At 63.9% G+C, this 56,147-nt stretch carries 52 protein-coding genes, 1 tRNA gene and 1 pseudogene (1 of these 54 running past the window's edge); 19 read left to right on the plus strand and 35 right to left on the minus strand.

Going from position 1 to position 56,147, the window contains the following annotated elements:
• Window positions 1-392: 392 nt before the first annotated feature.
• The 4 genes from CEY11_RS23675 to CEY11_RS23690 form a co-directional block, all read right to left on the minus strand.
• A complete protein-coding gene (locus tag CEY11_RS23675; RefSeq protein WP_143323040.1) occupies window positions 393-974 on the minus strand; it encodes a hypothetical protein in 582 nt (193 codons plus the stop codon).
• A 103-nt stretch (window positions 975-1,077) separates the two neighbouring features.
• Window positions 1,078-1,971, minus strand: coding sequence for an isocitrate lyase/PEP mutase family protein (locus CEY11_RS23680; RefSeq protein WP_088605905.1), 894 nt, complete (start codon window positions 1,969-1,971; stop codon window positions 1,078-1,080).
• 118 nt (window positions 1,972-2,089) lie between these two features.
• Complete coding sequence (locus tag CEY11_RS23685; protein WP_088605906.1) at window positions 2,090-3,052, minus strand: LysR family transcriptional regulator; 963 nt, start codon at window positions 3,050-3,052, stop codon at window positions 2,090-2,092.
• Window positions 3,053-3,365: 313 nt separating this feature from the next.
• Window positions 3,366-4,340, minus strand: a complete 975-nt coding sequence (locus tag CEY11_RS23690) for a Bug family tripartite tricarboxylate transporter substrate binding protein (protein WP_088605907.1) — start codon at window positions 4,338-4,340, stop codon at window positions 3,366-3,368.
• A gap of 1,038 nt (window positions 4,341-5,378) precedes the next feature.
• Between CEY11_RS23690 and CEY11_RS23695 the strand changes: the two genes are divergently transcribed.
• A tRNA-Thr gene (locus tag CEY11_RS23695) sits at window positions 5,379-5,454 on the plus strand.
• A gap of 176 nt (window positions 5,455-5,630) precedes the next feature.
• Here CEY11_RS23695 and CEY11_RS23700 read toward each other — a convergent pair.
• On the minus strand, window positions 5,631-7,676 hold the full coding sequence (locus tag CEY11_RS23700; protein WP_088605908.1) for a glycoside hydrolase family protein: 2,046 nt from the start codon (window positions 7,674-7,676) through the stop codon (window positions 5,631-5,633).
• Window positions 7,677-8,163: 487 nt separating this feature from the next.
• Here CEY11_RS23700 and CEY11_RS23705 point away from each other — a divergent pair, with 487 nt between their 5' ends.
• Window positions 8,164-8,910, plus strand: coding sequence for a carbonic anhydrase (locus CEY11_RS23705; protein WP_088605909.1), 747 nt, complete (start codon window positions 8,164-8,166; stop codon window positions 8,908-8,910).
• Between the two features lie 104 nt (window positions 8,911-9,014).
• Here the strand turns inward: CEY11_RS23705 and CEY11_RS23710 are convergent, their stop codons facing one another.
• The 4 genes from CEY11_RS23710 to CEY11_RS23725 are packed head-to-tail and all read right to left on the minus strand — an operon-like array spanning window position 9,015 to window position 11,871.
• Complete coding sequence (locus tag CEY11_RS23710) at window positions 9,015-9,764, minus strand: carboxymuconolactone decarboxylase family protein (protein WP_088605910.1); 750 nt, start codon at window positions 9,762-9,764, stop codon at window positions 9,015-9,017.
• 3 nt (window positions 9,765-9,767) lie between these two features.
• Window positions 9,768-10,505, minus strand: coding sequence for an N-acyl homoserine lactonase family protein (locus CEY11_RS23715; protein WP_088605911.1), 738 nt, complete (start codon window positions 10,503-10,505; stop codon window positions 9,768-9,770).
• Window positions 10,505-10,867: a 5-carboxymethyl-2-hydroxymuconate Delta-isomerase gene (locus CEY11_RS23720; RefSeq protein ID WP_088605912.1), complete on the minus strand. Its 363-nt coding sequence runs from the start codon at window positions 10,865-10,867 to the stop codon at window positions 10,505-10,507. The genes CEY11_RS23715 and CEY11_RS23720 overlap by 1 nt, the downstream gene beginning before the upstream one ends.
• Window positions 10,868-10,869: 2 nt before the next feature.
• Window positions 10,870-11,871: a Bug family tripartite tricarboxylate transporter substrate binding protein gene (locus tag CEY11_RS23725; protein WP_088605913.1), complete on the minus strand. Its 1,002-nt coding sequence runs from the start codon at window positions 11,869-11,871 to the stop codon at window positions 10,870-10,872.
• A 104-nt stretch (window positions 11,872-11,975) separates the two neighbouring features.
• On the opposite strand from CEY11_RS23725, the gene CEY11_RS23730 reads away from it, so the two are divergent.
• Complete coding sequence (locus tag CEY11_RS23730; protein WP_088605914.1) at window positions 11,976-12,863, plus strand: LysR family transcriptional regulator; 888 nt, start codon at window positions 11,976-11,978, stop codon at window positions 12,861-12,863.
• A 94-nt stretch (window positions 12,864-12,957) separates the two neighbouring features.
• Window positions 12,958-13,143, plus strand: a pseudogene (locus CEY11_RS25875) (tripartite tricarboxylate transporter substrate-binding protein); the annotation flags it as partial.
• 4 nt (window positions 13,144-13,147) lie between these two features.
• On the opposite strand, the gene CEY11_RS25880 reads toward CEY11_RS25875, so the two are convergent.
• From CEY11_RS25880 to CEY11_RS23765, 6 genes are all read right to left on the minus strand, one after another.
• Window positions 13,148-13,807 (minus strand): FadR/GntR family transcriptional regulator, encoded by a 660-nt coding sequence (locus tag CEY11_RS25880; protein WP_158215427.1) that lies wholly within the window; start codon window positions 13,805-13,807, stop codon window positions 13,148-13,150.
• An 81-nt stretch (window positions 13,808-13,888) separates the two neighbouring features.
• Window positions 13,889-14,758, minus strand: a complete 870-nt coding sequence (locus CEY11_RS23745; RefSeq protein WP_088605917.1) for a fumarylacetoacetate hydrolase family protein — start codon at window positions 14,756-14,758, stop codon at window positions 13,889-13,891.
• A gap of 86 nt (window positions 14,759-14,844) precedes the next feature.
• Window positions 14,845-15,549 (minus strand): molybdate ABC transporter substrate-binding protein, encoded by a 705-nt coding sequence (locus CEY11_RS23750; RefSeq protein WP_088605918.1) that lies wholly within the window; start codon window positions 15,547-15,549, stop codon window positions 14,845-14,847.
• Between the two features lie 79 nt (window positions 15,550-15,628).
• Complete coding sequence (locus tag CEY11_RS23755; protein ID WP_158215428.1) at window positions 15,629-17,869, minus strand: xanthine dehydrogenase family protein molybdopterin-binding subunit; 2,241 nt, start codon at window positions 17,867-17,869, stop codon at window positions 15,629-15,631.
• Window positions 17,862-18,365, minus strand: a complete 504-nt coding sequence (locus CEY11_RS23760; RefSeq protein ID WP_088605970.1) for a (2Fe-2S)-binding protein — start codon at window positions 18,363-18,365, stop codon at window positions 17,862-17,864. The genes CEY11_RS23755 and CEY11_RS23760 overlap by 8 nt, the downstream gene beginning before the upstream one ends.
• Window positions 18,366-18,445: 80 nt before the next feature.
• A complete protein-coding gene (locus CEY11_RS23765) occupies window positions 18,446-19,435 on the minus strand; it encodes a tripartite tricarboxylate transporter substrate binding protein (RefSeq protein WP_088605920.1) in 990 nt (329 codons plus the stop codon).
• A 304-nt stretch (window positions 19,436-19,739) separates the two neighbouring features.
• Between CEY11_RS23765 and CEY11_RS23770 the strand changes: the two genes are divergently transcribed.
• Entirely contained in the window at window positions 19,740-20,456 is a 717-nt protein-coding gene (locus CEY11_RS23770; protein ID WP_088605921.1) for an IclR family transcriptional regulator, read from the plus strand.
• A 27-nt stretch (window positions 20,457-20,483) separates the two neighbouring features.
• Here the strand turns inward: CEY11_RS23770 and CEY11_RS23775 are convergent, their stop codons facing one another.
• The 3 genes from CEY11_RS23775 to CEY11_RS23785 are packed head-to-tail and all read right to left on the minus strand — an operon-like array spanning window position 20,484 to window position 23,780.
• Window positions 20,484-21,335 (minus strand): N-acyl homoserine lactonase family protein, encoded by an 852-nt coding sequence (locus CEY11_RS23775; protein ID WP_088605922.1) that lies wholly within the window; start codon window positions 21,333-21,335, stop codon window positions 20,484-20,486.
• A gap of 36 nt (window positions 21,336-21,371) precedes the next feature.
• Complete coding sequence (locus CEY11_RS23780) at window positions 21,372-22,370, minus strand: Bug family tripartite tricarboxylate transporter substrate binding protein (RefSeq protein WP_088605923.1); 999 nt, start codon at window positions 22,368-22,370, stop codon at window positions 21,372-21,374.
• Window positions 22,371-22,412: 42 nt separating this feature from the next.
• Entirely contained in the window at window positions 22,413-23,780 is a 1,368-nt protein-coding gene (locus tag CEY11_RS23785; protein WP_088605924.1) for an MmgE/PrpD family protein, read from the minus strand.
• 505 nt (window positions 23,781-24,285) lie between these two features.
• Between CEY11_RS23785 and CEY11_RS23790 the strand changes: the two genes are divergently transcribed.
• The 3 genes from CEY11_RS23790 to CEY11_RS23800 all read left to right on the plus strand — a co-directional run bounded on the left by CEY11_RS23790 (window position 24,286) and on the right by CEY11_RS23800 (window position 27,899).
• Complete coding sequence (locus CEY11_RS23790; protein WP_088605925.1) at window positions 24,286-25,746, plus strand: aldehyde dehydrogenase; 1,461 nt, start codon at window positions 24,286-24,288, stop codon at window positions 25,744-25,746.
• A 101-nt stretch (window positions 25,747-25,847) separates the two neighbouring features.
• On the plus strand, window positions 25,848-26,756 hold the full coding sequence (locus tag CEY11_RS23795) for an NAD(P)-dependent oxidoreductase (protein WP_198958979.1): 909 nt from the start codon (window positions 25,848-25,850) through the stop codon (window positions 26,754-26,756).
• 273 nt (window positions 26,757-27,029) lie between these two features.
• Window positions 27,030-27,899: an isocitrate lyase/PEP mutase family protein gene (locus tag CEY11_RS23800; RefSeq protein ID WP_088605926.1), complete on the plus strand. Its 870-nt coding sequence runs from the start codon at window positions 27,030-27,032 to the stop codon at window positions 27,897-27,899.
• Window positions 27,900-28,007: 108 nt separating this feature from the next.
• Here the strand turns inward: CEY11_RS23800 and CEY11_RS23805 are convergent, their stop codons facing one another.
• Window positions 28,008-28,817 (minus strand): AraC family transcriptional regulator, encoded by an 810-nt coding sequence (locus CEY11_RS23805; protein WP_088605927.1) that lies wholly within the window; start codon window positions 28,815-28,817, stop codon window positions 28,008-28,010.
• 82 nt (window positions 28,818-28,899) lie between these two features.
• On the opposite strand from CEY11_RS23805, the gene CEY11_RS23810 reads away from it, so the two are divergent.
• Window positions 28,900-29,889, plus strand: coding sequence for a bile acid:sodium symporter family protein (locus tag CEY11_RS23810; protein ID WP_088605928.1), 990 nt, complete (start codon window positions 28,900-28,902; stop codon window positions 29,887-29,889).
• 155 nt (window positions 29,890-30,044) lie between these two features.
• On the opposite strand, the gene CEY11_RS23815 is transcribed toward CEY11_RS23810, so the two are convergent.
• Window positions 30,045-30,794, minus strand: a complete 750-nt coding sequence (locus CEY11_RS23815) for a sulfite exporter TauE/SafE family protein (protein ID WP_088605929.1) — start codon at window positions 30,792-30,794, stop codon at window positions 30,045-30,047.
• An 85-nt stretch (window positions 30,795-30,879) separates the two neighbouring features.
• Here CEY11_RS23815 and CEY11_RS23820 point away from each other — a divergent pair, with 85 nt between their 5' ends.
• Window positions 30,880-31,794, plus strand: a complete 915-nt coding sequence (locus CEY11_RS23820) for a LysR substrate-binding domain-containing protein (RefSeq protein WP_088605972.1) — start codon at window positions 30,880-30,882, stop codon at window positions 31,792-31,794.
• Window positions 31,795-31,828: 34 nt separating this feature from the next.
• Here CEY11_RS23820 and CEY11_RS23825 read toward each other — a convergent pair whose 3' ends face one another.
• From CEY11_RS23825 to CEY11_RS23835, 3 genes are all read right to left on the minus strand, one after another.
• The gene (locus tag CEY11_RS23825; RefSeq protein ID WP_088605930.1) at window positions 31,829-32,590 is read right to left on the minus strand and encodes a GntR family transcriptional regulator; all 762 of its coding nucleotides are present in this window, start codon (window positions 32,588-32,590) and stop codon (window positions 31,829-31,831) included.
• Between the two features lie 102 nt (window positions 32,591-32,692).
• Window positions 32,693-33,457, minus strand: coding sequence for an enoyl-CoA hydratase-related protein (locus tag CEY11_RS23830; RefSeq protein ID WP_088605931.1), 765 nt, complete (start codon window positions 33,455-33,457; stop codon window positions 32,693-32,695).
• A 17-nt stretch (window positions 33,458-33,474) separates the two neighbouring features.
• Entirely contained in the window at window positions 33,475-34,704 is a 1,230-nt protein-coding gene (locus CEY11_RS23835) for a CaiB/BaiF CoA transferase family protein (RefSeq protein ID WP_088605932.1), read from the minus strand.
• A gap of 244 nt (window positions 34,705-34,948) precedes the next feature.
• Here CEY11_RS23835 and CEY11_RS23840 point away from each other — a divergent pair, with 244 nt between their 5' ends.
• Entirely contained in the window at window positions 34,949-35,977 is a 1,029-nt protein-coding gene (locus CEY11_RS23840; protein WP_088605933.1) for a Bug family tripartite tricarboxylate transporter substrate binding protein, read from the plus strand.
• A gap of 14 nt (window positions 35,978-35,991) precedes the next feature.
• Window positions 35,992-36,447, plus strand: a complete 456-nt coding sequence (locus CEY11_RS23845; protein ID WP_088605934.1) for a MaoC family dehydratase — start codon at window positions 35,992-35,994, stop codon at window positions 36,445-36,447.
• A 121-nt stretch (window positions 36,448-36,568) separates the two neighbouring features.
• Here CEY11_RS23845 and CEY11_RS23850 read toward each other — a convergent pair whose 3' ends face one another.
• The 8 genes from CEY11_RS23850 to CEY11_RS23885 all read right to left on the minus strand — a co-directional run bounded on the left by CEY11_RS23850 (window position 36,569) and on the right by CEY11_RS23885 (window position 45,195).
• The gene (locus tag CEY11_RS23850) at window positions 36,569-37,594 is read right to left on the minus strand and encodes a Bug family tripartite tricarboxylate transporter substrate binding protein (protein WP_233155053.1); all 1,026 of its coding nucleotides are present in this window, start codon (window positions 37,592-37,594) and stop codon (window positions 36,569-36,571) included.
• A gap of 183 nt (window positions 37,595-37,777) precedes the next feature.
• Window positions 37,778-38,998 carry a CaiB/BaiF CoA transferase family protein gene (locus tag CEY11_RS23855; RefSeq protein ID WP_088605935.1) on the minus strand — a complete coding sequence of 407 codons (1,221 nt, stop codon included), beginning with the start codon at window positions 38,996-38,998 and terminating at the stop codon, window positions 37,778-37,780.
• A gap of 22 nt (window positions 38,999-39,020) precedes the next feature.
• A complete protein-coding gene (locus CEY11_RS23860) occupies window positions 39,021-41,363 on the minus strand; it encodes an acyl-CoA dehydrogenase (RefSeq protein WP_088605974.1) in 2,343 nt (780 codons plus the stop codon).
• 12 nt (window positions 41,364-41,375) lie between these two features.
• Window positions 41,376-42,275, minus strand: a complete 900-nt coding sequence (locus tag CEY11_RS23865; RefSeq protein WP_088605936.1) for an amidohydrolase family protein — start codon at window positions 42,273-42,275, stop codon at window positions 41,376-41,378.
• Window positions 42,272-42,889 (minus strand): carboxymuconolactone decarboxylase family protein, encoded by a 618-nt coding sequence (locus tag CEY11_RS23870; protein ID WP_088605937.1) that lies wholly within the window; start codon window positions 42,887-42,889, stop codon window positions 42,272-42,274. The genes CEY11_RS23865 and CEY11_RS23870 overlap by 4 nt, the downstream gene beginning before the upstream one ends.
• Before the next feature lie 18 nt (window positions 42,890-42,907).
• On the minus strand, window positions 42,908-43,525 hold the full coding sequence (locus tag CEY11_RS23875) for a glutathione S-transferase family protein (RefSeq protein ID WP_088605938.1): 618 nt from the start codon (window positions 43,523-43,525) through the stop codon (window positions 42,908-42,910).
• Window positions 43,526-43,604: 79 nt separating this feature from the next.
• On the minus strand, window positions 43,605-44,312 hold the full coding sequence (locus tag CEY11_RS23880; RefSeq protein ID WP_088605939.1) for a fumarate hydratase C-terminal domain-containing protein: 708 nt from the start codon (window positions 44,310-44,312) through the stop codon (window positions 43,605-43,607).
• 7 nt (window positions 44,313-44,319) lie between these two features.
• A complete protein-coding gene (locus CEY11_RS23885; RefSeq protein ID WP_408608161.1) occupies window positions 44,320-45,195 on the minus strand; it encodes a fumarate hydratase in 876 nt (291 codons plus the stop codon).
• A gap of 194 nt (window positions 45,196-45,389) precedes the next feature.
• On the opposite strand from CEY11_RS23885, the gene CEY11_RS23890 reads away from it, so the two are divergent.
• Window positions 45,390-46,373 (plus strand): Bug family tripartite tricarboxylate transporter substrate binding protein, encoded by a 984-nt coding sequence (locus CEY11_RS23890; protein WP_088605940.1) that lies wholly within the window; start codon window positions 45,390-45,392, stop codon window positions 46,371-46,373.
• A 56-nt stretch (window positions 46,374-46,429) separates the two neighbouring features.
• Window positions 46,430-47,086: a flavin reductase family protein gene (locus CEY11_RS23895; protein WP_088605941.1), complete on the plus strand. Its 657-nt coding sequence runs from the start codon at window positions 46,430-46,432 to the stop codon at window positions 47,084-47,086.
• Here the strand turns inward: CEY11_RS23895 and CEY11_RS23900 are convergent.
• A complete protein-coding gene (locus tag CEY11_RS23900) occupies window positions 47,077-48,003 on the minus strand; it encodes a LysR family transcriptional regulator (RefSeq protein WP_088605942.1) in 927 nt (308 codons plus the stop codon). The genes CEY11_RS23895 and CEY11_RS23900 overlap by 10 nt on opposite strands.
• Before the next feature lie 239 nt (window positions 48,004-48,242).
• Here CEY11_RS23900 and CEY11_RS23905 point away from each other — a divergent pair, with 239 nt between their 5' ends.
• The 5 genes from CEY11_RS23905 (at window position 48,243) to CEY11_RS23925 (ending at window position 53,634) form a co-directional block, all read left to right on the plus strand.
• Complete coding sequence (locus CEY11_RS23905) at window positions 48,243-49,097, plus strand: HpcH/HpaI aldolase/citrate lyase family protein (protein ID WP_088605943.1); 855 nt, start codon at window positions 48,243-48,245, stop codon at window positions 49,095-49,097.
• 57 nt (window positions 49,098-49,154) lie between these two features.
• A complete protein-coding gene (locus tag CEY11_RS23910) occupies window positions 49,155-50,339 on the plus strand; it encodes a CaiB/BaiF CoA transferase family protein (protein ID WP_088605944.1) in 1,185 nt (394 codons plus the stop codon).
• Between the two features lie 133 nt (window positions 50,340-50,472).
• Entirely contained in the window at window positions 50,473-51,459 is a 987-nt protein-coding gene (locus CEY11_RS23915) for a tripartite tricarboxylate transporter substrate binding protein (RefSeq protein ID WP_088605945.1), read from the plus strand.
• Window positions 51,460-51,557: 98 nt separating this feature from the next.
• Window positions 51,558-52,475: a LysR family transcriptional regulator gene (locus CEY11_RS23920; protein WP_088605946.1), complete on the plus strand. Its 918-nt coding sequence runs from the start codon at window positions 51,558-51,560 to the stop codon at window positions 52,473-52,475.
• A gap of 223 nt (window positions 52,476-52,698) precedes the next feature.
• Entirely contained in the window at window positions 52,699-53,634 is a 936-nt protein-coding gene (locus CEY11_RS23925) for a dihydrodipicolinate synthase family protein (RefSeq protein WP_088605947.1), read from the plus strand.
• Window positions 53,635-53,731: 97 nt separating this feature from the next.
• Here the strand turns inward: CEY11_RS23925 and CEY11_RS23930 are convergent, their stop codons facing one another.
• The 3 genes from CEY11_RS23930 to CEY11_RS23940 form a co-directional block, all read right to left on the minus strand.
• Window positions 53,732-54,973: a CaiB/BaiF CoA transferase family protein gene (locus tag CEY11_RS23930; protein ID WP_088605948.1), complete on the minus strand. Its 1,242-nt coding sequence runs from the start codon at window positions 54,971-54,973 to the stop codon at window positions 53,732-53,734.
• 111 nt (window positions 54,974-55,084) lie between these two features.
• Window positions 55,085-55,960, minus strand: coding sequence for an FAS1-like dehydratase domain-containing protein (locus CEY11_RS23935; RefSeq protein ID WP_088605949.1), 876 nt, complete (start codon window positions 55,958-55,960; stop codon window positions 55,085-55,087).
• A 17-nt stretch (window positions 55,961-55,977) separates the two neighbouring features.
• Window positions 55,978-56,147, minus strand: the 3' portion of a protein-coding gene (locus CEY11_RS23940) for a Bug family tripartite tricarboxylate transporter substrate binding protein (RefSeq protein ID WP_088605950.1). 817 nt of this gene lie beyond the right edge of the window; the window shows 170 of its 987 coding nt (coding positions 818-987); its start codon lies beyond the right edge, outside the window; it ends in the stop codon at window positions 55,978-55,980.

The raw sequence follows: 56,147 nt of genomic DNA on the forward strand, positions 1-56,147 counted from the left end.
AGGACAAGCGCAAGGCGGGGAATATCAAGATCAGAAACTAAGTTTTGGGACGCCGGGGTGGGTCAGTTTTACTCCGACGATTCCGACGAAAGTGGGTCAGTTTTCAACCGACGTTGACATCAATCAAACCTGGCAAGCGCGTCAGCCGAGCTACAGGCGGTTATACAACCACCGTCAGCATCCCTGTCAAGTAGACAGAGGCCGGTCGAGATTCGCAGCAAGGGCCAGCCGAAGCACAGGCAGCACCGGCAACACACCGGATATGCTTTACCTCATGTCAAGAGAGACGAAAGACCGGCAAGCTCGAAACAGCTCGATCAAACCGATCCCGAACACCAATTCAATTGAAACAAGCATTCTTTGGCCTCGTCCCTCCTTAAAGCGCATGGCGTTTACTTGCCGACTAAAATATGCTTTTTCCACCGATCCTTATAGATTCCTATTACATCGATCTGATCCACATAATAAAGAATTTTCCCCTCTAAGCTGTCCGGAAACTTCGTGGCCATGGGCGAATGAGTCAGAATGATGTGCGTTATTTCCTCTGGCAAGCCTTTAATCACTCCAAGGTGAGCACACCAAAAACCATGCCCATAATTTTTCCCAATCGCAGTTCGACGCACCTTGCCGTCCGGGCCAGGTGGAGCATACTCGACAATCTTACTGGCGTCCTGTAATACCGCCGCAGCAATAAGATAATCTCGATTAACATGGACGCCATGGAATTTTTCGAATGCATCGGCCACTGCGATAGCCATAGCGACAACGCTCTGAGAGTGCGGCAAATTCGGGTACGGGATTTCCGCGGACACGGGCGGGTCACCAATATCATTCCATTCAGACTGATCCCAAAGTTGTTGCCAGATATCAAGTACCATCTGACGCAATTTCACGTCCTGGATATCCAACACCTGAGGAAACATACGAGCAACATCCAACGAGGGTCTTTTAGATTTAATCACCGACTGCGCCATTTTTGATGCCCCAAAAATATTTAAGAGTAGCCTAACTGAATCCTGAAATTCGGTATCTCACCGCTTCGCGCTGCAGGCTCCTGCCGCCAATTCTGTTTTTTCACTACGCATTAAATTTCCTCTCCAACCCGTCCAGGAGCCCCAGCCCCATAAGCTCGTTAAGCTCCTCGAAAGACACCAGAAGATCGGGGCGATCTACTACAGTGTTCTTGCCAACCACCTCATCCATAAATACTTTCATGGCATTTTGCATACCCTTGAGAGCAGCGGTGGTCAACATGCGCGGATAAGAGACCTGGGCGACTCCCATTTCCTCAAGTTGTTTGGGCGTAAGCAGTGGAGTCGTTTTACGAGAACGAATACCCAGGCCCATATTTACCGACAGCGTATAAGCTGGCACATGCTTAGCGACATGCTCAATATCTTTGGCTGACAACAGAGCATCGGCAAATAGGCAATCGGCACCAGCTTCGGCGTACATGTTTAATCGGCGAATGGCTTCCTCGATACCCAACGGCCCTGCGGCGTCGGTGCGAGCTTTGATGACAAAATCAGGGTCTCGCTTGGCCGACACGGCTGCCTTTATCTTACGCACCATGTCGTCCGCGCCAATCACGCTTTTACCGGCCATATGGCCGCAGCGTTTGGGCCAGACCTGATCCTCGATCATTACCGCGGCAAGGCCCGCGTCTTCGAAGCCGCGCACGGTGAAGTAGACATTCAGTTCGTTACCATACCCAGTGTCGGCATCCGCCTGCAGAAGCAAGCTACTATAGGAGGCCATTTGGCGTGACGCATCTACGTTTTCGGCATAGCCTATGATTCCCCGATCAGGCCATCCCATCTTTGCTTCTGACACTCCCGAGCCGGTAATAGCGCCAGCCACAAAACCCAGCTGCTCGACTAATCGAGCGCTAAAACCATCGAACACCCCCGGTGCGATCAAAATCTTGGGTGCATGCAATAAATCTTTAAGGCGCTTACCTTTACTTTCCATGCCAGTTCTCCGAATAGGCCCAGTTGTATTGGGCCTGGGTATTCTGGCAAAGGTAATTCTCCAAGTCTAATCGCTTTTATGGCGATCCGATTCGTCTTTGGATTTAGCGTAAGCCCGCTCACGGTTGGCCATGATCGTCTTGAAAATCGCTCAAACTCAGAAGGTGATCGACAAATCGAGCGAGCGTCTCGTTGTGCAAATGATCACTTCGCCTTAGCAAGGCGCCAAGCGGCGGAGACGCACTTTCCCACGGGCCGGGAATGGCGACCAACAAGCCCGCTTCAATCCATTGCCTGACAATGTTATAAGACGTAAACCTAAGCAACGGCCGATCTTCCAACATCGCCCACATGATGAGCGGCGATCGACTAGACACTCGGCATAGTTGTATATTGTCGCCTATCCGCTCCCATAATGCCTGAAAGGCAACGCGTGTTATGCCCGTACTAGGCGTCATAAGCCATGTATGACGCGCTAGATCATCGATAGTCACGTCGGGGACGTTAGCGAGCGGGTGCGTAATGCTACAAACCACAACATACCGATCCGAAGCGAGTGGAATAAATTCACAACCCTGGGGGATTTGCTGTGGCGCATGGCAAATTACTATATCTAGAAGGCCTCTTGCAAAACTATCCACCACACTGCTAGATACCTGATGTTCAATATCGATAACCACGCCTGGGTTTTGGGAACTAAACGATGGCACAGCCCGATACAGCAACCCCGAGAGCGCCGCCCCAACAGCGCCCACTCGTAAAATTGCATTCACTCCTGCGGAGATTCCACTCGCGATTTCTGCAACTTCGTGCAAAGCTTCCAACGCATTTCGCACCATCGGCAATAATGCCGAGCCCAGGGGCGTCAGGCGCATACCTTTAGCGTGACGCTCAAAGATTTGCCCCCCTATGACCGACTCAAGCTCGGCCAATGCTTTGGTAGCTGCGGACTGGCTCATGTTGGCAGCCAATGCAGCCTTGTGGAGATGGCCTAATTCAGCAACCAGGCAGATGAGTTGCAGGTGGCGCATACGCGCCTTCCCCGTTAAGCGCGAAAACAGCAATGTTGCGGACACGGTCATAACAGAGGCATTTTCTTGGCTTATAAAGCACCGATTCTACCGTACAAGAACAAGAGCATGCCGAAATGATGATTATCGCAACAGCCCTTGGCTCATACGCAAGCGCCTAAAACGTCTCATGTCAAAGCAAAGCCGGACTTGGAGCAGCGAAACAGTCGCTGCGGCCAAATGCGCCTGTTGTCATATCGGAAAACTTAGGCCAATATTTTCTTCAACACCCCATTCCTAAAATCCGTATTGAACGCAACAAAAAAAGGAAGCAAGCGAGATGGAATAATGCAACAGATAAAATCAACCCGAACCCATATTTCCATCATTTATTGACAATGCCTGTCTTATCAAAAAATTCTTTCCATCTCATTAATTCAGACTGAATATATTTATCAAACTGGTGGTTAGCTAGATATTTAGGCTCGACTCCGAGGTTACGCAAGCGTTTTACAACAGCAGCGTCGTCCAAGCTAGCTTTCACTGCATGAGACAGCTTGGCCACCACGTCATCACTGGTATCGACCGGGGCGAGAAGGCCATACCACGCAGTGCTCTCTACACCAGTTACCCCTTGCTCTTGCAGGGTTGGAACGTCAGGCAGCAGAGAACTGCGCTTACTATCGACTATCGCCAATGCGCGCAATTTTCCCGATCGGATGAATGGCACCGATACTCCCACGGTGTTGATCATCGCACTTACTTGTCCGCTGATAACGTCAATAAGAGCCGGCCCATTCCCCTTATAAGGCACGAACAATACCTTTAGCTTCTGATTGTGCACCAATGCTTGTGCAGCCACATACTGATCCGTTCCAAACATTGATGCCATCGAATAATGGCCAGGCTCTTTTGCGATAAGAGAAATGAAATCCGGCAAATTTTTGGCAGGAACTTTTGGATTCGCAACCAGCACCGATTGCGGGCTGCCGATTCTTGCAATTCCTCTGAAATATTTGGCAGTGTCAAAAGACGGGTCTTTAAACAAGCTTGGATTGATCACGTGCCCCGTATACGCAAACAGAAGCGTGTATCCATCAGGTGCCGCGTGGGCCACCGCTAATTCACCTATGTTACCCGAAGCGCCTGGCCGATTTTCTACAATGATCGGAGTATCCAACTTCTTGGAAAGCGATTCTGCCATGACTCGTGCTACCGCATCGCCACCGCCTCCTGGGGCTGATCCCACGATCAATCGAATCGGCCGTTCAGGATATTTGGCATGAGCCGCCACGAAATACGAAGAGCACAGCATGACACAGGACGCCAGCATATATTTAGTCAAATTCTCGATCTTCATCAATTTTCCAATTTATCAATGCCATGCACCGACCAGTGCCAATAAGTTCAGCCGTTCGCCGTACAATTCGAAGGCCGATGCCTTACAGATAAGAAATGTTCGATCAAATTCTTTATTCTTTTTTATGCCAAAGCTTACAATCCCTTCTATATCACAGCTTCGAAAGCGCAATAACATCTCAATGAAGCCATCAAAACCCTTAGGCAAGAAATGCTGCAGCTATATGCTTTCGCTTTCAGCCCACGACTCGTTTCTTTCAGCAGGCCCATCGACCAATGCTCAACAAAATGTTTCCGAAAACATTTAAACAAAGGCAGCACATGAAGTCTAATCGCTTTTACGGCGACCCGATTCGGTTTTGGAATTAGCTCATTGCGTGCCTATCGGATCCATTTTAATAATCACATTGATCGTGATACTCCTGGCGAATCCGGCGATGTCTTTATCGCGCATGCGGCAATCCTTTCCAGGAGCTCGCCTGCTCTTGCTATTTTTGAAAAGCCTTAAGCCAGCTCGACAAGCCCCAATTGCACAATTCGAATACTCGGCTATTTAATTCCCGAACACCTTACTGTGCCTTAAATTTAACTAGGCCCATGAAATAAAAATTTATACGAGCAGTCGAAATTTTTATCAAACCGTTTGAAGCCGCATGTTTACTTTATAAAAAGTGCTGCTAAACACGGAGCCTTGCGGCACTGAAGTGCGGCGCTTACGTGACAACTCGCCCTTTATCATGGTCGGGCATCTAAACCAACCGTCGACACTTACTTAATTGGAGCTGGCCCAGAAGAGACGCTGTTCAGCTTGTATTGACCTTCCTGCCAATACAAGCACAGATAAGGAACGAACACAATCTTGCGCCGCGGGGTACCGCCCTTGCATCGCCAAACCCGCATGCAGTCCCTGCAGGCCATGCCGATAATTTTTCCCGCCGTCAATTCCACGCACCACCGATCAGCCGGTGTTCGCGCCCTCTACCATGCGCGGCCGGCAGCTTCCGCTATCACCCCAAAAACCCTGTAGAATTAGGCCTTCGCCGGTTTAGCTCAGTTGGTAGAGCAGCGCACTTGTAATGCGAAGGTCAAGGGTTCGACTCCTTTAATCGGCACCAATCGAATCAAGCACTTACGCCAGCCTTGCGGGGCTGGCGTTTTTGTTTTGGGATCGGTGTAACCCTATATGTACCTCGGGAGATCCCATTTCGATGTTGGAGCGTCGAGTGGGTGCCCCCTCGGCCAGGCTTGGGCCTGACAGAGGAAGGATTTGCCGACGGCCTGGCGGCCGGCTTTACTTGTATGCCTCGACCACGGGGTCGTAGGTGCTGGTTTTCTCCAGTTTGTCGATGGTCAGCACACCCCAGTTTTCCGGCGGCTGGACTTCATGCACGTAGAAGTTGTAGTCGCTCTTCACGGTCTGGATCTGCCGGACAATGGCGCCATGGCTGAACATACCGAATGCGCCTTCCGAATCGGCGGGGTTGTCCTGCTTCCAGACCTTGTTGTCGAACTGGAAGTGAGCCGCTCCGAGTACCTGATCGGGGTGGGCTTTTTGATAGTCCAGCACGCTTTGCAATTGCTCCTGGATGTACTGAGGCGTGTAGTAGCTCTCTACGCGGCTCAGGCCGATTTCAGTGAACAAGATGGGCGTGTGGAATTTTTCGTAGGTAAGTTGAATCCAGCCCTGGCCCGTGCCTTCGGCGTTGACGGTCAGATAGTCTTTGCCGTTGTACGTATTGGGACACAGCATCAGCCTGTCCTTGTACGGCGCGGTGCGCGGATCGGTCAACAAGCGGTTGAACTGGTTCCAGCCCGGCAGGTTCGTACCGTTCGGCCCGAAAGGCGCGCCTCGGGGAACGAAAGTTACCGGTATGCCGACGGGGACGGTTTTGCTGAACCCCCGCTTGTCGGCTTCCTGGATGAAACGCGCCACGAGCCCGATGGTATTGTCGTAGTAAACACCGCCGTCGTCTTTATCCAGTTCGTTGGAGATAATCACGCCCGCGATGGCTGGGTGCCAGTCGGTTCCGGTGCTATTGCCATAGTTGCCATATTTGAAATAAGCGGGCAGCTCATTGTTCCAGGTATTCATATCCTGCTTGGGCAGCCAGTTGCTGATGGGCACCACCACCTTGATACCCAGGCTGTTGGCGTAGTTCAGGAACTGGCTGTGATCGTTCCGCGGATCCCAGTCATATAGCCGGATCAGGTTGATGCCCAGGTTCTTGAGCGTCTGAAGATCGTTGCGGCAGTCGGGCGCGCAGCTTTGCGCGAGGTAAGACTGCGTTCCCCAGAGCGACCCCGCCTGCTTGCGAGCGATGTCGCTGCCGAAATAGATATAGGTGTCGTTTGCGGTGGATGGGTCGTAGCCCCTGCCGAAAGCCTGGTAGGCGGTTCCTTTGCCGGGAATGGGAAAACGGCTGAAGGTGCCGGAGTCTATGCTCAGAACCGCCTGGTTCACGGCTTCCAGAGCCCCCGAAGTTTGCCCCAGGAGCGTGGCGGTATAGCTGACTTGCTTGGACGATTCATCGTAGACCGGGTCGTTCAGGGTCAGGAAATACAATTTCAACTTGCCGGAAGCCGTGGTTCCGTACAGGGCTGCGTTGGGAGCATGCTCCTTGAACACATAAGACCAGTTTGGAAAAAAAGAGGACATCGGCCTGCTGTCGGAGTACCGCCCCGGCGCATTGTCCACCCAGATCATGTCGGGGCCGGCGTCGCTCATGACAACCTTGTATTGACCGGACGTGGCGGTAGGCTGCAAGGCGACCTGGCTGGCGTATTGGACGTAGGAGGAGACTTCCTGGTCGTCCACGGCGTTATTGAGCACATTGATCGTGACGCGGGTGAAATTCAGGGTGGCGGCATTCAACTGCCCCACTGTGTCGTTCAGGATTTCCGCATTGAACGTCAGCGCGCCGGCCTCCTCGTCATAGACGGGCTCGGACAGCGCCACATATACCCCCTCCAGCTCGCTGCCGCTCGACGCCTGGAAGGTAACCGTGGCGTTGGGATTGACGTCGCCATAGGCGCCACGCCAGGCCGAGGCGTTTACGTAGTCTCGAAGCGGCGTGGATCCGACTTCCCGGCTGGGCCTGTCGGTGTACCACAGCGCGACGGATTCAGGATTCTTGAGGGTCAGCTTCCAGAACGGGCTGTCCGCGTTCCCCGGCTCGGTCGGCGCCAAGGTTCCGCTTTCCGAAGCGATCACATGTATTTGCGATGAATATTGGCTGCCGCTGCCGCTACTACTGTCGCCATCGTCACCCTCGCAGGCGGCCAATAGCGAGCACGAAGCCAGCACAACCAGCCAGATGAAAAAACGTGTGAATCTCACGATCGCGCTCCGGTTTTGTTTTGGATGATTCTTGAAAAACCGTCAAGCGCCGCCTGATGTGCGGAACGGTCGTTCAGGCATGCGTTATTCGGCATGCCTGGCGCATTGGCACACCGCGCCCCCCTGGGTTTTCTTGTGTCATATTGTAATAAATTCCGATAAACACCGACAGCTAGGGTTTTCAGCAGAGCTTAAGAAATACCGTGTCGTTATCGCCGAGGTTCGCGCATGGGTCACGAATTTTCGCCGAGGCTCAACAACCACACGACAGATATGGCTAAAGCGCCGTTTCGGCTTTATGATTCCGCCATTCGACTTTCGTGCGATACGGGCGAGCCAAGAAGCCCGGCCGCGGCGGGGCCGCATGCCTCATACGCACGCGGCGTGTCGTGCCGATCGCACCCCGGTCATCTACAGGCATTTTTGTCCCACGGCGTCGGTGCATGTTTGAAATGGGCGCCGTGCCTTTTCCGTTCAGGAGCGTTGCATGTGCGATTCCAAAGCCTGTATGACCGGAGCAGCAGCGCCTGCCCGGCGATTATTCCTGCGCGCGGCCGGCGCTTCGGCAGTCGCCGTCGGCGCGGGCTTGCTGTCCGCAAGCGTCGCGGACGCGGCGCAGGCCGCGGCGCCCCCCAAGCCGCAAAACGCGATCTCGCCCGACGCGGCGCTCAAACGCCTGAGAGCAGGCAATGCCCGCTATGTGTCGGGCGCAACCAAGCTCCACGATTTCGCGCATGAACGGGAAGCGCTCAGCGGCGGGCAGAATCCTTACGCCGCGATTTTGGGCTGCGCCGATTCGCGCATCGCTCCCGAATATGCTTTCGACAGCGCTCGCGGCGATCTCTTCGTGACCCGCGTGGCGGGCAATTTCGTCAATGACGACGTGCTGGGCAGCCTCGAGTACGCGGTCGCAGTGCTGAAAACGCCCGCGATCCTGGTTCTGGGGCACGAAAAATGCGGGGCGGTGGACGCGGCCGTCAAGGCCGCAACGGCGGGCGCGACCTACCCCGGCATGATCCAGTCGCTCGTGACGTCCCTGCTGCCATCGGTCGAAAAAGCCAAGGCCGCGAAGGGCAAGCTGGTGGAAGCCGCAACCGTACAGAATGTGCTCGACAGCATGGCCAATCTGCGCTCGCGCTCGGCCATCATTGAAGAAGCCGTAAAGGCCGGCAAGCTGAAAATCGCCGGAGGCGTTTACCGCTTGTCTACCGGCAAGGTCGATTTTCTGGGCTGACGGCCCCGCCGGCGGCGCGGTCTGCGGGTTGTGGTCTTCGTCGGGCCCGGGCCGCGCCACCGCCAGGCCGCCCGACCCGCAGCGCGCCCGCCCCAAGCCCAAAGCTACGCCGCGACCGCCATCGCCTTGCTTCCCGCGACAAACGCCTTGCTGCCCTCGATCCAGCCAGGCACGCCGCCCGACAGGATCGCTGTCGTCATGGCGTCGACAACCTCTTCCGCCGACGCGCCGTTCTCCATGGCGTTGACCACGTGTATGCGCGCGCCTTCCGTATAGCGCTCCGAGGTATTGAGAGCGACCAGCAGCAGCTCCTTGTGCTTATGCAACAAGACGCCCGCACGCAAGTTCTCGCTGCGCAGTATGTAATAACCCTGCAGCAGCTCCGGCTTGTGTTCTGCAAGCAGGCTTACAAAGGGAGGCAGCCCGTGCAACACGCTTTCAAAGTAAGCCAGCATGTCCTCGACCTCGACGGGCTCGTGTGCCGCATCGGCGTCATCCGGCCTGGGCAGTGCCTGGGCATTGACGCCAGTCAGGCGCAGGCCCTCGCTGAACATGTGCACGCCGCGCGAAGGCAGGAAAACCTCCAGCGTTTCGATCAACTCGGCATCGCTGGCGCCCGCACTTCTTGCTAGCTGCGCGTGCAGCTTGACCAAGTCCGACCTGCCTTGCGAAAGATAGATCACGAGCAATATGAAGTGCTTGACCTTCTCTGGCAAGACAGAGCGGTTGAAAATTCCCTCTGCCACACAAGCCAGTCCCACAGCTTTCTTGGGACTGTAGCGGCATAGCACGTCGACCCACTCGACATCCCCGTAGACACTGCTCAACAGCGCTTTAGCCTTCTTGATATCCATTTCTTAACCTATCTCGCTTTCAGTAATGTATTTGGCGTCGTGATTGGCAACGATGAAGTCGGCTGCGTTCCACACCTTGACCATACTGTTGTAGGCATCCATGGAATTCTGATGAATGCCTGGAATGGTCAGATCGTGCGTCGGCGAGCCGCAGGGGCAAGACCCGAAGTTTTCCTGGATGCAGCAAAAGCCGGTAATGATTCCCACGCCCCGGGAGGTACGCACCCAGACAGACTGCCCACCCGGCGTATGCCCGGGCGTGAAAAGCACGCCTACGTTCTCGGTGATCTGCTGATCGCCCTCGATCTGCTCGAAGTTCAGTCCATCGATGAAGGCATGGTCGTAATATCGATCTATGGGCTGCGGCCTCGAGCCGAATTCCCACTCCACCCGCTGAACAATCTTTCTCGACATCGCCAGGTCGTGTATGTATGCGATGTGATCCATATGAAGATGGGTCAGGATCACAATGCCGATGTCCGCCACGGTCAAGCCGTGCGCAGCCAGCCCCTCATCCAGAGTCTGCACGTGCTGAACCGTCTCGGGCGGGCGGCCCCATGACTCCACGGCCTGCGCGGCGGTAGCCCCGGCATCCACCAGGATGTTGTTGCCGCCATCTTGCACCAGCCAAGCGTAGTATCCGAACTCCACATTCTGGCCAAAGCCTTTGAGGTACGTAAATTTGGTTTTCTCGGCCCGGCCCAGAATCTTGGCCAGCGGTATTGCATGTATGGTTGCCATCAGCCCTCCCCCGCATAAATCAACGCGCGGCTCCGCACATCTATTTCCTGAATCTCACACGTAATGCAGGTGGGCGTCGCCACGCCATGGTCGAGCATCACGCGGTGCACGGCATGCGCCAAGCGCTGCGCCACCTGCGCCCGGGCTTCATCGTTTCGTCCGGGCCGTATGCGCAAGCAAAGATTGGCGAAAGCGGACATGCCTTGCTGTCGAACACAATATCTGTCCTGGATCACAGCCCGGCTCATGATCACGGCTTGGTCGAAGTGCCCGCTCTGCTGGCACGCATCCGTGACAGCTGCCAGCATCGGATCAACGACATGGGCAAGATTCCCGGACACCTCCAAAGTCAGATGAGGCATGATCAGTCCACATGCACGCCGGAAGCTTTGACGACCCTGGCCCACTTCGCCACTTCGCTTTCATAGAATTTCTGGGCTTCTTGCGAAGTCGCCGCGACGACTTCGGCCCCCATGTCGGCAAACCGCTGCTTGAGCGCGGGAGTCGAAAGCGACTTGTTGATCGCCCGCTCCAGCTTGAGGACGACATCGTCGGGTGTGCCGGAGGGCGCAAAAATAATGAACCAGCTGGTCGAGTCCATGCCCTTGACGCCCTGCTCGTCCAGCGATGGGATCTCGGGCGCGATCACGGATTTCTTGATGGAACTCAGACCTAGGGCCTTTAGTCTCCCTGCTTTGATATATGGCAAGGTCGTCATGATGCTGTCGAAGACCACCGGTACTTGGTTGCCAAGCACGTCGTTCATGGCCGGCGTGGCGCCGCGGTATGGTATATGCGTCATGCTGATGCCGGCCAAGTCGCAAAACTGCTGCATGAAGAGATGCGATCCCGATCCATTGCCCGCACTTGCGTAATCGATGTGCTTGCCCGCCTTCACTTGCGAGATCAACTCCTGCACACTGCTGATACCCGATTGCGCGTTGGCTAACAACACATAGGGCGACGTCGAAACCATCGACACGGCCCGCAATTGCTTGACCGGATCAAACGTCAGCGATTTGTAAAGAGAAGGGTTGATAGACAGGGCGATGCTGCCAAACAGCAAGGTATAGCCGTTAGCGGCCGACTTGACGACACGATCCGTAGCAATGTTGCCGCCGGCACCGGGAATGTTCTCGACGACAATAGGCTCTCCGAGCTCTTTGCCCAGCACATTTCCCAAGGCACGCGCCGCAACGTCCACACCGCCTCCCGGCGGGAAGCCGACGACCAGCCTGATCGGCTTATCCGGAAAGCCGGCCGAGGCACTCGCAGAGACCGGCATAGCGGATAATGCCGCCGTACCAATGGCGAGAGCGAGTTTGGCCAATGGAACGGCCGACCGGAAAAGCGCCTTATGCAGCATGTTGACCTCCTTAACAGTTCTTATGAAAGAATTGTAGAAGTCGCCCCGCTCGGGCCGCTTTTAGTTTGTTTATAACGACATTAGATTTTTAAAAGAGACAAGCCATGAGACTTCCCGCGATATCGACCAGGGAACTCCGCAACTTCGTGTGGCTGGCCAGCAGCAAATCGCTGAAAGAAGCGGCCGAAAAGTGCTCGCTGTCCCAACCCGCACTGAGCATTCAGCTGAAACAGCTCGAGTCCAAGATCGGAGCGCTGCTGGTGATGCGCTCGAACGCTCAAAAACATATCGAACTGACCGCGGCCGGTGCCGAATTCCTGGTGGCCGCACGCCATGCCGTCCAGATCTTGCAAGACGTCGTCGATCGAATCAATCCTAACGCGCGGCACGACAAGCCCCAGCTACGCGTCGCCAGCTTGCCGTCGCTGCTGCAGGACGTCATATCACCCGTCCTGGCCGACGTGTCCAAGACGCACCCGTACGCACAATTCTCGGTGCTCGACGGCGATTCCTCGGCATGCTCCACCCTGCTCAGCAGCCAGAAATGCGACGTCGCCCTTTGCTCCCGCCCCGTCAATGGCCCGGACATCAAGTCTCAGTGCCTGTTCTCGGAGCGATTCTGGGCGATTGTGCGCAAAGACGATAAGCGCGTCGACAGGGACTACCTGACGCTGGATGATTTCGCCGGGACAACCATCGTCAACCTGACCGACAACCATATGGTCAATGCAAGCTTGATGATGCGTTCGCTGCCGTGTATCCAGGTGAACACCATCACCGCTCTCGAAAGCATGCTGGCGCAAGGCGTGGGCGCCGCCATCGTGGCGCATTCGACGGCGCTGACCATACAGCACCCGACGCTGGCGAAGATACCGCTGGCCGACCGCGAAGTGTCCCGGCAGATTTTCCTGTCGTGGAGGGAATCGTCCGCCGATGCCTTGATCCAGGCCTTCGTCGAACGCTTGCGCAGGCAAACTGCGCGCAACATCTGACGCCCTGCATCGGAAATTCGCAGCAATGAGAGGGCCGCACAGGCCCGCTGGTTCCTGGCAGCAACAGGCTATGCTTATGGTTCCGTGCAACAAGCCGCACGTTATCAATTCGGTCACGGCGGCGCTGACCCACATCAAGGCCGGGCGCGCGATCGCGCTGGCAGTCACGACCAGCAAGCGCATCGATCAGCTGCCCGAGGCGCCGACGGTGGCCGAGTCGGGCTACCCCGGCTTCGAGGCCATCGGCTGGGCCGCCCTGTTTGCGCCGCGGAACACGCCGCCGCTCAGCCGTCGAACAAATTGCTTTGTATCTGCTCCAGGTGGCGCAGCATCTGCGCGCGGGCCTCGTTCAGGTCGCGGTTCAGCAGGGCCTCGTAGATGGCGCGATGCTGGTCTTTGTACTGGCGCATCCGTTCGGGCGTGAGCGACTGGCGCTTGAGGCGCCCCCACTCGGCTTCTTCGCGCACGCGGTTGGTCAGTTCCAGTATGTGCAGGAACAGGGAATTGTGCGTGGCCTGGGCGAAGGATCTGTGCAGCTCGCCGTCCCAGCGCTCGAATTCCTGCACCGACTCGGCCTGCTCGGAACGCAGCAGGCATTCTTCCATGCCGCGGAAATCATGCGCATTGGCGTTCTTGACGATCAGGGCCGGCATCAAGGGCTCGATCAGCAATCGGGCCTCCATGAGTTCGGCCGGGCTGGTGTAGAGCTTGCCGTCGTCGGCGTGATCCTGCACCGTGCCCGTGACGAAGGTGCCGCTGCCCTTGATCTGGGTGATCAGCCCGCGCTCGCGCAGGCGCCCCAGCACCCGGCGCACCGTGCCCCGCGAAATGCCGAATTGCTCGCACCACGAGCGTTCCGGGGGCAGCCGATCGCCGGGCGCCAGGCGGCCGCTGCCCAGCGCATCGGATAAATATTGTTCGAAGGCTTTGACCCCTGAAGACATAAACACTCTCTGGCTGGAATTGTTCCGGGGCTCGGCGCCGCGCATGCGCGGCGGCCGCTCCCGGCCGTATTCAGGCCAATTCTAGACAAATTTGTTTTCTATGGCACCGATGCCCTGTATTTCCACCCGCACGCGGTCGCCGCTCTTGAGATAAGTGGGCGGCGTCATGCCCATGCCGACACCGGCCGGCGTGCCCGTGGCGATGATGTCGCCGGGGTAGAGCGTAATGCCGCGCGAGCAGGTCTCGATCAGGGAGGGGATGTCGAAGATGAAGTCGCGCGTGCTGGCATTCTGGCGCATCTGGCCATTGACGGTGCACGATACCTGCACGGCGGCGGAGTCGATCTCGTCGGCGGTCACCAGCCACGGCCCCATCGGGCAGAAGCCGTCGAAGGACTTGCCCAGATCCCATTGCTGGTGGCGCATCTGCACGTCGCGCGCCGTGACGTCGTTGACGATGGTATAGCCGAATATCTGCTGCAGGGCCTGGTCGCGGCCGACGTTCTTGCACTGCGTGCCGATGACTACGGCCAGCTCGGCCTCGTAGTCGATCTGCTCGGAAATGCCCACCGGCAGCGACACGTCGTCGTAAGGGCCGGTGACGCACTCGGGCACCTTCGAGAACACGATGGGCCAGGACGCCACGTTCTTGTCGTTTTCCTTGAACACCGAGGCGGACAGTTCCTTGGCATGCGCATGATAGTTGCGGCCCACGCAGAATATATTGCGCCGCGGCCGCGGAATGGGAGCCTCGAGCCTGACGTCGGCAAGGCGCAGGGTTTCACCCAGGCGTTCCTGCACATAGCCCGCAAGGCCTGCGCGGCCTATCAGCGCGGCCGCGCCCTGTTGTGCCTGGCCTTCGTCCAGGCGCAAGGCACGCAGGCTTTGCAGATCATCCGAGACCAGGCCCACGCCGCGCTGTCCCTGATAGGTATATGTTGCGAATTTCATTGTGTGCTTCCTTTTGCTTTGCAGTTTCTGCTTGTTGGAATTTCGGGATTTCGGGCCGCCAAGCGCCCGGCCGCCAGAACCACGCCTCAAGAGGCCAGGCCGTTGCGGCGCTTGAATTCATCGAGCCCGGGCTCGCACAGGGCCTCGGCCAGGGCCTTGGCCAGCTCGGGCTGCCGGCGCCCCATCGGGATGCCGTAGGTATATACGGTGTCCAGCGCGCAGGCCTGCGGCAGCGGCGCAACCAGCGACACGCCCTGTGTGTACAGGATCTCGGTGACCTGCGTGCAGCCCACCGAGCCGCTCAACCCCTGCGTGGCCATGGTTTTCATGGCGGTGGCGCCATTGGGGAATTCATGGATCTTGGCGCCTATGGCGTCCAGTATGCCCAGTTGCTGGAATACCCGCTTCATGTGCGCGCCGGCAGTGGACTGCGTCATGTCGGGCACATATATGCCGCTGGCCTGCTCAAGCGTGGCGGCCAACCCCTCGGCCTGCGCAATATCGGGCGCCTGCGCGCCATCGAGCACGGCCAGGCCGGTACTGACCACGCCCACGTCGCGCAGGCTGCCCTCGACCAGGCTGCCCTCGCTGTCCAGGCCGTCCATCAATTTACGCGACAGAATCAGCGCATCGCACGGCTCGCCGGCCAGCATGCGCTGCTTCATCATGCCCACGGCGCCGAACTCGCCGCGCAGGCGGCAATCGTATCGCCGCTCAAAGCGCGCCTGTATGTGGTCGACCAGGCCGCGGGCGGCACCGCCGCTGAACAATCGAATATCCATGTCCGTCATTGCATCACCTCTTCATCTCTCGGTTTTCCTGTTGCCTTGAATATTGTCTCGGAATTTGCACGGCCGCCGGGCTTCATCACTACAAACCAGGCTCGTCCTGGATCGCCCGTGCGATTGCATCGGGAGTCAGGGGCAGGCTGCGCACCCGCACGCCCAGCGCCGCCCGCAGCGCATTGCCGATGGCCGCGGCGGCCGGGCCCAGCGACGGCTCGCCCGCGCCCACGGGCGGATGGCCATTGCCCGGCAGGATTTCCACGCTGACCTCGGGCACTTGCGAGAAGCGCAGGATCGGGTAGCTTTCCCAATCGCCGTCGACCAGCCCGTAGGCATCGAAATGCGCTTCTTCGTACAGGGCCCAGGATGTGGCCTGTATGGCGCCGCCTTCGATCTGCTGCACCACGCCCTCGGGGTTGATGACTTCTCCGACATCGACGGCGATGTACAAGTGCCGCACGCGCAATTCGTGCGTGACTTCGACCCGCGCCACCACGGCGCAGTAGGCGCCCTGTGTCTTGTAGCGCGCGAAGCCCAGGCCCAGCCCGGTATCGGGCGCGGCCTGCCCGCGCTCATGCCAGCGCGCCATCTCGCAGGCCTTGCGCAGCACTGCCGCCGCACGCGGGTCGCTGAGATTGTCGAGCCGGAACTGCAAGGGATCGAGTCCATGGGCCAGCGCGATGTCATCGACCATGGCCTCGATCGCATAGACATTGCCGAAGGCGCCCAGGGCGCGCTGCGCCGAGGCGCGCAAGGGCAGGCCGTCGACGCGGTGGCACACCAGTGCGCTGCAGGGGAAATCGTACAGCGGCACGATATTGCGGTCGGCCCCGCCGCCCGCGGCGGCCGGCGCATTGACCGCCGGCCGTGCCGGGGACGGCCGTGCCGTATACCAGCTGCCCAGCAGCGTCGGCGTATCGGCCCGGCCCGGCCGCAGGCTGTGCCCCGGCCCCCATACGGTGTGGCGCCAGTCCAGCACCCTGGCGTTCTCGTCGACCTCGGCCTCGATGCGCATGGCCATGGCGGGCCCCATCGGCGACCAATTCAGCTCGTCGGCCCGCGACCACTGCAGCTTCAGCGGGCGGCCCGGCACGTGGCGCGACAGCCAGGCCGCATCGTATGCGGCATCGTCGGCGCCATTGTGCCCGTAGCAGCCGGAACCCGGCACATGCGTCACTTCGAGCCGCCCCGTATCGACACCCAGCGCCAGGCACAGGTCGGCTTTCAGGTTGTGGATGCCCTGGGTATGGCTCCAGACCTGCATGCTGCCGTCGTCGCGGGTCAATGCCCAGGCGCACGAAGGCCCGATCGAGGCGTGCTTGATGTAGGGCTTGAAGAAGTCGCCCGCGTACAGGCGGGTGCCAGGCCCGGGTGCCGGCCGCGGGCCGCTTGCGGCCGCGCCGCGCGCACTCGCGGCCGGGGCATGGCCGGCGCCCTGCTCTACCGCGGCCGCCCCCGGCCGCCGCGACCAGCGCACCGTGCGGCACGGCTGTTCGCGCAGCCACGAGTCGAGGCGCGCCTGCGGCGGCAGCGCCGGCTGCCGGCTCCAGTCGGCCGCGGCGGCAATCCGGCCCAAGACGCGCTCGGCCAGGTATTCCTGCTCGGCCACCACGCCCAGCAAGGATCCGTCGCGCACCACCGCCAGCACCCCCGGCTGCGCACGCCACGCGGCCAGGTCGAGCGGGCCCAGCACCGCGCCCGGCGCGGGCGGGCGCAGCACCCGGCCATGCACCATGCCGTCGAGCACCATGTCGTGTATGTAGGGATATGCGCCTTCGACTTTTTGCTGGAGGCCGATGGGCTTGCTGCTTACGCCCACATAAGCGCGGCGCGTGGACATCCATTCCGGCCCCACCAGCTCGACGGGCACGTGCAGGTCGATACGACGGGCCAACTGGCCGTAGCCGCCGCAATCGCGGCCGGCGCAGATGAAGCGCCCGTCGCGCAGCGAGACCGAGGCGGGATCGCGGCCGCATTCGCGGGCCACGGCGCGCAGGCACAGCACGCGGGCATAAGCGCAGGCGGCCCGCAGCGCCAGGCCCGAATGCTGCACGGACAGGCTGCCCGAAGTCATGGACTCGTTCGGGCCGCGCCCGGTCGTGGCAGCATGCATGCGGATGGCGGCCAGATCCACCTGCAATTCGTCGGCGGCGATCTGCGCCAGGGCGGTGACGATGCCCTGCCCGAGCTCGACCTTGCCGGTGTAGACATCCACCCGGCCGTCGGCGGCAAAGCCCAGCCAGGCGTCCAGGTAGGGATTGGCTCGGAGGCTGACCGGCAGCTCTCCGGCCTTGGGCTCGTGGGCGACGGCGAACGCGCTACACATGGCTATGCTCCGCCCAGCGCGAGGCAGCGCCACGCACGGCTCGCAATATGCGCAAGTGCGACCCGCAACGGCACAGATTGCGATCCAGCGCGGCCTTGAGCTCGGCATCGGTAGGCGTCGGGTTGGCCTGCAGCAGGCCCACGCAGGCCATCACCATGCCGGAAGTGCAATAGCCGCATTGCGCGGCGTTGTAGCGTATGAATTCCTGCTGCACGCAGCGCGCCAGCGCCAGGGCGCCGGCAGCCTCTATGGTGGTGACGCGCTTGCCCGCCACCGACCAGGCCGGCGTATCGCAGGCCAGCGTCGGCCTGTCGTCGACCAGCACGGTGCAGGCCCCGCACAAGCCCAGGCCGCAGCCGAAATGGCTGCCGCGCAGGCCCAGCTCTTCGCGCAGCAAGTCGAGCAGGCTGCGCTGCGCATCCACTGCGAGCCGGCGCGGCTCGCCATTGACTTCGAACTCCAGCTCCAGGAGCGTGTTCCCGGTGTCGTGCGACATGCCTGCCATCCCTGAATGAAGAAAGGCGCGGCGGCTCCGGGGGCCGCTACGAACGAGCCGCCCGGACGCAAACCGCCCGCTTATTGCACCGAAATATGGGCGTCCTTCACGACCTTGCCCAGATTGCGGATGTCGTCTTCAATGTATTTCTTGAACTGAACCGTGTTCATGACCATGGGCTCGACCCCGTCCTTGGCCCAGGCCGCCTTGATGTCGGGGCTGGAGGTAATTTCGCTGATCGCCTTGTTGAGCTTTTCCACGACCGCCGCCGGCGTCTTCTTGGGCGCCAGCACGCCCAGCCAGATGTTGGCGTGATAGCCCGGCAGCCCCGCCTCGGCCATGGTGGGCACGTCGGGCAGGATGGAAGAACGCTTGTCGCCGGTGGTGGCGATGGCGTGCACCTTGCCGCCCTTGATCAGCCCGATCATGGTGGCCGTGGCGTCGAACATGTAGTTCACTTCGCCCGCGACCACCCCGGTGCGCGCCTGGCCGCTGCTCTTGTAGGGTACGTGCACGACGTTGATGCCGGCCATGGATTTGAACAGCTCGCCGGCAATGTGATAGGGCGTGCCGGTGCCCGAACTGGCGTAGTTCAGCTTGCCCGGCTCGGACTTGGCCAGCGCGATGAGTTCTTTCAGTGTGCGGGCCTTGAGCTTGTCATTGGCCACCAGCACCAGGCTCGACTGGTTGATGGGCGCCACGGGCGCGAAATCGCGCAGCAGCTCGTAGGGCTTTTTCTTCAGCAGGGTTTCGTTGACGGTCTGGGTATTGGAATTCACCAGCAAGGTGTAGCCGTCGGGAGGCGAGTTGGCCACATAGGCGGTACCGATTACCGCGCCCGCGCCCGGCTTGTCTTCGACGATGAAAGTCTGGCCGAGCTTCTGCTGCAGCCTCTGGGCAAGCTGGCGCGCATAGACATCCGCGGAACCGCCCGCACCAAATGGTACAACTATGGTCACCGGGTGGTTTGGGTATGTGCCAGCGGCCTGAGCCGATAGCGGCGCGGCAGCGACCAGCAGCGCGGCAATACCCGCACATAGAGGAAAGGCCTTGGTTTTCCTTGTAGACATGGATTGTCTCCGTTGATAATTTTTTGGTGAAAACGATGCTACTGACAGGGCCGGACATGCCGCCCTGCACCGCCTGGCTCATTGCGCAGGCGGCTTTCGGCAATGCAAGCTTAGCACAAAAATGTACCTTTCAATACATTTAATGTACCAATATAGACATTAATCTGTGTTCTGTACATTGACGCTGGGCAGCCGCGACATTCGCTAGTCGCGAGCAGGCCGGCGCTCGCGTTGCGCGCCCCTGGCTTAACCGGTATCCTCCCTCGCATGACTGAGCGGCCAGGACACTAGTGACATCATTCCCATGACACCATCCCCCCATCAGGACACTTCCACAGACGGCGTAGCTGCCGTCGACCGTGCGCTGGCTATCGTCGACGCCGTTGCCAACCGATCCGAGCCCATCACCCTGGCCGACTTGTCCCGCGCCACCGGTTTCTACAAAAGCACTTTGCTGCGGCTCATCGTATCGCTCGAGAAGGCCGCGCTGGTGGTGCGCCGCACCGACGGCCGCTACACCCTGGGGCCCTACGCGCACCGGCTGGGGTGCGCCTATGAAGCCACCTACCAGATCACCGAGACGATACTGCCACTGTTGCAGGAGCTGGTCGACAATGGCAGCGAAAGCGCCTCTTTCCACGTCTATCACGACGTCGGGCTGCGCCAATGCCTGTTGCGCGTGGATTCACACCACTCCACGCTGGATCGCATCCGCGTGGGCGACCTGCTGCCCCTGAGCCGGGGCGCCGCCGGCCGGCTGATCAGCAACTATGTCGTCAAGCGGCAGCTCGAGGGCGAGGACGGCCTGCTGGTGATCTCGATGGGGGAACGCGACCCGAACTGCGCGGCGGTGGCCGCGCCGGTCTTTGGGCCCGACGGCGGGCTGCACGGCGCCATTTCACTGTCCGGCCCCAAAGAACGGTTCACGCCGCAGGCGATCAAGAAGATGTCCCACCTTGTGCAGGACGCGGCGCAGTCGGCCACCCGGTCGCTGGGCGGCCACTGGCCCGCGGCAAAATAACGCGGCCGCGCGCCATCGGCGGCGCGGCTATTGCCCGTCGGCCAGCGGCGCTTCGTGCAGGATCGCGATGCCGGTGCTGGCCGCAGACGGCTCCGCCGAAGGGCTGCCGCCCGCACACGCAGGGCCCCGGTATGCCGGATAACGCTGCAGCACCAGCGGATCATGCCCCGGCACGATGTGTTCCGGCGAGTCGGCGGCCGCGTACAGCCTGGCATAGCCCGACAGCATGTCCGCCACGTTGTAGACGATGGGAAATGGCCGCCCGCCGCCCATATTGTCGTAATAATGGCTGGCATCCGAGGCCAGCACCACCCAGCCGCGCCGCGTATGCACGCGCACGGCCTGCAGGCCTTTGGTGTGGCCGCCGATCTTCATCAGGTGCATGCCGGGCAGCAGCTCCTGGTCGCCGTCATGGAACACGACGCGATCCGCGTAGACATGCCGCACCAGCGCCACCACGTCCTCTACCGCGTAGGCGTGGCGCAGGGTCTCGTGGCACATGCAGCGCCCGGTGGCGTAGTCGAGCTCGGCATCCTGGACGTGGAAGCGGGCGCGCGGCAGCAGATCGAGATTGCCCGCGTGATCGTAATGCAGATGCGTCAGTATCACATCGTCCACATCGCCGGGCGCCACGCCCAGCGCAGCCAGGGACTGCACCGGGCAGCACAGCATCTCGCGCCGGCGGCGTGCGGCCATTGCGGCGTTGAAGCCGGTATCCACCAGCACGACGCGCTCGGCCGAGCGCGCCAGCCAGACGAAGAAATCCATGGGCATGTCGCCGTCGTGCGGGTCTCCGCCCAGGAAGTTGTCGCGCCGCTGGCGCGGCATCCGCGCATAGCGTATGGCGTACAGTTCGAACTCAGGCAAGGCCGCAGACATGGTGGTTCTCCGGTTTGGCGAGCAGGCCGATCGCCGTCAATTAGTGGGTTCGATGCCTGCATCCTTCACGACCTGGCCCCACTTGCCATATTCCGCGTCCAGGAACTTCCGAAAGTCCGCGGTCGTGGGGCTGATGGACACCTCTACGCCCGCCTTGGCCAGTATCTTGCCGACCTGGGGCTGCTTCATCACTTCCAGCAGCGCGCCATGCAGCTTGTCGACGACGGGCTGCGGGGTTTTCGCGGGCGCCAGCAGCGCAATCCAGTTGGCCGCGACAAAGCCCGGATACCCCTGCTCGACGGATGTCGGAAGCTTGGGCATGAAGGCGGATCGGGTCTCGCCGGCCAGGGCAATGCCGCGCAGCTTGTCCGCGACCACGTGCGGATAGACCGCCGGCAGATCGACCACCACCCCGTCGACATGCCCGGCCAGTGTATCGGACACGGCCGGCGCCGCCCCCTTGTAGGGGACATGCACGAAACGGGCCTCGGGCGCCGCCTTCTTCAGCAGCTCTATGGCCAGGTGAGGCAGGCCGCCCGTGCCCGAAGAGGCCAGGGTCACGCTGCGGGTCTTGGCGAGCGCCACCAGCTCTTTCAAGTCGTGCGCGGGCACGCCGGGATGCACGGCCAGCACTTCGGGCGTAATGCCGATCAGGCTAATGTCGGCGAAATCCTTGCGCGCGTCATAAGGGACATGCTTCTGCGTATGCGGCAGGATGACCAGCGGGCTGGCGCTGGAAACAAACAGCGTATAGCCATCGGGCTCAGCACGCGCGACATGGCCGGCGCCTATCATGCCGGCAGCGCCCGGGCGATTCTCGACCACCACCGGGACACCCAGCATCTTGGCCAAGGGCTGGGAAATGGCGCGTGCCGTGATGTCGTTGGAACCGCCGGGCGAAAACGCCACCACCAGCGTGATGGGCCGATCGGGGAAGCCGGCGGCAGAGGCGGCGCTTAAGGGCAGCAGCCCCGCAACGCCGGCGCCCAGGGCGAGGGCCGCGCGCCGGGCGCGCCGTAGAATACTTGCATACATGGGGTCATCTCCTTCCTGTTGGCATGTTCGGGCCGGGTCTGATCAGGCCGCAGTGCCCGGCTTCAAGATATCGGCCGCATCGCCTGCCGCCTCGATGGCCAGGCAGAATTCCAGCAGCCGGGCTGCGGCCGGGTCGCCCAGAACCGGGGCGGCCAGGCCGCGGAATTTTTCCGCCAGTTGCGCGTCGCTCATGGGGTGGTCGAGGCTGCCCAGCGCGGATTGGGTAACTTGCTCCAACACCCTTCCGTCGCGCAGATGCACAGTGACCGCCGCCTGGTTGTCCGCCAGGCCGGCATCGGCGGCCGCCTGCGTGCGCTCCTGCAGCGCGCGCACCGCCGGCTCCGTCACGCAGGCGATCTGCCCCTGGGCGATGCCTGCCGCGCCATGAACCAGCGCCGCGGCGGCCCAGTGGAACAGGCTGACCTGGGCGTCGAACTCGTTGTCCGGCAGCTTGCGCCAGGTCAGGTTCAGCGCATCCGGATGCACTCGCAGATCCATGCGCAACACATCCTCGTGGCGCACACCCTGCTCACGGGCGAGATGCAGGCAGGCGTCGATGGCCGGATGGATCACTATCCCGCAGGGATAGGGCTTGTAGGTGTTGTTCAGAAATTCGTAGCAAGTGCCCAGATCTTGCCGGATCAGCGCCGCGTCGGTGGCGCCGGTCAGCACCTGCAGCAAGCCATTTTGCCCGTCGACGGCGTGAGAGCCGCAGGCGAAATCCGCCGAAGCCATGTAGGCGGCTTCCACCCCGTTGCGCGCGGCCAGCCCGGGCACATAGGTAATCGCCATGCTGCCGTGCGTGGCGCGGAACCCGCAAGCCTGCGCGGCGGCCAGGCCAATCGCATACACCATGCGCTCGGCCGTCAGGCCCAGCAGCCGCCCCACCGCGGCGGCGGCTCCGATCCCGCCCGACAGGCCCGTCATGTACCAACCCAGGCTGGCGCCGCCGGATTTGATGGCGCAACTGACGCGGCACTCCAGCTCCAGCCCCACGACCAGCGCGGCCATGAGGTCGCGGCCGGGCACCGGGCTGCCCGAGCGGGCCAGCTTGGCCGCCACCGCAAGCAGCGCCGCAGCGACCGGCCCGGTGGGGTGCGTGATAGTGGCCAGGTGGGTGTCGTCGTAAGTGTGCGCGGAAGAACTCAGGCATCCCAGCAGCGCAGCATGCGATACGCCGACGCACTCACGCCGCGCGAGCAGCGGCACCTCGCCGCGGGACTCCATGGCAACGATGCCGCGTACGGCGGCATCCATGGTGGCGGTGCGGGCTCCGCCCACGGCGCACGCCACCCAATTCAACCATGCGCGGCCGGCTTCGCGGCGCACCGTGCCGGGCAGGTTCGACCAGTCCAGATCCACGGCAAATTCCGCCATATGAGGTGCAACACTGGCCTGCTGGTATGCCATTCCCTTGCCTCCAAGTCTACTGAGGGTTTGCTTTAAATTGTTCTGTCTGACAGACCGATTGTTCTTTTTATTTGGATTCTACAACGCTGCCGAAGGCGATGCAATGCCATCGCCCATGCCCAGCCACCCCGCACGGCAAAATCAGCGTGCCGGACAGCGCCCAGCACGGGAACAGATGCAGGAACAAATACGAAGCTTGCCATGCATGGCGCGCGCGGCGACACAGCACGGCCTGGCATGACCTGGCCAAGCCTGGCGTGGCGTGGCCTGGCCTGGCCTTGGCGCAGGCGTAGCACAAGACAACACAACACAGCACAGACGCAAGCCAAGACGCCGGGCGAGGCTTGACAAGCAATTTTGGGCGGTGCAGAATTTTTAAATATCAGAACAACAGTTCTTTCCAACAGAACATTTAAGACAGGCGCGAGGCTGCTCATGCTCTCAGGGATGGGCAGCCGTTCGATTTTGCCTACCTCCGCGCCGCACCTCACTTTTTTGGATGAGCATGCAAACAACTCTCGATCCCGACAACACCAAGCCCATGCTGATAGGCGGCGAATGGGTCGCCGGCCGGCTCCCGGCCCTGGAATCCATCAATCCAAGCACCGGCCAGCGCAACTACCTGATCGCCGCGGCCGACGACGCGCTGGTGGACAATGCCGTGGAAGCCGCCGCGCGCGCCGCCGCCCAACCGGCCTGGCGCGACATGCTGCCCCATCACCGGGCCGGCCTGCTGCGCGGCATCGCCGACGGCATAGACCGCCACGCCCAAACCCTGGCCACACTGCAAATGACGGAAAACGGCAAGGTCTGGGCCGAGTGCAAGGCACAGGCCGCCAGCGCGGCGGCCACGTTCCGTTATTACGCGGGGGTGTGCGAAACCCTGGCCGCCGAGGTAACGCCGGCACGCGGCAACTACCTGTCGATGACACACTATGCGCCGTACGGCGTCATCGCCGCCATCACACCCTGGAACTCGCCGATGACCATGGAGGCGCAGAAAGTGGCGCCGGCCCTGGCGGCCGGCAACGCCGTCGTCCTCAAGCCGTCCGAGGTCACGTCTTCACCGGCCCTCGAACTCGGCCGCATCGCGCTGGAAGCGGGCCTGCCGCCCGGCGTCCTGAACGTGGTCACGGGCCCGGGCGCCTCTGTCGGCAAGCGCCTGGTGGAACATCCCCGCGTGCGCATGGTGTCCTTCACCGGCGGCACGGCCACCGGCCGCGCCATCGCGCACGCCGCCGCGGAAAAACTGATGCCCGTGGCGCTCGAACTGGGCGGCAAGTCGCCGCATATCGTGTTCGCCGACGCCGACCTGGACGCGGCCATCGAAGGCGTCATCGGCGGCATCTTCGAAGGCAGCGGCCAATCGTGCGTAGCCGGCTCGCGGCTCTATGTGCAACGCCGCGTCGCCCAGCGCTTCCTGGAAAAGCTGGTGGCCCGCGCCCAGCGCCTGAAGGTCGATCTTCCCGACGCCCAAGGCGCGCAGATGGGGCCGATCGCCTCGTTCGCGCATCGCGGCAAGATCGAACGCCTGGTCGAATCAGCGCGCAGCGACGGCGCCGAGGTGCTGCTCGGCGGCAGCCGCCCCGGCGACGAGCGCTTGCGGGCCGGAGCCTTCTATCTTCCCACCATCCTCGGCGGCCTGGGAAGCGAGGCCCAAGCCGTGCGGGAAGAGATCTTCGGGCCGGTATTGTGCGCCCTGGCATTCGATGACGAAGACGATCTCATCGAGCAGGCCAACGACAGCGTCTACGGCCTGGCCTCGGGCGTATGGACTGCCGACTACCGCCGCGCCTGGCGCGTCGCCAAACGCCTGGAGGCGGGCAGCGTCTGGATCAACACCTACAAGCAGCTTTCCATCTCTACGCCGTTCGGGGGCTTCAAGCACAGCGGCATCGGCCGCGAAAAGGGCGTCCAGGGGCTACGCCTGTATCAACAGTCCCAGGGCATCTACTTCGGCATGTAGCGGCTCTTTGGGCGCGCATGGCGCACATGGCGCGCCTGCGCCGTCGCCCGACGCACTTTCCCGGCATTTTCCATTCGAACTTTTTCTCCGGAATCTTGGCAATGACCTCTTTTCAACGTATCGGCTTCGTAGGACTAGGCGTGATGGGCGAGCCCATCTGCCGCAATCTGGCCCGTAAATCGGGGCTGCCCGTCACGGCATTCGACCTAGACCCCCACCCCCTCGAACGCCTCGGCCAGTACGGGGTACAGTCCGCCGCGGACATCGCCGCAGCCGCGACGGATGCAGATGTCGTGTTCCTGTCGCTGCCTTCGGGCGCCGTGGTCGAGCAGATCTGCCGCGGCCCCGGCGGCCTGCTGGCCGCGGGGCGGCAAGGCCTGGTCATTGTCGACCTGAGCACCTCGTCGGTGGACGTCACCCGCGCGCTGGCGGCCGACTTTGCGCGCCAGAGCATCGCGTTCGTAGACGCGCCCGTCGCCCGCACCCGAGCCGCGGCGGAGGCCGGCACGCTGTCCGTCATGGTGGGCGCCGACGCAAGCGACTTCGAGCGCGTGCGTCCGCTGATCGCCACCTTCGCGAACGAAATCACCCTTTGCGGGCCCGTGGGCTGCGGGCAGGTGGTAAAGATCCTGAACAACATGATCCTGTTCGAAACGGTGGTCGCCATCGCCGAGGCAAAGGCCATCGCCGAGCGCGCCGGCGTCGATCCCGCGCTATTGTTCGATACCCTCGCCAAGGGTTCCGCGGACAGCTTCGCGCTGCGCAACCACGGCATGAAAGCGGTGCTGCCCGGCGTCTTCCCGGAACGGGCGTTCTCGGTCGAGTACGCAAGGAAAGACCTGGGCTACGCGCTGCGCCTGGCCGGCGAGACCGGCGTCGATGCGCGCGGCGCGCGCACGGTGGACGGCTGGTTCGAAGAAGCCATCAAAGCGGGCGACGGCGCCAAATACCACCCCGTCATCAGCGCCCGGATCGGGGCATCGAAGCCCGACCCCGACCGCCAATCCTAGCCCGCGGGAAGCGCGCAGCCGGCGGCATCGCAAAGGTTTACGACAGCCGCCGGTACCGGGCGCGGGCATTGCGCTTCCGGTCGATGCGCGTCTCGCCTGCCGCCACGGAACACGCTCCTGCCGCGGCGGCTTCCCCCCGAAACAGGACTTCCGCTCCGGCAGGCGGCCCGGCAGGCGACTTGCTGTGTGCCGGCTGGATCACTACACTACTTTGCTTAGTATCTGCATGAACCCAGAGCCCGGCACGGGGCTCGACCGGAGGCTTCCCCACCCATGAGCAAGACCAGCAAGCAAACCCTGCGCGACAGGGTCAACCAGCGCAACGGCCTGATAGTGCCCGGCGCGTTCAACGCCCTGAGCGCCAAGGTCGTGGCCGACCAAGGCTTCGAAGCGGTCTACCTGACCGGCGCCGGCCTGACCAATATGTACTACGGCATACCCGACCTGGCCTTCATCGGCCTGCGCGACGTGGCCGAGCATACGGCGCGCATCCGCGATGCAGTGGACATCCCGCTGATCGTCGACGGCGATACCGGCTTCGGCAACGCGGTCAACGTCTACCACACCGTCAAGGCGCTGGAGCGCGCCGGCGCCGACGCCATCCAGATCGAAGACCAGACCTTTCCCAAGCGCTGCGGCCACTTCTCGGGCAAGGAAGTAGCGCCGCTGCCCGAAATGCTGGGCAAGATCCGCGCCGCCGCCGATGCCCGCGTCGACGAGAACTTCCTCATCATCGCGCGCACCGACTCGCGCGCCGTATTGGGCTTCGAGGCCGCCATCGACCGCGCCCGGCAATTCGCCGAGGCAGGCGCCGACATCCTGTTCGTCGAAGCCACCGAAAGCCTGGAAGAAGTGCGCCAGGTGCCCAAGCTGCTGAAGCAGCCGCAGCTCATCAACATCGTCGTGGGCGGCAAGACCCCGGCGCTACCGGCCGAAGAACTGGGCGGGCTGGGCTACGGCCTGGTGCTGTATGCCAACGCCGCGCTGCAAAGCGCGGTAACCGGCATGCAGCGCGCGCTCGGCATACTCAAGCGCGACGGCAAGCTGGACGAAGACCCTGAACTGGTCGCCCCGTTCCGCGAGCGCCAGCGCCTGGTCAGCAAGGCCCTGTACGACGAGCTGGAAAAGCGCTACGCCTCGTAAAGCCGCTGCGGCGCGGCCGCCAGGCCGGGTTCGCGGCGCACTTCGCGGCCCGCGAGCCGCATCGATACGCCCGGCACCACGCGTCCCGCGGGTGCCGGATGCCCGCGCTTACGCCGCGGCACCGAAGTAATCGCCCGGGGTGCGGCCGAACTGGCCGCGAAAGGCCGCAATGAAGGCCGACACACTTTCGTAGCCGCAATCCAGCGATACGTCGGTGACGCGCTGGCCGCGCTCCAGTGCGGGCAGCGCCGCCAGCAGCCGCAGCCGCTGGCGCCAAAGACGGAAGCTCAGCCCGGTCTGGCGCATGAACATGCGGCTCAGGGTCTTGCCCGACACCCCCAGCTCGCCGGCCCAGTGCGCAAGATCGGCCGGGCGCCCCGGATGCGCCTGCATGGCCAGGCAGATCCGGCGCAGCCCGGCATCTGCGGGCAGCGGCAGCACCAGCGCGGCCTGCGGCGCCGCCGCCAGCTGATCCAGCAGCACCGCGGCCAGGCGCCCGCCGGCACCGTCCTCGCGGTACTCGGCCGGCAGCAGGCCGAAGGCGCGGATCAATTCGCGCAGCAAGGGCCCCACTTCCAGCACGCAACAGGCGCCGCGCACCGCCTCTTGGGCCACGCCCGCAGGCTCAATGTACAGGCTGCGGATCTCGGTGCCGGGCGCGCAGCGCGTCTTGTGCGGCGTGCCGGCCGCGATCCAGACCGCCTGCCGGGGCGTGGCGTAGAACAGCCCGGTGGGGGTCTGTACCTCGATGACGCCCTGCGTCGCGTAGGAAAGCTGGATCCACAGGTGGCGGTGGCGATGCGCGATGACGCGATTGGCCAGGCTTTCCATATGGCCGTACACCGGGCGCGGCAGGGCTCCTGGCGACTCGGATTCCCCTTGCCGGGGCGGGCCGGTGTCCGTTGAGCGATATTTCATATCCGATTGTAGTTAGCCGGAATTTCAAGAACACGTTAATGTATCGGCAGATTCCTTGCAACTCCCGATCCGGATCCTTTTCATGCACCGCCTGCGCGTTCTGTTGGACAATTTCACACTCATGCTGGTCGCCGTGGTCATCGCCGCCACCGTGCTGCCGGCCCACGGCATGGGCGCCACGTTCTTCAGCTGGCTCACCACATTTGCGATCACCCTGCTGTTCTTCATGCACGGCGCCAAGCTGTCGCGCCAGGCCATTATCGCCGGCGCCACGCACTGGCGCCTGCACCTGCTGGTATTCACCTTCACTTTCATCCTGTTCCCCGTGCTGGGCTGGGCGCTGCGGCCGGTGCTGCAGCCCGTGCTGGGCGCCTCGCTGTATGCCGGCATGATCTACCTGTGCGCGCTGCCCGGCACCGTGCAGTCGGCGATCGCCTTCACCTCGATCGCGCGCGGCAACGTGCCGGCGGCCGTGTGCAGCGCCTCGGCCTCCAGCATCATCGGCATCGTGGTGACCCCGCTGCTGGTCAGCCTGGCCATGCCCACCGGCTCGGGCTCGGTGTCGATCATGCACGCCATTGTCCACATCAGCGAAGAGCTGCTGCTGCCGTTCATCGTGGGCCACCTGATGCGCCCCTGGATAGGCACGTGGATGGATCGCAACCGCAAGTGGCTCAAGACCGTGGATCAAAGCTCGATACTGCTGGTGGTCTATACCGCCTTCAGCGCCTCGGTGATAGGCGGCCTGTGGCAGCAGGTTCCGGTGCTGGATCTGCTGACGCTGATCGTGGCCTGCGCCGTGCTGCTCGCCATCGTGCTCGCCATTACCACCTCCTTGTCGCGCGTGCTGGGCTTCAACAAAGAAGACGAAATCACCATCGTGTTCTGCGGCTCCAAGAAAAGCCTGGCGACCGGCGTGCCCATGGCGCAGGTGCTGTTCTCGGCCAGCGCGGTGGGCCCGATGCTGCTGCCGCTGATGATCTTCCATCAGGTTCAGCTGATGGTATGCGCGGTGCTGGCCCAAAAATATCGGGCGCGCGGCGAAGAGCCGGCGCCCATGGCAGCGCACTAAGGCCTGTCGACCCCAAGGCTCTCTCAGGCGCGCCGCAAAGAGCGGCGCGGCACTAGAGCGGATCTGGCGCAAATATTGACAAGGTTTTTTCAGAGCCAGCTGATACGGCGCTTGTAAAGCACGTAAGCGCCCAGGGCCTGTTCACCCAAAATGCGCTAGCCGTAGGCCCGCCAGAAGAACGCCAGGGTGATGCCGCAGGACAACAGCAGGGTAGCCGTGCGCACGGCCCGGGCCGAGGCGCGGCGCCCGGCCAGCGCGCCGCCGTAGCCTCCGGCCAGGCCCGCCAGCAACATTACCAGCGTCTGCGGCCAGCGCACCACACCCGCGGCAACGAAGGCCAATACGGCCACGGCGTTGGCGGCGCTGACCAGCAGCGTGCGCGGCGCATTCAGGCTTTTCAGGTCGCGGTCGTCCAGCAGCCCCCATATCGCCATCATCATGATGCCGACCGCGCCGCCGAAATACCCGCCATAGATCCCGAGCCCGAACTGCACCAGCAGGGCCGCTGCCGGGTGGATGCGCCAGCGGCGCCGCAAGGCCTCGCCGGCCCTGCGGCCCAGCGCCAGGGTCAGTGTGGCCACCAGCAGCAGCCAAGGCAGCACCGCGTCGAACACACGAGTGGGCGTCCACAGCAACAGGGCCGCGCCGGCGGCGCCGCCGGCCAGCGTCGCCAGCATGAGTGCCCGCAGCGGCAGGGGCCCGACAGGCCCCAGGCCGGCGCGGTAGGCCCAGGCGCTGGCCGCGCCGCCCGGGAACAAAGCCACGGTGCTTGAAGCATTCGCCTGTACCGATGGCACACCCGCGGCGATCAAAGCAGGCAGGCTGACGAAGGAGCCACCGCCCGCCAGCGCGTTCATCGCCCCGGCGAGCAGGCCCGCACCAACAAGAATCAGGAAGTCATTCATGCAGACATCGTAAGGAAGGCGGGCACAATCCACAATCTGGAATTTCCGGTGCTAGAATTCGGAAAAACCGATGCCATGGGCCGAAATGCGATTCGATCTGACCGACCTGCGCCTGTTCTTGGCGGTGCTGGAACATGGCAGCCTGACTCGCGGGGCCGCGGCGGCGAACTTGGCGCCGGCCTCGGCCAGCGAGAGGGTCGCCGGCATGGAATCCGCACTGGGTGCCGCACTGCTGCGACGCCACCGCCGGGGGGTGGAGCCGACTGCGGCGGGCGAAGCACTGGCACGCCATGCCCGCCTGATCCTCGGGCAAATGGAACAAATGCGCGGTGAATTGCGCGGCTATGCGCGCGGTCTCAAGGGCAGTGTCCGGCTGCTTGCAAATACCGCCGCCATGGCGCAAACCCTGCCACCGCGCCTCTGCCGGTTCCTGATTCGGCATCCCGACCTTTCCATCGACCTGGAAGAAAAGACCAGCGCCGATATCGTGCTGGATCTGGCGCAGGGCAAGGCCGAACTGGGCGCGATCGCCGACATCGCGGACTTCTCGGCGCTGCAGACCCGGGTTCTCGCCCACGATCACCTGCTCATCGCAACGGCGCCGGGGCACCGCCTTGCCGGCCTGGCCAGCGTGAAATTCGACGCTATCGCCGGCGAGGCATTCGTGGGTGCGGCCGACGCGGCGCTGCAGGCCCATCTCGATCTGCGCGCCGCGCGCCTGGGGCGCCGGCTGCATTACCGGATACGGCTGAAGGAAATGCAGGATGTGGCCCGCTTGGTGCACGCGGGCGTAGGCATCGCCGTCGTTTCCAGCGCGGCCATGACACGGATGTCGAGCCATGCGGACGTGGCCTTCCTGCCGCTGGACGAGTCCTGGGCGCACAGGACGCTGCACCTGTGCGCGCGCGACTTCGGCGCACTGAGCGTACCCGCTGCCTTGCTGGCGCAAGGCCTGCGCGAGGCCGACGCGGCGAACGCGGCTGATACGGGCGCGAGTTGACCGCCCCCGAATCGAGCGGCCTGGGGCAGGCGGACTACTTCAGGCGTATGTCCAGGCGCACCACGTCGCCGCGGTAGATGCCATTGCCGACGAACACGATGGTGCCGTTCTCGTCCACCGCGCTGCGATATACGTGGGCGACCGGCGCGTTCAGGGGCAGTTGCAAGAGCTCGGCGATTTCGGGATCGGCCGAGCCCAGGGTCAGGGTCTGGTGCGCCTCGGCGATTTCCAGGCCCGGCAGGTCGCGCAGGATGCGCATCGAGGTCTTGGTCTCGAATGCCTTGGCGGGAATGCGCTTGCAGACATTTTCGTCGATATAGACCTCGCCCAGGTAATAGGGCTTGCCGTCGCGCCAATGCCGGCGGCGCCAGTAGCGGTAGCCCGGGGCCGGCTTGCCCAGGCTCGGATCCAGCGTCGAAGGCACGCGCCGATCCCTGGCCGCCAGGATCTCGATGGAGATGCCTTCCGGCGCGATCAGCTGCCCTTCCCAGTTGGTCGCCACTTCGCACCAGAACTGTTCCTGCGGCTTGGCCGTGACAAACGTGCCCTTGGCGCGATAGCGCGCAATCAGCTGCTCGGCCTCGAGCAGATTCAGCGCCTGGCGCACGGTCGCCCGGGCCACGCTGCATTCTTGCGCAAGCTCGTCGACGGTGGGGATCTGGCTGCCGACCGGCCAGGCGCCCGACTCGACCCGGCGCCGGAAGAGGCTGGCCAGCTGTACGTAGCGGGCAGCGGCGCTACGGCTGAAGTCAATGGCAATACTGGATTGGTTCTGCTTGTTCGACATATTTTGCATTTCGATCCGGGAAATTCATCGACCCTGCAGCCCACGGCGCCGGTGCCGCCCCCTACAGCCTTGTATGTCTTCGGATTATATCCAGGGGCCGGCGCCGCCGCGTCAGCGGCCCTTGAACACCGGAGCGCGCTTTTCCACCACGGCCCGCGTCGCCTCGCGCGCGTCTTCGGTGTTCATGAGCCGCGTGCTGTATTGCTGTTCCAGCTCGTAGCCCTCTTCCACCGGCATGTCTTCCACGCGATTGAGCGCTTCTTTCATGTGCGTCAGCCCGATGCGGCTCTTCGCGGCGATGACCTGGGCAATGTCCATGGCGGTGGGCATCAGCAGGCGCGGCGCCACGACCCGCTCGACATAACCGACGCGATAGGCTTCCCAGGCGCTGATCTGCTCGCCGGTGAAAGCCATGAGCCGCAGCATGCCCTGCGGCATGATGCGGGCGTTGTGGGCGCCGCCGCCGCAACGGCCGACATTGATCTCGGGCATGGAAAAAGTGGCCTTCTCGGATGCGACGCGTATGTCGCTGACCGCGGCCAGCACACTGCCCGCGCCCAGCGCCGGGCCATTGACCGCGGCGATCACCGGCACCGCGCAGTGGCGTATGGCCTTGAAGGTAGCCCGCACGACGCGCGCGCGCGCGGGATCTTCTTCGGGAGTCGCGGCCAGGAATTCCTTGAGCTCCAGGCCCGCGCAGAATGCCCGGCTGCCCTTGGCGGTAAAGACCACGACATTGACATCGTCCATGCCGCTTATGGCTTCGAACATATCGGTAATGGCCTGATAGCGCGCCAGCGTCAGGGCATTGACGGGCGGCGCGTCGAGGGTGACGACGGCGATCCGGTCGCTTTTATCCAGCAGAATTTCACTCATTGCTCAGTCCTTTGTCGTCAGATGACACCGCCCGCCCTGAGGGCGTCGATGCGTTCCCGGGTGTAGCCCAGGCCTTCCAATACGGCTTCGGATTGCTGCCCCAGCAAGGGTGGCGGCGCCCCATAGACTATCGGGTTGTTGCGGAACTTGATCGGGCATCCCACCTGCGGAACCTCGCCTCCGAGCGGATGGGGCAGGTTCATCAGCATGCCGCGATGCAATAGCTGCGGCTCTTTGAACACCTCGGCGATATTGTTGATGGGGCCGCAGGGCACGCCCGCCTTGTCCAGTTCGGCCACCAGCTCGTCGCGCCGGCGGGCCCGGAACTCGCCGCGCAGCTCGGCGGTCAGCGCCTCGACGTTGCGCGCCCGATTGACGTTCAGGGCGTAGCGCTCGTCGGTGGCCAGCTCGGGGCGGCCCAGCACCTTGCACAGCTTGCCGAACTGGCCGTCGTTGCCCACCGCCAGGATCACGTCGCCGTCGGCGCAGGCATAGACATCCTGCGGCTGTATGTTCGGGTGCGCATTGCCGCGCCGCTTGGGCGTGTTGCCCGAGACCAGGTAATTCATGGCCTGGTTCGACAGCATGGCCGCCTGCACGTCCAGCATGCCGATGTCGATATATTCGCCTTCGCCGCTGTGGTCGCGGCGAGCCACGGCGGCAAGCAGTGCCACCGTGGTGTACATGCCCGTCATCAGGTCGACGATGGGCACGCCCACCTTCTGGGGCCCGCCGCCCGGCTTGTCGTCGCGCTCGCCGGTGATGCTCATGAGCCCGCCCATGGCCTGGATCAGGAAATCGTAGGCGGCCTGATCCTTGCGCGGGCCGGTCTGCCCGAAGCCGGTCACCGAGCAATAGATCAGGCGCGGATTGATCTTCTTCAGGCTTTCATAGTCCAGCCCATAGCGGGCCAGCGCGCCCACCTTGAAATTCTCCAGCACGATGTCGCAATCGGCGGCGAGCTCGCGCACGATCTGCTGGCCCTCGGGTTTGTCCAGCGCGACGGTGATCGACTGCTTGCCGCGGTTGACGGAAAGGTAATAGCCGGCTTCCGTGGTGTTGGCGCCGTCGGAGCCCTTCAGGAAAGGCGGCCCCCAGGCGCGCGTATCGTCGCCCGCGCCGGGGCGTTCGACCTTGATCACCTCGGCTCCCATGTCGGCAAGCAGTTGCGTGCACCAGGGCGCAGCCATGATGCGGCCCAGGTCGAGAATGCGCAGATGCGACAAAGGCCCTTTTCTTTCACTCATTCATTTCTCCGCGTAGCGATCCATAGTACCGGCCGGCCCCAAAAACCGCCCGATGCACGGCACGGCTCGCCCATTCTTTCATGAGCCGCCAGTATAGCCCATATAGGTCAATAACACGACCTATTGACATAAAAAGCGGGCTGACCTAGCATAAACGTAACCCGCAACCCGCCGCGGCGCGCGGCGGGTTGCCGCCACGATTTCCGAACCTCACCGCAACACTTACCAACCGCAAAGGCCTGCCATGACCTCCGTGACCCAAACAACAAAAGCCCTCGCCCCCGTCGATCGCAACCGGCGGCGCCTGCTGCAATATACCTGCGGCGCCGCAGCCGTGCTGGCACTGCCCAGCGGCGCGTATGCCGACGACTATCCGAGCCGGCCCGTCAGGCTGGTCGTGCCCTTTCCCGCGGGCGGCTCCTCCGACACCGCGGCCCGCATCGTCGCCAAAGGCCTGACCCAAACCCTGAAGCAGTCGTTCGTCGTCGAGAATCGCTCGGGCGCGGCCGGCACCATCGGCGTGGCCAGCGTCATCCGGGCCTCGCACGACGGCTATACGCTGGGCGAAGGCCCCGTGGGGGCCACCATCATCGCCAAGCTCATCGGCCTGCCGGTGCCCTACAACCCCGTCAAGGACATCGTTCCCATCGCCAATATGGGTTCGCTGCCCCTGGTATTCGCCGTCAAGGGATCCCTGCCGGTGAAGACCCTGGCCGACCTGGTCGCACTGGCCAAGTCCAAGCCGGGCAAGCTGTCGTACGGCACCTCGGGAGCCGGCACGCCGGGCCATCTGGTATTCGAATACTTCAAGAAACTGACCGGCATCGACGTCACCCACGTACCGTACAAGGGCGACGCCCCGCTGACCACCGACCTGCTCGGCGGGCAGCTCGAAATCGGCATCCTGACCGGGCCGGCCGCGGTAGCCCAGGCCAAGGGCGGCAAGCTGAAGTACCTGGCGGTCACCAGCCAGGCCCGCTACCCGCAACTGCCCGACATCCCGACCCTGATCGAATCGGGCTATCACGATTTCAGCATCGAGATCTGGAACCTGCTCATCGCGCCCCCGGGCACGCCGGAGAAAATCCTGGAAATTCTCAACTCGGCCGCGAACAAGGTTCTGGAACAGGAAGACACCAAGGCGGCGCTGCGGGCGCAAGGCTATCTGCCCCCCACCCCCATGTCTCCCGCCCAGGTCAAGCAATTCGTCGCCCGCGACCGGGCCTTGTGGGAGACCATCGTCAAGACCACCGGCGTGCACATCGGCAGCTGACGCGAGGCCCCGACATGCTGGAAGTCGAAACCCCCCAAGACCTCGCCCGCCACGCCGGGAGCGCCCTGGGGACGAGCCGCTGGTTCACCATCACGCAGGAACACATCGACCAGTACGCCACACTGACCGGCGACGATTTCTGGGTGCACGTCGACCAGGAGCGCGCCAGCCGCGAGATGCCGGGCGGCAAGACGATTGCCCATGGCTTCTTCGTCCTGTCGCTCATCCCTTTGCTGGCCCGCGATATTTTTCATATACAGCGGCGCGGCGTGGGGCTGAACTATGGCCTGAACCGGGTGCGCTACACGGCTCCGGTGCCGGTGGGCTCGCGGGTGCGCCTGCACCAGACGCTGCTGCGCGCCGAGCCAGCCAAGGGCGGCACCCTGTTCACCTTCGAAGACCGCTACGAAATCGAAGGACAGGAACGCCCGGCCCTGCTGGCCGAGATGCTGCTGCTGATCTACGACTGAAGCCCGGCGCGGCACCGCCGGGGAAAAACCGCCAGGTACAAAAAGCCGCCGCGCCGAAGCAGGTATCGCGCAGCTAAGGCGCGGCGGCTTTTCGTGCCCGGCGGCTATGGCGGCGTAATCCCTACTGCGCCGTAATGTGCGCCTGGCGTATCAGGTCGCCCCACTTCTTGCCGTCCTTCTTGATGGCCTCGGTGAAGGCTTCGGGCGTGCTGTGCAAGGGCTCTATCCCGTACTGTTCCAGATAGGTTTTCATTGCAGGCACCTTCATGACGGCCACGATTTCCTTGTTCAGATAATCGATGATCGGCTTGGGCGTGCCCGCCGGAGCCAGCACGCCCGACCATAGCGTCACGTCGAAATTCTCGAACCCGGGTGTTTCCGCAATGGCGGGGATGTCGGGCAGCGTGGGCAGCCGCTTGGCGGCGGTCACGCCCAGCGCGCGGGCCTTGCCGTTTTTCACGTAGGTGACGAAGTTGGAGACCGTGTCAAACATCATGGTGATGCGCCCCGCCAGGAAATCGCTGATCGCGGGCGCGGTGCCTTTGTACGGCACGTGCAGGATGTCGACATGCGCAATGGACTTGAACAACTCTCCCGACAAGTGGCTGCTGCTGCCTATGCCCGAAGAGCTGAAAGTCAGCTTGCCCGGTTCTTTCTTTGCCAGCTGCGCCAATTCGGCCACCGAATGCGCCGGCACCGCCGGGTTGACGACCAGCATATTGGCCGTGACGTGCGTCAGCGCGATGGGCTCGAAACTCTTGACCGGATCGTAATTCAAGTGCTTGTACAGGCTGGGGTTGATGGTGAGCACGCCCATGGTGGAGTACAGCAGCGTGTAGCCGTCCGGCTTGGCGCGCGCCACGAAATCGGCGCCGATCGAACCCGCGGCGCCGGAACGGTTCTCGACCACCACGCTCTGGCCGATTTTCTCGGCCAGCTTCTGCGCCAGGCTGCGCGCCATGAGATCGGTGGCGCCGCCGGCCGGATAGGGTACGACGAGCTTGATGGGCTCGGCCGGGTATTTCCCCGCCGCCATGGCGGCGCCCGGCAACAAGGCGGCCAGGCCCAGGCATGCGGCCAGGCCGCACAAGCCGCGCCGCACGCGGCGCCTGCCAGGTTTCAGATCGGGTTGGGCATTGCATTGCATGGTCTATCTCCTCTCTTTTGCGGCGCGCCCATCGGCGGGCTGCGTTCCACTGTAATGAACTACTGTTGACGACTGCTGTTGATAACTGCTGTTGATAACCGCTGGGGCGGCGTTCGGCCTATCGGCCAGCCGGGACGGGGACGGCAGGGGCGCCCGGCCCGGGCTGCGCCGCCGGCCGCCTTCTCAAATGATCTTCCGGGAGCGCAGGCCCTCGATGGCGGCGCCGTCCATGCCCAGCATCTCGGCCAGTATCTCGTCGGTATGCTCGCCCAATACCGGCGGCGGGCGATGGTAGCCGACCGGCGTCTCCGAGAGCTTCAAGGGGTTGGCGATCTGCGGGATGGTACCCACGGTCGGATGCTGCATGTGCACCAGCATCTGCCTGTGCTGCAATTGCGGATCGTCGAAAACCTGGCTCATGTCGTTGATCGGCCCGCAAGGCACGTTCATGGCGTCGAGCCGTTCCTGCCAGTAGCGCACCGGCTGCGTCTTGATGGCCGCGGCCAGCATCGGCACCAGCTCTTTCTGATTGCGCGCCCGCAGGCGGTTCAAGGTGAAGCGCGGGTCATCGGCCAGTTCCGGCATGCCCAGCAACTGCACCAGTTGCCGGAACTGGCTGTCGTTGCCCACGGCTATCATCAGGTAGCCGTCGCTGCACTCGAAGCCCTGGTACGGGCAGGTGATGGGCGAAGCGGTTCCCATGCGCTGCGGCACCTGCCCCGAAACCAGATAGTTCATGGCAATGTGCGAGATAGCCGCGAACTGCGCGTCCAACAAGGCAATGTCTATGTATTGGCCCTCGCCGGATTCATGATCCCTGTGGTTCAAGGCCGCCAGGATGCCGATCACGGCATAGAAGCCGGCGGTCAGGTCGGACACGGCATAACCCACTTTCTGCGGCCCGCCGCCCGGCTCGTCCGGCGCATTGCCGGTCAGGCTCATCAGGCCGCTCATCGACTGGAAGATCGGGTCGTAGCCGGGGCGGTGGCTGTACGGGCCGCTTTGGCCGAAGCCGGTGATGGAGCAATAGACCAGGCGGGGATTGACCTGTTTCAGCGACTCGTAGTCCAGCCCGTAGCGGGCCAGGTCGCCGCTCTTGAAGTTCTCGATCAGCACATCGCAATTGCGCGCCAGGCTGCGTATCAGTTCCTGGCCTTCCGGGGCGGACACATTAACGGTAATCGAGCGCTTGCCCCGGTTCATGGCCAGAAAAGAAGAGGTCTCGGCCGTCTCGTTGCCCGCCGCGTCGCGGGCCCGATAGCCCTGCTGGCGCACATCGTCGCCGCGCCCCGGACGTTCCACCTTGATCACGTCGGCGCCCAGGTCGGCCAGCATCTGGCCGGCCCATGGGCCCGAGAACACCCGGCTCAGGTCTAGTACTCGTATATGCGAAAGGCACTGCATGCTGCATGACTCCGGATAAAAATCAGACTGGCAGGCCAAGCACGGCCTTGGCCAGGATGTTGCGCTGGATTTCGTTGGTGCCGCTGAAGATCTTCGCCGCCGCGGCGTTGAACAAGGGCATCTGCACGTTTTCGACGGCCACCGGCTCGGCCTGCGCCCCCGCAGCGGCAAAGTATGCGTTGCCGATCGTGCCGGCCTGTTCGCGCGCGGCGTCGAGCAGCAGCAGGGATATGCGTTCGTGCGTCTCGGTAGCCCAGATCTTCAGCAGGGACACATCGGGCGGCAGAGGCTGGCCGCGCCGCACCATGTCGGCGAACGCCGCATAGGCCGCGGACAGATCCGCCAGGTCGATATGCAGCTGCGCGTAGTCGGCGGCGAAGGCCGCGTCCTCGAACAGGCCCTGGCATTCGGCGATCTTGTCGACCATGCCCAGGGTATTGCGGGAATGCTTGGGGCTGCCGCTGAACAGGCGCTCCAGGCCCAGCAGCGCCTTGGAGATGGTCCAGCCCTGGTTCAGTTCGCCGACCAGATTCTCGCGCGGCACCCGCACGTTTTCGAAGAACACCTCGCAGTACTCCTCGTCGCCGGCGATGGTGCGGATCGGCCGCACCTGGACGCCGGGCGAGGCCAGGTCGACCAGCAGGAAGCTGATGCCGGCCTGTTTCTTGACGGTCTTGTCGGTGCGCACCAGCATGAACATGTGCGTGGCGTCCTGCGCCAGCGTCGACCACGTCTTCTGGCCGTTGACGACGAAATGCTCGCCGTCGGCCACCGCCTCGCAGCGCAGCGACGCCAGGTCGGAACCCGCGCCCGGCTCGGAATACCCCTGCGCCCAGACATGCTCGCCCGACAAGATGCGCGGCAGGTACCTGGCCTGCTGCTCGGGCGTGCCGAAGCGCAGCAGTATCGGCCCCAACATGACCAGCCCCTGGTCGGGCGGGCGCCCGACCCCGTAGCGCTCCTGCTCTTCGATATAGGCGATCATCTTGGTCGGAGACAAGGCCATGCCGCCGTGCTCCTTCGGCCAGGCGGGCGCGATCCACTTCTGCCGCGACAGCGTCTGGTACCAGCCCTTGATCTCGTGCCAGTGCAGGCGCGCGGTCTTGTGGCGCAGGTGCTCGGGGTAGTGCTTGCGGAAGAAGGCGCGCAGCATGCCGCGGAACTGCGCCTCGGGCATGGCTTCCCAGTCGGCATCCTGCGGGAATTCCGTCCAGGCATCGGCATCGCCGGCCGCCGTCTCGGTTGCCGCGGCAGTGCCGCGCAGACTCGAAAAATAGCGCTGCCGGTGCCCACGCGCATTGCCCAGCTCGGCGCACAGGCATAGCGCTCTTTTCAGCCCCAGGCCGACGTCGGATTCGTCCGAATAGCCCATGCCGCCGTGCATCTGCACCGCCAGGCGCGTGACCAGGCCGGCCGCCGCTTCGGCGCGCACCTTCAGGCGGCTCGCCTGAGGCGCCAGCTGGCGCTCGTCCGCCTCGATCGCATCCAGCGCCTGCTGCAATGCGTAGTCGAGCAACTGGATCTGCATATAGCCATCGACCATGCGATGCTGCAGGCTCTGGAAACTGCCTATGGGCTTGCCGAACTGCACCCGCACTTTCAGATAGTCCAGCGTCATGTCGAAGACCCGGCGCGCAACGCCCAGCAGCTGGGCGGCCTGCGCGACGCGCGCCCGATCCAGCGCCGCGGCCAGCAGGCCGGGCACATCGGCCCCCTGTGCCAGCACGTTTTCGGCCGGAACCGGGTATCCGCTGATGCGCAGCGTTCCCGCATCGGCCCCGTCGATGCGGCGCTGGACTTCGACGGCCACTTCCGGCGCCCGCGCCGGCACCCATGCAAGCACGGGGTGGCCTTGCGTACCGGCCAGCGCCAGCCAGCCGTCGGCGCCGGCTAAAGGCGCCACCGCAACGTAACTGCGGTCTATGGTCAGCGGCGTGCCGGGCGCGGCGCCCGCGGCGGCCAGCTCGGGCTCGAGCTGGCCCAGCCGCGCCTGCCAGGCGATGCCGGGCACGACGGAGCCATCGGCCAGGCCGCGCAGCAGCTGGCCGCGCAACTCGCTTTCGGGCAGGCTGCCCAGCAGGGTCGCCGCCTGCACCGCCACGGAAATGAAAGGCTCGGCCACGAACGAGCGCCCCATTTCCTCGGACATGGCGGCCGCTACGCGCAGGCCCAGGCCCAGGCCATCGCATTCCGGCGGCACACATGCCGCCAGCCAGCCGGCCTGCGCCACGCCTTGCCAGAAGCCGCGATCCAGGCCGCCGCCGGCCACGACCTGCGCGCGTATGCGCCGGCCCTGGTCGTCCCTGCCGAGGAAATCCCGTACGCTGTCCCGCAGCAGCTCGAGATCACTTTGATCAAACGCCATTTTCATTCCCTTCTATGCTTTGAATCCATACAGCGCGGCCGGGTTGTCCACCCAGACCTTGTGCCGCGTCGGGTCGTCGCCGAACCAGCGCCAGGCCAGATCGATCAAGGCGGCCACGTCCGGCGCATCGGCCCCCATGCGGACGTAGGGCCAGTCCGAGCCCCACAGCATTCTGTCGGGATTGGCCGCGAGCAGCGCATCGTGCAAGGGCCGCAGCTCGGCATAGTCCGGCGCATCGCGGGACACCCGGCACACCGACAGCTTCAGCCAGATGCGGCCGGCGCGCAGCAGCCGCAGCAGCAATTGCATCAGTGCGTCGTCCAGCCCCAATTGCGGCAACAGGCAGGCCATGTGATCCACCACCACCGGAATCCCGAGATCGGCCAGGCGCTCCAGATGCGTCAGATGGGTCTCGCGCGGGCCCCACACCTGCGCGTGCAGGCCGGCCTGCGCCATGACGGGAGCAAGCGGGGCGATGCTGTCGAAACCCACACTGCCCTGCAGCAGGCGGCCGGCCTTGTCCCTGGCCTCGACGAAACGCAACCCGCGGATGCCGCCGGCATACAGGGCCTGCAGCGCCGCCGGCTCGGTTCCCGCCTCAGCCACGGCAATGCCGCGCAGGGCATCGGGCCGGCGTGCCACCGCCGCCAGCAGGGCCGAGGGATCCGTGCCGTACGGCGCGGGCTGCACCAGCACGCCGCGGCCCATGCCCACGGTGTCGAGCATTTCCAGGTAGCGCTCGGCCGGCGCGTCGGGCGCCGCATAGCTGGACGGATGGCGCAAGGGGTAGCGCTGGTAGGGGCCGAAGACATGGCAATGGGTATCGCAGCTGAATGCCGGCAAGTGGGCGCGCGGCACGCTCGGCATGCGCGGCGTCTCGAGCTGCTCGGGAATGATGGCTGGCGCGTTCATGCCGCGGGCTCCGGAAAGCGCGCGGCCGGCAGCGCCGTCAGCACGGGCTCGCCTTGCGCCCTCGGCACGTCCAGGGGCGGCCGCGCGTCGTCGGGCATGGGGATCTCGTGCACGTTCAGCGTCATGGACACCATGGTGTAGTAGCCGATCACGGCCGTCAGCTCGACGACCCCCTGCGGCCCCCAGGCCTGCACCGCTTTTTCATACAAGGCCGTTTCGACCGTTCCATTGGTGTGCAGCTGGCGCGCGTATTCGTACACCAGGGCCTCGGACTCATCCGCGAACGACGGCCGCTGCGACTGTTTCAACGACTCGATGATCTCGGCCGCCAGGCCCGCCTTGAGCGCCGCCTCGCTGTGGATGTACCACTCGATCTGGCTGTTCCAGCGGCGCGCCGTCACCAATATCGCCAGCTCGTTGAGCTTGGGCGGCAGCACGGTGTCGAAGCGCAGTATTTCTCCGAGGCGCTGCCAACGCTCGGCGAGATCCGGATTGTGCAGCACGGCGCGCAGCGGCCCGACCAGCCTGCCGCGCGGCCCGCTGACAATATTGTCGTAGACCGCGCGCTGCTGCGGATTCATGGATTCGAGGGTCGGCAAAGGTATACGGCTCATGTGTGTTCCAGTTGATTCTCAGGGCTCTTGTGTCGGTTCGGTCTTGACGACCGAAGGCCGCGGCATGAACGCCTGTCCATGCCAGCCGGCCGCCGCGGGCGCCCGCGCGCGCCAGTCCAGGTCGGGGAAGCGATAGTCCAGGTACGACAGGGCGCAGCCTATGCTGATCGCCCCGATGTCGAATTCCCGGGGCGTCTGCGCGGCAAAGGACTTGTCCAGATTGGCCAGCACCGCGTCGGTCTTCAGGGCGAAGGCGTCGAGCCAGGCCTGGGTCTGCTTTTCACGCGGCTTGTTGCGCTCTTGCCTGAACAGCAACAGCGCATCCAGGAATCCGTCGCCCAGGGCCTGCTGCCGCAGCGCCCGGATGCGCCGATCCAGATCCGCGGGGAAGATCGGGCTGGACACGCGCTGCGCCAGATACTCGCAGATCACGCGCGAGTCGTACAGCGCATAGCCGTCGTCCAGCACCAGCGTAGGCAGCTTGATGAGGGGGTTGTCCGGCACCAGGTCGAGATTGGGCTCGGACATGGCGACGGGGGTGCGTACCAGGTTCACGGCCTCGGCCTGGCCCGTTTCATGCAACACGATCATGACTTTGCGCACGAAAGGCGAGCGCGGCGACCAATGCAATTTCATGCTTCGACCCATCCTATAAACTAAAAATACGTATTTATGACCTTTTAATCATATCATTACTCGCCTGTGCAGGCACCAGCTACGACGAACCGTTGCGGCGCCCGCCACCCGTGCCCGCGGGGCCCGGTGCCGAGGCGGCCCCGGCCGGCGCGGCAGCGTCGGCCGCCAGGCGCGCCGCCCGCAGATCCTGCATGATGGAATCCAGCCGTGCGCTCGCCTGGCTCTGCGCCCGGGAATACAGGCTGGCGCCGTGGGCGTCCATGCCCACGGTAACCGGGCCCAGGCCGCGCACCCGCAGGCGCACCAGCCGGTAGTGCGTGAGCATGTCGCTCCAGCCCACTTCGAGCACCTCTTCGACGGCTTGCGACAACAAGGCGCAGCCGCCGCCCAGGAACGACAGATAGACGCAGCCGGTTTCGCGCATGGCCGCAAGGCTCGACTCGTCCAGCCCGCCCTTGCCGCCGACCGCGTGCAGCTCCAGCCCACGCACCAGGCGCGGCATGTAGGGGTTGAAACGGGTGCTGGTGGTGGGATTCAGGTACAGCACCTCGAAACGCCCATCGGCCTCGCGGCTGAAACTGCCCAAGTGGAACAGCGAGGCGCCGCGCAGATCCATGGGCAGCGCCTCTTTGCCGTCCAGGCAGGCCAGCAGGCGCGCGTGGGTGGGCAGCCCGGCCGTAACCACGATCTCGCCGTCCATCAGCACCTGGTCGCCGGCCCTCAATTGGCGGGCGTCTTCGGCCGACAGGGGAAAGCGCATTCTATGCGTGCGTATGTCTTCGCTCATGACGGTTTCACTCCAGCACCTCGACCTCGCCCGAATTGTGCAGGCGCACACGGGTGCGGCGATTGATCCAGCAATTGAAGCACACCGCCACCGGCGTGAAGCCATGGCCCGCCGCGTATTCGATGTGGACGGCCATGGTGGTGCTGTCGCCGCCCGTTCCCATCGGGCCGAATCCCGTCTTGTTGATGGCCGCGGCCAGGCGGGTTTCCATGGCGGCAAGTATGGGCTCGTCGCTGGATTGGCCGATCGGGCGCAGGGTGGCCTCTTTGGCCATTTTCGCCGCGTAGTCGAACGATCCGCCTATGCCCACGCCGATGACCACGGGCGGGCACGGCTGGGAGCCCGCGCGGATCACCGTATCCAGCACGAAGCGCTCTATGGTTTCCAGATCCGGGAAGCTGAAGATCTCCAGCGCCGCCCAGCGGCCCGAGCCCAAGGCCTTGGGAGAACAGGTGATGTCGACATAGTCCACGTCATCGACCACATCGAAGGTCACCAGCGGCATGTGCCGGCCCTTGTAGCCCCGTTCCAGGGTCAGCGGATTGGTAACGTGGGGCAGCAGCGGCGGATTGATGGTCGCCACCAGCTCGTCAAAGCCGTCGCTGATGGCCTTGCGCACACTGCCCTCGAACCTGGCCTGCGCGCCGATGCGCACGAAATATACCGGCACCCCGGCGTCCGAACAGACGAACCTGCCGGTCTCCCGCGCCGTATCGGCGCTGCGTATCATCATGTGCAGGGTATGGCGCGCCGTGCTGTCGCCTTCGCCATCGGCGGCACGCGCCAGGGCGTTGCGGGCATCCCTCGGAATACCCTTGAGCGCACGTTCGTACATCTGTGCGGTAACCGTCTTGATCGTCTCGTAGCTGATACCCACGTTCATGCTCCACAACACCCGCTCCAGCCGGCGGATCGCTTATATTTCCGGATCAATAAACTTTAATGCCATACTTATGACCTTTTTGCTATAGTACAGGGAAAGCCCCCGATCATCAATCCAGCAAACCGGATCCCGGGCCCGGCAAACATACCCATTTACCTCGTCACCACCACACTGACCCTAGTACGGAGACAACCATGTCCGGAATCGATAGGCGCGCAGCATGCGCGCTGCTGCTTTCATTGGCTGCGGGAACGGTATCCATAGCCCGCGCGGCGCCGGCGGCCACCTACCCCCAGCGCCCCATCACACTGATCAACCCCTATGCGGCAGGCGGCCCGGCCGACGTCCTGGCGCGCAGGCTCGCCAAGGATCTCGGCGAGGTTCTGGCCCAGCCGGTCATCGTCGAGAACAAACCCGGCGCCGCCGCGGCGCTGGGCACCGGCTATGTGGCGCGCGCCAAGCCAGACGGCTACACGCTGCTGATCAGCACCTCGGCCGGCCACGTGGTCACGCCGCTGCTGCACCACGTCACCTACGACGGCGTCGCTGACTTCTCGTTCATAGGCATCGTGGCCAGCCAGTCGAGCATGCTGGTGATCAATCCGCAATTCAAGGTGAACAACGTCGCCGAACTCATCGCCTACGCCAAGCAGCATCCGGGCAAGCTGAATTTCGGCTCGGCAGGAACCGGCGGCGCCACGCACCTGGGCGGCGAGCTCTTCAAGCAGAAGGCCGGCGTCGACATCGTGCACATTCCGTACAACGGCGCCGCGCTGGCCCTGACGGATCTGATCGGCGGCCAGGTGCAGATGGCATTCCTGAACCTGTCCGCCTGCCTGCCGCACATCAAGGACGGCAGGATCAAGGCGCTGGCCTATGCCTCCGAACATCGTTCCAAGCTGCTGCCGGACGTCCCCACGCTGGAAGAGTCCGGCATCCACGGCGCCGACGTACCCACCTGGTACAGCCTAGCGGCTCCCAAGGGTACGCCCGCGGCGATCGTCGACCGGCTCAACGCGGCCCTGCTGGCCCTGAACGCCAAGCCCGGCTATGCGGCATTCATGGAAAGCCTGGACGCCGTCCCCTTGTCCCTGTCGCCGGCACAGACCACCCAATTCGTCGAGCACGACCGCAGCAACATGACCAAGCTGCTGCGCTCGATCGGCCTGGCCAAGTAGCGGGCCGCGGCGCCCGGCGCCACAAGGGCGCCGCCGCTGCCCTGCAAGGATCCCTCATGCCATCACCCCTGCACACTTACACCTACCTGGGCCAGGAAAGCCTGGACACGGAAACCAGCTACCGCCTGCTGGTAGGCTGCGTCGTGCCGCGCCCCATCGCCTGGATCAGCACCCTGAACCCGGACGGCTCGGCCAACCTGGCGCCGTTCAGTTCCTACAACTACGTGGCCACCAGCCCGCCGATGCTGGCCGTGAATATCGCCACCCGCGAAGGCGAGCATAAGGACACCGCCATCAATATCTCGGCCAGCGGGGAATTCGTGGTCAACGTGGTCGACGAGGCCTCGATGGAAGCGATGCACAAGTCGGCGGCCAACTATCCGCGCGGCACCAGCGAAGCCGCGGCGCTGGACATCCCGCTGCTGCCCAGCCGCGTGGTCGCGCCGCCACGCATCGCCAACACGCCCGTGCAGATGGAATGCCGGCTCGACCAGAAGGTCGTGCTGGGCCGCGGCGTCAATACCCTGTATATCGGCGAGGTAGTGGCTTTTCATCTGTCCGACCAGGTCTACGACGGCCATCGCGTCGACAGCCATCGCATCCGGCCCGTGGCGCGGCTGGGCGGGCCGTTCTATTCGACGCTGGGCGAGATCATCCGCAAGCCCATGCTGCAGCGCCCCCCCGGCGGGGAAGGCAGCGTCGATCAGGCCTGAGGGCGCCCCGCGCGGCCGCGGCCGCGCTCGACCAGCGCCGCCGCGTGCGCCCGGTATTCCAGCCGCGCGGCCTCCAGGAACGCCTGTATCAGCCCTGTCTTGGGCGAAGACCTCGACCAGATCAGGCCGAAGCGCCTGGGCTCGCCATAGTCGCCCAGCGGCAGCGCGACGATGCGCAGCTGCGGCCCCATCAAATTGGCGGCCAGCGGCACGATGGCCACGCCCAGATCCAGATGCACCATCAGCGCAATGGACTCCAGGCTGTTCAGCTCGAAGCGCTCGCGCGGCTGCAGGCCCAGCCCCTTCAGGTAGCGGCCGATCATCTGCCCCGTCCAGCTGTTGCGCTCGTAGCGGATGAAAGGCTGGCGGCGCAGCAGATCCAGCGGCGCGCGCGCCGCGTGCCGCTGCGCGGCCAGCAGCACGAAGGGCTCTTCCCGCAACAACTGCCAGTTCAGGCTCTTGGGCAGCGCATAAGGCGCCTGCGTGGCGATTGCCGCGTCCAGCTCCTTGCTCTCGACGGCCGGGTAGAAATCGGCCGAGTAGCCCGGATTGATCATGACATTGACTTGGGGGTGCTTGCGCACCAGGCGCGCCAGCACGTAGGGCACCACGCTGTGCAGCGAGGTGTTGCCGGCGCCCAGCCGCAGCTCGCCGCGCACCTCGTCGGACTTGGCAAGCGAGGTCAGCTCGTCGATACTTGACTGGATGTCGCGCGCCTTGTCCAGGATGCGCATGCCGGCCTCGGTCAGGTGTACGGTATGGCCGGCGCGGGTCACCAGGGCCACGTTCAGCTCGCCTTCCAGGGCGCGGATCTGCTGGGCCACCGCGCCATGCGTCAGATTCAGGCGGCGCCCGGCCTCGGCCATGGAACCGTGCTTATGGATCAGCAACAGCGTATTCAGGAACTTGGTATTCATGTCATTCGGTATCCGGGGCGCCAGAGCGGTGCCTGCCTGCGGCAGGGCTTACACGGCCGGGGCGGGCGGCAGGCTTCGCGCCGCCGGCCCAGCGCAAAGATAGTAAACATATCTTTTGATACGAGAATTACAGCTACTTTTTTATCTTTTCACAAGCACAATACGGCACTGGAGCCGCCGGCCGGCCTATACACTGCATACACCGCCACAAGCCGCGAGCCTCGCCTAGGAGACCCATCATGCGCAGCAAGCTGTTCGTTCCGGCATCGCGCCCGGAACTGTTCGACAAAGCACTGGCCTCGGACGCCGACGCCATCAGCTTCGATCTGGAAGATTCGGTACTGGAAAACCGCAAGGACTACGCCCGCGGCGAGCTGCTGAAGTTCCTGGATACGGCGCCCGCGACCGGCAAGACGCTCATCGTGCGCGTCAACGCCATGGACACCCCGCACTTCGGCGCCGACCTGCAGGCATGCTGCCACCCTGCGGTGCAGGTGATCAACGTGCCCAAGATCGACTCGGCGCAGCAGGTGCTCGATTTCGCGGGCCGGCTGCAAGAACTCGAGCGCGCGCGGGCGCTGCCCGGCGACATCGCGCTGCTGGCCAATATCGAGACGCCGCACGCCCTGCACGCCGCCGCCGACATCGCCACGAGCCACGAGCGCGTGTGCGGCCTGCAGCTGGGCCTGGGCGACCTGTTCGAGCCGCTGGGCATACGGCGCTATGATGCGGCCAATGTGCACGCGGTCATGTTCGAGCTGCGCATGGCCGCGGCCGCGGGCGGGGTCTACGCCTACGATGCCGCCTATGCCGATGCGGCCAACGTCGAGGGCTACCGCGCCGAGGCGCAGCTGGCGCGCGGCCTGGGCTTCCTGGGCAAGACCTGCATCCACCCGCGCCAGGTGGCGATCGCCAATGAAGTCTTCCGCCCCTCCGAAGGCGAGATCATATGGGCGCGCAAGGTGACGCAAGCCGCGCAAGCCAGCCAGCAAAACGGCGCCTTCCTGCTCGAGGGCAAGATGATCGACGTGCCTTTCGTGGCCAGGGCTCACGAGGTATTGCGCCAGGCCGCGCAATACGCGCCGGCGCAATAGCGGGGCGGCACGCGGTATAAGTCAAGCAGGCAACGGCAAGGCAAAAGGAAAACATCCATGGCAACGCTACACGACAATGCGCCTCTGGGCGGGATCCGGGTACTGGATCTCAGCGCCTACATCGCCGGCCCCTATGGCTGCGCGCTGCTCGCCGACATGGGCGCCGAGGTCATCAAGATCGAATCGCCCGAAGGCGACAATCTGCGCCGCTATCCCTCCACCCTGCAGGCCGAAAGCCGCGCCTTCCTGGGGGTGAACCGGGGCAAGAAGGGCATGGTCATCGACCTCAAGAGCGCGGCCGGCCTGGCCGTGTTCCAGCGCCTGACGCAATCGGCCGACGTGCTGGTGCACAACTTCCGCCCCGCGGTTCCCAAGCGCCTGAAGATCGACTACGAAACCCTGGAAAAACTCAATCCGCGCCTGATCTACTGCGCCATGACGGGCTACGGCGCCTCGGGCCCCCTGGCCGACAAGGCGGGCTACGACCAGGTGCTGCAGGCCATGAGCGGCATTTGCACCTCGCAGGGCAGCGCCGAGCAGCCACAGATCGTGTATGGGTCGGCGGTCGACTTCTACGCGGCCTCGATGGTGTCGAACGCCGTTTCGGCGGCCCTGTTCCAGCGCGAGCGCACCAAGTACGGCCGCGAGATCTCGGTGTCGCTGCTGGGCAGCGCCCTGGCCATGCAGGCGGCGCGCATGGTCTTTGCCGAAAACGAACCGCGCCACATCGAGCGCGACATGCGCTCGGGCGGCATCACGGGCATACACCCCACGCGCCAGGGCTTTCTGTACCTGTCGGCCAATACGCCGCATTTCTGGAAGTCGCTGTGCACGCTGACGGGCGTGCCGCAGCTGGCGGAAGGCGAGCGCTACGACAGCGTGCGCAAGCGCGCCGAACATGCCGAGGAAATCGTGCCCCTACTGCGCGCGGCCCTGCTGCAGCGCACGGCGCTGGAATGGGAAGAACTGTTCGGTTCGGCCGTGCCCTGCGCGGCGGTGCGCCGCCCCGAAGACATCATCGACAACCCGCAGGTGCAGGAACAGGCCTACCTGGCCGACTTCGAGCACCCCACGGTGGGCCGCTACAAGGGCGTGGCCAACCTGATCAAGTTCCAGGGCTGCGACCCGATGCCTCCGGTGCCCGGGCCGCGGCTGGGCCAGCACACGCGCGAAATCCTCGACCAGGCGGGCTATGGCAGCGATGAGATCGACGCGCTCTTCGAACAGAAGGCGGTCGCCTGAACCGGGCGTGCCGCCCAGCCGCGGCGGCCATGCGCCCGGCCCGAAACCCGCCGCCACACAACGGGTGCGGCACAATGGCTCCGTGCCGCACCCAATACGATACGTACCCGATGTACACAACAAGGAGGCTCCCATGAGCATCATCCCCAAACGCCTGTATGCGATTCCCGCACTGGCAAGCGCGCTGGCCTGCCTGGCCGTCCCCGGCAGCGCCGCGGCCGCGGCATTTCCCGACAAACCCATCACGGTCGTGGTGCCCTATTCGCCCGGTGGCGGCGCCGACAACGCGGCGCGCATCATCTCGCAGGGCCTGAGCCAGGAACTCAAGCAAAGCGTCGTCATCGAAAACAAGGGCGGGGCCAGCGGCTCGATCGGCGCAGCCTACGTGGCGCGCGCCACCCCCAACGGCTACACCCTGCTGTACGATGCCTCGTCGTTCGCCATCAACCCGGTGCTGCGCAAGCTGCCCTACAACGCGCAGAAAGACTTCATCCCGGTGTCGCAGGCGGTAAGCGTGCCCAACATCATGGTGACCGCGATGAACTCGCCCTTCACCTCGCTGCAGTCCTACATCGACGCGGCCCGCAAGGCGCCCGGCAAGTACACCTTCGCCTCGTACGGGCCGGGCAGCCTGGCGCAGATGATCGGCGAGCTGCTCAAGAAGGAAACCGGCATCGACATTGTGCACGTGCCCTACAAAGGCGGTGCGCCGGCCATCGTCGACGTCATGAGCGGCCAGGTCAACGTGTACTTCGCCAATGCGGCCTCCAGCCTGGGCTATATCACCAGCCATAAGCTCAAGGCGCTGGCGGTCACTTCGGCCACGCGCATGAAAGAACTGCCCGACGTGCCCACCATGTCCGAATCGGGCCTGAAGAATTTCAGCGTGCTCGAATGGAACGGCTTCTTCGCGCCCGCCGGCACGCCGCCGGAAGTGGTGGCGCGCCTGCAGCAGGCGATCCAGGCCACCATGAAAAACCCCGCAATACAGGAAAAACTGCACAAGCTCGGCCTGACGGCGGTGGGCAGCACCTCGGCCGAGTTCGCGGCCTTCGTCAAGTCCGAGACGGCGCGCTGGCGGGAAGTGGTCAAGGCGAACCACATTTCGCTGCAGCAATAAAGGCGGCAAAAACGCAACCCGGATCCGGCGTGCGCAGGCGGGGAAGCCGCATCTAATCCCCACCTGCGCACACCGGCTCTTTCGACACGGCGGATCTCATGCTGCGACTGGACATACTGGGCGTACAAGCCTTCGTCTTCATCGCCGAACTGGGCAATTTCAGCAGTGCCGCCGAACACCTGCACCTGTCGCAGACGGCGCTGAGCCGGCGCGTGTCCAAGCTGGAAGAAAGCATAGGCGTAGAACTGTTCGTGCGCACCACGCGCTCGGTCAGCCTGAGCCAGGCCGGGCGCGACTTCCTGCCGCGCGCGCGCCGCATCGTGCGCGAGCTGGCGGCCGCCCTGGACGACATGAAGGACAATGCCGCCAAGGGCTACGGGCGCTTCGTGGTGGCCTGCCTGCCCACCATCGCCGCGGCGCTGCTGCCGCCGGTGCTGGCCGAATACCGGCGCCTCTATCCGCGCAACCGCATCCACATCCTGGATCGCTCGGCCTACGAGATCCGCGAGGCCGTGCTGGAAGGCGAGGCCGACTTCGGCATCTCGGTGCCCGGCTCCCTGCACTCCGACCTGGAATACCAGCCCCTGTTCGACGATCCCGTGGTGGCGGTATGCCCCAACGGCCATCCACTGGGCCGCCGCCGCAGGCTGGCTTGGAAAGAACTCGAAGGCATCCCCTTGGTCGGCGCCAGCTCGCTCAGCGGCCTGCGCCTGCAGCTGGAACAGGTCGTGCACGAACACAAGCTGGATCTCTTCTTCGCCTACGAAGTTTCGCACCTGGCCACGATCACCGGCATGGTATTGGGCGGCGCCGGCCTTGCCGTGCTGCCGCAGACGGCCGTGCGCATGCTCTCGGCGGGCGAACTGCAGGTGCTGCCGCTGCATACACCTCGAGTGGTGCGCCCGATCCAGATCTTCAGGCGCGCCGACCGGCCGCTGTCGGCGCTGTCGCGCCCGCTGTACGACCTGGCGGTCGAGCACCTCGCATCGGGCCGCCGCCGGCCCGGTGCGCAATGATGGGCGGCGCTCACAACACACGGCGGCCCGCCCCGTATCTGCGCATCGATACGCCGTATTGATGTATATAAGGCATGAATCCCTGCAATATTTGCAATAGGATCGCAAGGCCAGACGGCTTTACAGTGCAGATTCCATCCATGGGTCGTCTGATTCAGCAGAACCCTATATATTTGCTTTTGCGGGCCGTCCGCGAGCCCGCGCCATTTCCAGGAACCCCGCAATGAAACTCACAGCCGAACAAAAGGGCGTCGTGGTGATCGCCCCCACGCCTTTTCTCGACGATGGCAGCATAGACGTACCTTCCATAGACCGCCTGGCCGATTTCTACGTCCAGGCCGGCACCACGGGCATCACGGTGCTGGGCCAGCTGGGCGAGGCGCCCAAGCTGGCCTTCGACGAGGCGGCCAGCGTGGTGGCGCGCTACATCAGCAAGGCGCAGGGCCTGCCGGTAGTGGTCGGGGTATCGGCGCCGGGCTTTGCGGCCATGGCGGCGCTCAGCAAGCAGGTCATGGATCTGGGCGCGGCCGGCGTGATGATCGCGCCGCCCAACACCCTGCGCACCGACGATCAGATCGTCAATTACTACCGCCAGGCCTCGCGCGCCATCGGCGAAGACATCCCCTTCATCATCCAGGACTATCCGCTGACCTTCTCGGTGCAGATGACGCCCGGGGTGATACGCCGCATCGTCAGCGAAAACCCCGCCTGCGTCATGCTCAAGCACGAAGACTGGCCGGGCCTGGAAAAGATCTCGACACTGCGCGGCTTCGAGCGCGACGGGTCGATGCGACACATATCGATCATGTGCGGCAACAACGGGCTGTTCCTGGACTTCGAAATGTCGCGCGGCGCCGACGGCGCCAACACGGGCTATTGCTTTCCCGACATGCTGTGCGACGTGGTGCGGCTATACGGTGAAGGCAAACGCGACGCGGCACACGACCTGTTCGACGCGCACCTGCCGCTGATCCGCTACGAGCAACAGCCCGGCGTCGGCCTGGCGGTGCGCAAATACGTGCTGATGCGCCGCGGCCTGCTGAGCAGCGCGGCGCTGAGGCAGCCGGCGGCGCCGCTCACGGCGCAGACGCGCGAAGAAGTAGATTATCTGCTGGCGCGGCTGGCCAAGCATGACCGGCGGGCAGCCGTAGCCCCCTGAGCAAGCCTTCAGGGCAGGACGGCGAACTCACCGTTCGCCGCCCCGGCCCCGACAGTCACAGGCGAAACAATAGAATCGCTGCCGCGGCGCGCTACTCTTACGCCGTCGCAGGCTGCGTAACGGCGGCGATCGCCGACTCGTCCAGGCCGTATTCGCGCAGCACGGCAACGGTGTCGGCGCCCAGCGGCGGCGGCGGCGAGTAATCGGCCGGCGTGCCGTTGCGCAAGGTATTGGGCAGGCCGATGTTCCAGATGGGCCCTTCGGTGGGATGCTGCACCTTCTGGAACAAGCCGACGTCGCGGATGTGCGGGTCGTCGGGCAGGTGTTCCAGGGTGTTGTAGGGCATGGCCGGCACATTGAGCCGGTCGAAGATTTCCAGCCACTGCACCGTGGTCTTCTGCAGCAGCGCCGTAGCGCGCAATTCGAAGTACTCGCGGGTATTGCGGAAGCGCGCGGCCACGGAACAAAAGCGCGGGTCGTCCTTCAGCTCGGGACGACCGATGGCCTCGAAGAAGGCAAACGCCTGCTGGTCGGTATTGGCCGACAGGCAGATGTAGCTGTCTTTGGTCTTGATGGGCCGGGCCTGCGGGTTGGACACCCGCGGGTCGAAATTGCCGCCCAGCGGCGGGTCGAAGGTGCGCAGGTACATGTGCTCGGCCATGACATAGGCCGCCATGTTCTCGAGCATGGGTACCTCGATGCACTCTCCCATGCCGGTGCGCTCGCGCTGGTACAGGGCCATCAGTATCATCTGCACGGCGATCAGGCCCACGGTGTGGTCGGCCATGACCATGGGCACATAGCCGGGCTCGCCGTACATCTTGTCCACCACCGAAGAGATGCCGCTGGCGCCCTGGATGATGCTGTCGTAGGCCGGCCGATGCGCGTAGCGCCCCTTGCGCCCGAAACCCAGCAGGCTGCAATAGATCAGGCACGGGTTCACCGCCTGCAGCGCGTCGTAGCTCAGGCCGGCGCGCTCCAGCGCGTGCGGCCGCATGTTCACCACCACGATGTCGACCTGCGCGCACAGATGCCGCAAGGCCTTGCGCGCCGCGTCCAGCTTCAGATCCAGCACCACCGAGCGCTTGTTGCGGTTCAGGTGCAGGAACTTGGCGGACATCGAGCCACTGACCGAGGCGCCGCCCAGCTTGCGCAGCAAGTCGCCGCTGGGCATTTCCACCTTGATGACCTCGGCGCCGTAATCGGCCAGGAATTGCGTGGCCACCGGCCCGACCACCACCGAGGTCAGATCCAGCACTTTGATGCCCTTCAGGGGCACGTTTTTTTCATGCCGCTCATGCTGCTCGCCGTGTTTCTTGTCTTGCTCAGTATCGTTCATTGCTTTCCACCGCGTGCCGCGTGCTTCCCGGCTTGCGGGGTGCGCGCGGCCTTTATGATTGCAGGCTGCAGCCAGGCCTTAGCCGGGCCGTAGCCGGGTTTTATGCCAGCCTCAGGGCCGCTCTATTTCCAGCTCGATCAGGACGGCCGTTTCCCCCTGTTCATTGACGGCCCAGGCCTGGCCATGGCCGGTTTGCGCGTCCAGCGCCAGGTTCAGGCCCACCGGCCGGTTGACGAACAGCGGGCGCAGGTTGCGCGAACGCGAGGCGCGCAGGCGCCCGCCCGCCCGCTGCATGGCGAAGTCCCACAGGAACAGGGTCGTGAGGCCGCCATTGACTACCAGCGCCGGATAGCGCTCGACCTCGCTGGCATATTGCGCATCGTAATGAATGCGGTGCGCATTGAAGGTAATGGCCGAGTAGCGCAGCAGCATGGTGGGATCGAACACCATTTCCTTGCGCGCCGTGGCCTCTGGCAGCGCCGCCGGCTTGCGGGATGATTTCGCGGCGCCCGGCTGCGCGGGGCCGCGATACACGACGTCTTGTTCCTCGACCAGCAACAGGCGGTCGCCATCGAGGAACTCGTGGCGCAGCGTCACGAAGCACATGCGGCCGCTGGCGCCCTCTTTGAGCTGCACATCGGTTATTTGGGAGCGGCGCACGATGCGCCGGCCGATTTCAAGATCGTCGTGGAACTGGTTGCGCCGGCCGGCGAACATGCGCCGCGCCAGCGGCACCGGCGGCAGGAAGTCGCCCTTGGGCGGATGGCCGTCGGGCCCAAGCCGCGACTGGCGCTCGGTGGGGGTGAAGAGCATGACGTACCAGGCGGCGCTGACGCGCTCGCCCGGCGCATACTCGTGCTCGTCCCTGTCGAGCAGCGCGGCGATGCGCGCCGCGCCGCTCGGGCAGACATAGTCCGCGCGCTGCTGCTGCCTGCCGATCCAGCTGCGCAGATGCTCTATGTCGATCGGGGTGTGCTCCGGGCTCATGGACGATCCTGCGCGACTCAGTTGATGGCCATATGGGCTTTTTCGACGACCTCTTTCCAGCGCGCGATCTCGCTGCGGATCTGAGCCTTGAAGGCTTCGGGCGTGGTCGGGTTGGGAATGGCGCCCTGGCCTTCGAAGTGATGCTGTTCTTCCGGTGCGCTGATAATGCGGTTGATCTCGGTATTGA

It is taken from the genome of Candidimonas nitroreducens (genome assembly GCF_002209565.1).
In the GTDB taxonomy this organism is placed as follows: domain Bacteria; phylum Pseudomonadota; class Gammaproteobacteria; order Burkholderiales; family Burkholderiaceae_B; genus Candidimonas; species Candidimonas nitroreducens.

Bases quoted from the DNA above. Each gene is read 5' to 3' on its own strand.
- CEY11_RS23675 (WP_143323040.1), bottom strand. From the start codon at position 974: ATGGCGCAGTCGGTGATTAAATCTAAAAGACCCTCGTTGGATGTTGCT.
- CEY11_RS23680 (WP_088605905.1), bottom strand. From the start codon at position 1,971: ATGGAAAGTAAAGGTAAGCGCCTTAAAGATTTATTGCATGCACCCAAG.
- CEY11_RS23685 (WP_088605906.1), bottom strand. From the start codon at position 3,052: ATGACCGTGTCCGCAACATTGCTGTTTTCGCGCTTAACGGGGAAGGCG.
- CEY11_RS23690 (WP_088605907.1), bottom strand. From the start codon at position 4,340: ATGAAGATCGAGAATTTGACTAAATATATGCTGGCGTCCTGTGTCATG.
- CEY11_RS23705 (WP_088605909.1), top strand. From the start codon at position 8,164: ATGTGCGATTCCAAAGCCTGTATGACCGGAGCAGCAGCGCCTGCCCGG.
- CEY11_RS23710 (WP_088605910.1), bottom strand. From the start codon at position 9,764: ATGGATATCAAGAAGGCTAAAGCGCTGTTGAGCAGTGTCTACGGGGAT.
- CEY11_RS23715 (WP_088605911.1), bottom strand. From the start codon at position 10,505: ATGGCAACCATACATGCAATACCGCTGGCCAAGATTCTGGGCCGGGCC.
- CEY11_RS23720 (WP_088605912.1), bottom strand. From the start codon at position 10,867: ATGCCTCATCTGACTTTGGAGGTGTCCGGGAATCTTGCCCATGTCGTT.
- CEY11_RS23725 (WP_088605913.1), bottom strand. From the start codon at position 11,871: ATGCTGCATAAGGCGCTTTTCCGGTCGGCCGTTCCATTGGCCAAACTC.
- CEY11_RS23730 (WP_088605914.1), top strand. From the start codon at position 11,976: ATGAGACTTCCCGCGATATCGACCAGGGAACTCCGCAACTTCGTGTGG.
- CEY11_RS25880 (WP_158215427.1), bottom strand. From the start codon at position 13,807: ATGTCTTCAGGGGTCAAAGCCTTCGAACAATATTTATCCGATGCGCTG.
- CEY11_RS23745 (WP_088605917.1), bottom strand. From the start codon at position 14,758: ATGAAATTCGCAACATATACCTATCAGGGACAGCGCGGCGTGGGCCTG.
- CEY11_RS23750 (WP_088605918.1), bottom strand. From the start codon at position 15,549: ATGACGGACATGGATATTCGATTGTTCAGCGGCGGTGCCGCCCGCGGC.
- CEY11_RS23755 (WP_158215428.1), bottom strand. From the start codon at position 17,869: ATGTGTAGCGCGTTCGCCGTCGCCCACGAGCCCAAGGCCGGAGAGCTG.
- CEY11_RS23760 (WP_088605970.1), bottom strand. From the start codon at position 18,365: ATGTCGCACGACACCGGGAACACGCTCCTGGAGCTGGAGTTCGAAGTC.
- CEY11_RS23765 (WP_088605920.1), bottom strand. From the start codon at position 19,435: ATGTCTACAAGGAAAACCAAGGCCTTTCCTCTATGTGCGGGTATTGCC.
- CEY11_RS23770 (WP_088605921.1), top strand. From the start codon at position 19,740: ATGACACCATCCCCCCATCAGGACACTTCCACAGACGGCGTAGCTGCC.
- CEY11_RS23775 (WP_088605922.1), bottom strand. From the start codon at position 21,335: ATGTCTGCGGCCTTGCCTGAGTTCGAACTGTACGCCATACGCTATGCG.
- CEY11_RS23780 (WP_088605923.1), bottom strand. From the start codon at position 22,370: ATGTATGCAAGTATTCTACGGCGCGCCCGGCGCGCGGCCCTCGCCCTG.
- CEY11_RS23785 (WP_088605924.1), bottom strand. From the start codon at position 23,780: ATGGCATACCAGCAGGCCAGTGTTGCACCTCATATGGCGGAATTTGCC.
- CEY11_RS23790 (WP_088605925.1), top strand. From the start codon at position 24,286: ATGCAAACAACTCTCGATCCCGACAACACCAAGCCCATGCTGATAGGC.
- CEY11_RS23795 (WP_198958979.1), top strand. From the start codon at position 25,848: ATGACCTCTTTTCAACGTATCGGCTTCGTAGGACTAGGCGTGATGGGC.
- CEY11_RS23800 (WP_088605926.1), top strand. From the start codon at position 27,030: ATGAGCAAGACCAGCAAGCAAACCCTGCGCGACAGGGTCAACCAGCGC.
- CEY11_RS23805 (WP_088605927.1), bottom strand. From the start codon at position 28,817: ATGAAATATCGCTCAACGGACACCGGCCCGCCCCGGCAAGGGGAATCC.
- CEY11_RS23810 (WP_088605928.1), top strand. From the start codon at position 28,900: ATGCACCGCCTGCGCGTTCTGTTGGACAATTTCACACTCATGCTGGTC.
- CEY11_RS23815 (WP_088605929.1), bottom strand. From the start codon at position 30,794: ATGAATGACTTCCTGATTCTTGTTGGTGCGGGCCTGCTCGCCGGGGCG.
- CEY11_RS23820 (WP_088605972.1), top strand. From the start codon at position 30,880: ATGCGATTCGATCTGACCGACCTGCGCCTGTTCTTGGCGGTGCTGGAA.
- CEY11_RS23825 (WP_088605930.1), bottom strand. From the start codon at position 32,590: ATGCAAAATATGTCGAACAAGCAGAACCAATCCAGTATTGCCATTGAC.
- CEY11_RS23830 (WP_088605931.1), bottom strand. From the start codon at position 33,457: ATGAGTGAAATTCTGCTGGATAAAAGCGACCGGATCGCCGTCGTCACC.
- CEY11_RS23835 (WP_088605932.1), bottom strand. From the start codon at position 34,704: ATGAGTGAAAGAAAAGGGCCTTTGTCGCATCTGCGCATTCTCGACCTG.
- CEY11_RS23840 (WP_088605933.1), top strand. From the start codon at position 34,949: ATGACCTCCGTGACCCAAACAACAAAAGCCCTCGCCCCCGTCGATCGC.
- CEY11_RS23845 (WP_088605934.1), top strand. From the start codon at position 35,992: ATGCTGGAAGTCGAAACCCCCCAAGACCTCGCCCGCCACGCCGGGAGC.
- CEY11_RS23850 (WP_233155053.1), bottom strand. From the start codon at position 37,594: ATGCAATGCAATGCCCAACCCGATCTGAAACCTGGCAGGCGCCGCGTG.
- CEY11_RS23855 (WP_088605935.1), bottom strand. From the start codon at position 38,998: ATGCAGTGCCTTTCGCATATACGAGTACTAGACCTGAGCCGGGTGTTC.
- CEY11_RS23860 (WP_088605974.1), bottom strand. From the start codon at position 41,363: ATGGCGTTTGATCAAAGTGATCTCGAGCTGCTGCGGGACAGCGTACGG.
- CEY11_RS23865 (WP_088605936.1), bottom strand. From the start codon at position 42,275: ATGAACGCGCCAGCCATCATTCCCGAGCAGCTCGAGACGCCGCGCATG.
- CEY11_RS23870 (WP_088605937.1), bottom strand. From the start codon at position 42,889: ATGAGCCGTATACCTTTGCCGACCCTCGAATCCATGAATCCGCAGCAG.
- CEY11_RS23875 (WP_088605938.1), bottom strand. From the start codon at position 43,525: ATGAAATTGCATTGGTCGCCGCGCTCGCCTTTCGTGCGCAAAGTCATG.
- CEY11_RS23880 (WP_088605939.1), bottom strand. From the start codon at position 44,312: ATGAGCGAAGACATACGCACGCATAGAATGCGCTTTCCCCTGTCGGCC.
- CEY11_RS23885 (WP_408608161.1), bottom strand. From the start codon at position 45,195: ATGAACGTGGGTATCAGCTACGAGACGATCAAGACGGTTACCGCACAG.
- CEY11_RS23890 (WP_088605940.1), top strand. From the start codon at position 45,390: ATGTCCGGAATCGATAGGCGCGCAGCATGCGCGCTGCTGCTTTCATTG.
- CEY11_RS23895 (WP_088605941.1), top strand. From the start codon at position 46,430: ATGCCATCACCCCTGCACACTTACACCTACCTGGGCCAGGAAAGCCTG.
- CEY11_RS23900 (WP_088605942.1), bottom strand. From the start codon at position 48,003: ATGAATACCAAGTTCCTGAATACGCTGTTGCTGATCCATAAGCACGGT.
- CEY11_RS23905 (WP_088605943.1), top strand. From the start codon at position 48,243: ATGCGCAGCAAGCTGTTCGTTCCGGCATCGCGCCCGGAACTGTTCGAC.
- CEY11_RS23910 (WP_088605944.1), top strand. From the start codon at position 49,155: ATGGCAACGCTACACGACAATGCGCCTCTGGGCGGGATCCGGGTACTG.
- CEY11_RS23915 (WP_088605945.1), top strand. From the start codon at position 50,473: ATGAGCATCATCCCCAAACGCCTGTATGCGATTCCCGCACTGGCAAGC.
- CEY11_RS23920 (WP_088605946.1), top strand. From the start codon at position 51,558: ATGCTGCGACTGGACATACTGGGCGTACAAGCCTTCGTCTTCATCGCC.
- CEY11_RS23925 (WP_088605947.1), top strand. From the start codon at position 52,699: ATGAAACTCACAGCCGAACAAAAGGGCGTCGTGGTGATCGCCCCCACG.
- CEY11_RS23930 (WP_088605948.1), bottom strand. From the start codon at position 54,973: ATGAACGATACTGAGCAAGACAAGAAACACGGCGAGCAGCATGAGCGG.
- CEY11_RS23935 (WP_088605949.1), bottom strand. From the start codon at position 55,960: ATGAGCCCGGAGCACACCCCGATCGACATAGAGCATCTGCGCAGCTGG.